Source organism: Panacagrimonas perspica (assembly GCF_004364935.1).
Lineage (GTDB): Bacteria > Pseudomonadota > Gammaproteobacteria > Nevskiales > Nevskiaceae > Panacagrimonas > Panacagrimonas perspica.
Genome location: NZ_SOBT01000009.1, coordinates 203,222 through 260,892, shown reverse-complemented (window position 1 = coordinate 260,892; position 57,671 = coordinate 203,222). Strand labels below are relative to the sequence as shown.

The window sequence follows — 57,671 nt, the reverse complement described above, 5'->3', positions numbered from 1 at the left end:
CCGCCGTTGGCGAAGCTCTTGGTCTCGGGATCCTTTCCGAGATTGCCGATCAGGATGACTTTGTTTACGCCGCGGGCCATTGCGGTCTCCTCGTTGAGTGCTGTGCTTCAGGAATGGGTCTTGAGCGCGGGAGCGGGCATCTTCTCGAATGTCGCGCCGGCAGGGATGAGCAACCAGATTATGGGCAGGAGCGCACAGGCGATGAAAGCGCCTCCAAGTCCGAAGTGCGACTGTGCAAATCCACCGGTCGCGCCGCCGGCGAACGCGCCGAGGAACTGCGACGTGGAATACATGCCCAGTGCGGCGCCGCGGCGTGACGCCGGAGCGCGACGCGAGATCATCGACGGCAGTGCGCCTTCCAGGTAGTTGAACGCGATGAAGAACAGCAGCAGCGCCAGCAACAGCACCGTCATGTGCGCGTAACCGAACGCGGCAATGCCCATCGAGACGCCGAGCAGCGCGATGGCGCCGCGGAAGATCAGGCCGCCGTGGCCGCCCTTTTCCGCAACGCGGATCAGCGGGAACACCGGCACGATCGAGATCAGCAGGATCGGCAGGTATACCTTCCAGTGCTGCTCGCTGGGCAGGCCCAGCGTGTCGTGGATGGCGATCGGCGCGGTCACGAACAGGCCCGTCATCAGCGCGTGCAGCAGGAAGATGCCGGCGTTCAGGCGCAGCAGCACCGGACTGGACAGCACTTCGCGGAAACCGCCGACGGTCCCCGACGGCAGCGCCGGCGTCGGCACGCCGAACGCAACCACCGGCAAGGTCAGCAGCGCCAGGCCCGCGGTCATGAAGAAGATGCCGTGGACGCCGATCCAGCTCGCCACGATCGGACCGGTGACGATGGCCAGGATGAAGGCCAGGCCCATGCCGGCGCCGAGAATCGCCATCGCGGTGGTGCGCACCTGATCGCGCGTGACGTCGGCCAGCAGCGCGGCGACGGCGGACGAGACGGCGCCGGCACCCTGCAGCAGGCGGCCGATCGTCAGCATCTCGATGCTCTGCGCCATGCCGGCCACGACGCTGCCGACCGCGAACACGGCCATCCCGATGAAGATCACCGGCTTGCGGCCGATGCGATCGGACATCAGGCCCAGCGGGACCTGCAGCAGCGCCTGCGCCAGGCCATAGGACCCGATGGCCAGGCCGATGGCGATGGGAGTGGCGCCGCCCGGCAGTTCGCGTGCGTACAGCGCAAAGACGGGAAGGACCATGAACATGCCGACCATGCGCAGGGCGTAGACCAAGCCCAGGCCCAGTACGGCGCGCCATTCGAGCGCGTTCATTCAAGCCCCCCGGCGAGCGCAGGAGTCGCAAAGTGGCCGCCACGGACATCGGGTCTGATCCCCAGCGTCTTGCCGCTCGACGAGGTGTCCGGACCAAGGCCATGGCCATGGACCATGCGCAGGGCATAGACCAGCCCCAGGCCGATGACGGCACGCCATTCGAGAGCGTTCATGCCAATGCGAAAGTCGAAGTCGGGAATGCAGGAAGCAAGGTTGGGGCCGTGTTGACCGCGGCCCTGCACACGGTAGGTGTGGGCAAGGGGTGAGGCGGTTGGAAGCGCGGCGAACCGGCCCCATATAGTAGCGGCTTCCCCCGCGGCACCCGGAAGCACTTTCCGAATCCCGCTCTCCGAATACCGGCTTCCCATGGATTCCATCCGCATCCGCGGCGCGCGTACACACAATCTGAAGAATGTTTCGCTGGACCTGCCGCGCGACAAGCTCGTCGTCGTGACCGGCCTGTCCGGATCGGGCAAGTCCTCGCTGGCTTTCGACACCCTGTACGCGGAGGGTCAGCGCCGGTATGTCGAATCGCTGTCCGCGTACGCGCGCCAGTTCCTCGGCCAGATGGAGAAGCCGGACGTCGATTCAATCGAGGGCCTGTCGCCGGCGATCTCGATCGAGCAGAAGTCCACGTCGCACAACCCGCGCTCGACGGTGGGCACCGTCACCGAGATCTACGACTACCTGCGCCTGCTGTTCGCGCGCGTCGGCACGGCGCGCTGCCCCGATCACGGCGTGACGCTGGAAGCGCAGTCGGTGGCCCAGATGGTCGACCAGGTGCTCGCGCAGCCGGAGAACTCGGCCTGGATGCTGCTGGCGCCGGTGGTGCGCGGACGCAAGGGCGAGCACGCCGAGTGGTTCGAGCAGATGCGCGCGCAGGGTTTCGTGCGCGCGAGGGTCGACGGGCGCGTTTACGAACTCGAGGAAGTGCCGGCGCTGAACCGCAAGCTCAAGCACGACGTCGATGTCGTCGTGGATCGGTTCAAGGTGCGCGCAGACATCCAGCAGCGCCTCGCCGAGTCCTTCGAGACGGCGCTGAAGCTGTCCGGCGGTCTGGCCGTGGTGGTTCCGCACGTCAGCGCCGCAGCGGCGCCGGCCGGCAAGACCAGGCCGGTGGCGGCGACCGACGGTGAAACGCCGGCGGCGAAGAGCACGGACCTGCTGTTCTCCAACCGCATGAGCTGCCCGCATTGCGGCTACTCGCTGGAAGAACTCGAGCCGCGCCTGTTCTCGTTCAACGCGCCGCACGGCGCCTGCCAGAAGTGCGACGGCCTGGGGACGATGCAGGTGTTCGACGCGGATCGCGTCGTGGCGCATCCGGAGCTGTCGCTGGCCTCGGGCGCGATCCGCTCCTGGGACAAGAAGAATCCGTACTACTGGCACTTCATCAAGTCGCTGGCCAAGCACTACAAGTTCGACCCCGAGAAGCCCTGGGACAAGCTCGCTGCCAAGACGCAGGCCCTGATTCTCAACGGCAGCGGCGAAGAGAAGCTCACGTTCGAGTACCCGGACGAACGCGGCAAGGCCGTGACCCGCGTGCATCGCTTCGAGGGAATCCTGCCGAACCTCGAGCGTCGATACCGCGAGACCGACTCGATGGCGGTGCGCGAGGAACTCGCACGCTATCTGTCCGACCAGGCCTGCCCCGAGTGCAGCGGCCAGCGCCTGAATCGCGCGGCGCGCAACGTCTTCGTCGCCGACCGCAGCCTGCCGTCGCTGACCGCGCTGTCGGTGAAGGACGCCGACGCGCTGTTCGCCGCGATGAAGCTGCCGGGCCACAAGGGCGAGATCGCGGAAAAGATCCTGAAGGAGATTTCCGCGCGGCTGGGCTTCCTCAACAACGTCGGCCTCGATTACCTGACCTTGGCGCGCAGCGCGGAGACGCTGTCGGGCGGCGAGGCGCAGCGCATCCGCCTGGCCTCGCAGATCGGTGCGGGTCTGGTCGGCGTGATGTACGTGCTGGACGAGCCATCCATCGGCCTGCACCAGCGCGACAACGAGCGCCTGCTGGCGACGCTGTTCCGGCTGCGCGATCTGGGCAACTCGGTGATCGTCGTCGAGCACGATGAAGAGGCCATCCGCCGCGCCGATTACGTCGTCGATATCGGGCCGGGTGCCGGCGTGCATGGCGGCCGCGTCGTCGCCCAGGGCACGCCCGAGGACCTGATGCGTGCGCCGGAGTCCGTCACCGGCCGCTATCTGTCGGGCGCGGAACGCATCGAGGTTCCCAAGCAGCGCAAGGCGCGGGTGCCGGGCAAGCACGTCACCATCCACGGGGCGCGCGGCAACAACCTGCAGAACGTCACGGCCGAGATTCCGATGGGCCTGATGACCTGCGTGACCGGTGTCTCCGGTTCCGGCAAGTCCACGCTGATCAACGACACGCTGTACGGCTTCGCCGCGCGCGAACTCAACGGCGCCGGCACGCGCCCCGCCGAGTGCGATCGCATCGAGGGCCTGCGCGACAACCTCGACAAGGTCATCGACATCGACCAGTCGCCGATCGGCCGCACGCCGCGCAGCAACCCGGCCACGTACACCGGCCTGTTCACGCCGATCCGCGAGCTGTTCGCGCAGGTGCCGGAGTCGCGCGTGCGCGGCTACGAGGCCGGGCGTTTCAGCTTCAACGTCAAGGGTGGCCGCTGCGAGACCTGCGAGGGCGACGGCCTGATCAAGGTCGAGATGCACTTCCTGCCTGACGTGTACGTCACCTGCGATACCTGCAAGGGCCGTCGCTACAACCGCGAGACGCTGGAGATCCGCTACAAGGGCAAGACCATCGACCAGGTGCTGGGCATGACCGTCGAGGAAGGCCTGGCGTTCTTCAAGGCGGTACCGGCGCTGGCGCGCAAGCTCGAAACCCTGATGGACGTGGGCCTGAGCTACATCACGCTGGGACAGAACGCGACGACGCTGTCCGGCGGCGAAGCCCAGCGCGTGAAACTTTCGAAGGAATTGTCGCGTCGGGATACCGGCCAGACGCTGTACATACTCGATGAGCCGACCACTGGTCTGCATTTCCACGACGTCGCGCAGCTCATGCGCGTGCTGGAGCGGCTGCGGGAGCACGGCAATACCGTCGTCATCATCGAGCACAATCTGGATGTCATTAAGCGGGCAGACTGGATCATCGACCTGGGGCCCGAAGGCGGCTCCGGCGGCGGCCGGATCCTGGCAGCGGGGACACCGGAGCATGTCGCGACGGTTGCCGAATCCCACACCGGACGGTTCCTGCGGCAGCACTTGAACGAAACCCCTGTGACGCAATCAAAGGCGTCGTCCCCCCGGAGAAAGAAGGCATGAACACCCCCGTCGCATCCCGCTGGCTCACCGTCCTGACCGGTGCGGTGCTGTGCACGTTCGGGACGAGCGTCGCGACGGCGGCGAGCGTCGATCGCAAGCTGTCGGTTTCCATCACGGTCGACGGCAAGCAGGACTGGAAGAACGAACTGCAGTGGTCCAAGGCGACGACCAAGCAGAGCTACGACTTCTCCACGACGCTGCGCTCGGACGGCAAGATGTGGGCGGCCAACCTGCTCGACCCGGATCTCGATACGCGCCTGGCGATCAAGACCGAGTACCTGCGCCAGCAAGGCGTGAAGCTGCTCGCGGCGGCGGGTTTCAATCCGCAGTCCAAGAATCTGCTCGGCGACGTCTCCGCCCGGGCGCAGCAGGACAACTTCAACTGCAAGGGCGACTCGGTCTGCATGTCCGAAGTCGGCGCCAAGTACGCCGCGCTGATGGCGGCGGCCGTCGAGCCGGACAACAGCGCGCTGTTCGAAGGCGATCCGCGCTACCAGTTCTTCTTCGGCTATCCGGGCTGCGTCAACACGATCCACTCGGTGCACAAGTACAGCGCCAACGGCGAGACCGCCTACGGCCGCAAGAAGGACAAGATCTTCCCGTATCAGCTCACGTACGACGGCGACTTCGCCGGCACCGACGTGGATCGCAAGTCGCTGTGCACCTACTTCACGGTGGTGTTCGACACGCTGGAGAAGAAGCTCTACGTCGAGAACACGTTCATCCCCGAATCGCGCGGCAAGGTTTCGCGCACCGAGTTCGGAAAGACGCAGACCAGCGAAGCCGGCCTGCCGATTCCCGGACCGCTGCAGGGCTGGGTCAACGAGAACCTGCGTGTGAACGCGCCCTCCGGCAACGTCGCGGCCGTGCTGCCGCTGAACATGCCGCTGGACGGCAACGCCACGGTGATGGGCCTGTTCACCGGCGAAGCCAAGTCCACGCTGAAGTGGTCGTGGACGGACCTCGCGGCCGCCAAGCCGTAATCCGTACACGTAGTCCGGACGAAGTCCGGGGATCCGGTCAGCGCTCCGGATCTCCGGCTCAGATCCACCCCCGTTCCGCAAAGCTCGTCGGCACACCCTCGCCGACGACGAAGTGATCGAGCACGCGCACGTCGACCAGCGACAGCGCCTGCTTGAGCCGCTCGGTCAGTATCCGGTCTGCCGCCGACGGTTCCGCCATCCCGCTGGGATGGTTGTGCGCAAAGATCACCGCGGCGGCGCCCAGCGCGAGCGCCCGCTTGACCACCTCGCGCGGGTACACGCTGGCCGCGTCGAGCGTGCCGTGGCTCAGCTCCTCCGCCGCGAGCACGCGATGCTGGCTGTCCAGGAAGAGTCCGGCGAACACCTCGTGGTCGCGATCGCGTAGCCAGGCAGAGAGATAGCGCCGCGTCGCCGCGGGATCGGCCAGCGCGTCGCGCGCCTTGAGATCCTCGGCCAGCACGCGGCGGCTGATCTCCATCACGGCCTGCATCTGGACGTACTTGGCCTCGCCCAGTCCACGCGATTCGCAGAACTGCGTGGCCCCCGCCGCGACCAGCGCGCGCAGGCTGCCGAAGCGTGCGAGGAGTTCGCGCGCCAGGTCCACCGCACTGTGACCGGAGATGCCGGTGCGCAGGAAAATGGCGAGCACCTCGGCGTCCGAAAGCGCAGCGGCGCCCCTGGCGAGCAATTTCTCGCGCGGACGTTCGCTTTCGGGCCAGTCGTTGATCGACATGCCGACGAGTCTGTCGCGCGTCGCAGGCGCCGGAGAACGTGCTTCTGCACATGGCGTCATGCAGTGCAGGCCCCTACCCATGGCAGGATACGCGCCCGTTTCAATCCGGTTGTCCACCATACCGTGAAAATCCGAGAAGAACTGCGCGAAGCCGCCCTGCTGTATCACGAGCGTCCCACCCCCGGAAAAATCTCGGTCACGCCGACCAAGAGCCTGGTCAACCAGCGCGACCTCGCACTGGCCTATTCGCCCGGCGTCGCCGCGGCCTGCGAAGAGATCGTCGCCGACCCGGCCAACGCGTTCCGCTACACCTCGCGCGGAAATCTCGTCGGCGTGATCACCAACGGCACCGCGGTGCTGGGCCTGGGCGCCATCGGTCCGCTCGCAGCCAAGCCGGTGATGGAAGGCAAGGGCGTGCTGTTCAAGAAGTTCGCCGGCATCGATGTGTTCGACATCGAGATCAACGAGCGTGACCCGGACAAGCTGATCGAGGTCATCGCCGCGCTGGAGCCGACGTTCGGCGGCATCAACCTCGAGGACATCAAGGCGCCCGAGTGCTTCCACGTCGAGCGCGCGCTGCGCAGCCGCCTGAAGATTCCGGTGTTCCACGACGACCAGCACGGCACCGCGATCATCGTCGGCGCCGCCACGCTCAACGGCCTGAAGGTCGTGGGCAAGGACATCGCGAAGATCAAGCTCGTCGTCAGCGGCGCCGGTGCTGCCGCGCTGGCCTGCGTCGATCTTCTGCTGGACCTAGGCCTGCCGCGCGAGAACATCTGGCTGACCGATCTCGCCGGCGTGGTCTACGAGGGCCGCGTCGAGCTGATGGATCCGGACAAGGCGCGCTTCGCGCAGCCCACGCCGATGCGCACGCTCTCCGAGGTCATCGAAGGCGCCGACATGTTCCTGGGGCTGTCGGCAGGCGGGGTGCTCAAGCCGGCGATGGTCGCGAAGATGAATGCGCGGCCGCTGATCTTCGCGCTGGCCAATCCGACGCCGGAAATCCTGCCGGAGGAAGTGAAGTCGGTGCGTGACGACGCGATCATCGCGACCGGTCGAACCGACTATCCGAACCAGGTCAACAACGTCCTCTGCTTCCCGTTCATCTTCCGTGGTGCGCTCGACGTCGGCGCCACGACGATCACGCGGCAGATGGAGATCGCGACGGTGCACGCCATCGCGGAACTGGCTCGCATGGAGCAGAGCGACGTCGTGGCCAGCGCCTACGGCATCGAGAATTTGCAGTTCGGGCCCGAGTACCTGATCCCGAAGCCCTTCGATCCGCGCCTGATCGTCAATATCTCGCCTGCCGTCGCGCGCGCCGCGATGGAGTCGGGCGTGGCCACCCGCCCGATGGCGGATTTCGAGGCTTATCGCGAGCAGCTCCAGCGATTCACGACGCACAGCGGCACGATGATGCGCCCGGTCACCGAGGGCGCGCGCAAGGCGCCGGCGGCCAAGAAGCGGATCATCTTCGCGGAGGGCGAGGAGGAGCGCGTGCTGCGCGCGGTGCAGGTCGTCGTCGACGACAAGCTGGCCGTGCCGATCCTGGTCGGTCGTCCGGCCGTGATCGAGAAGCGCATCAAGAAATTCGGCCTGCGCCTGAAGCCCGGCGTGCACTTCACGATCGTCAACACCGAGAACGATCCGCGCTACGTCGAGTACTGGAGGGACTATCACCGCATCATGGCGCGCCGCGGCGTGACGGCGCAGTACGCCAAGCTCGAGATGCGCCGCCGCCCGACGCTGATCGCCTCGATGCTGCTCAAGAAAGGCGAGGGCGACGGCATGCTCTGCGGCACGGTGAGCAACTACGGTCGTCACCTGCAGTACGTCGATCGCGTGATCGGCTTCGAGCCGGGCGCGAGCTGCTACGGCGCCATGAACGCGCTGATCCTGCCGGACCGGCAGGTGTTCATCGTCGACACGCACGTGAACCTCGATCCCACGGCCGAGCAGCTCGCCGAGATCACTGTGCTGGCGGCCGAGAACATCCGCCGCTTCGGCCTGGAGCCGAAGGCCGCGCTGCTGTCGCATTCGAACTTCGGCAACTGGGATTCGCCGTCGGCCAAGAAGATGCAAGACGTGCTGCGCCTGCTGCGCGAACGTGCGCCCGAGCTGGAAGTGGACGGCGAGATGCACGGCGACTGCGCGCTGGACGCCAAGCTGCGCCAGTCGATCCTGCCGGACTCGACGCTCAAGGGTTCGGCCAACCTGCTGGTGATGCCCAACCTCGACGCCGCCAACATTTCCTACAACCTGCTCAAGACCGCCGCCGGCAACAACGTGGCGGTGGGTCCGGTCCTGCTGGGCTGCGGCGCTCCGGTCCACATCATGACGCCGTCGGCGACGGTGCGACGCATCGTCAACATGGTCGCGCTGGCGGTGGTCGAGGCGAATTACGCGGCGCAGCACGCCGTAGCGACTTGACCGCTCTGCGCATGCGCAAGGCGAACGTAGCCCGGGCGAAGCCCCGGGTTGCACTCCGTACGCGAGGAGAACCCCGGGCTTCGCCCGGGCTACGGGTCCTCTAAACTTCGGGCATGAGCGCCTCTTCAGCGATTCCCAGCCTCCACGGCCGCCGCATCCTGCTCGGGGTCGCCGGCGGCATCGCCGCCTACAAGGCGGCCGACCTGACGCGCCGCCTGGTCGAGGCCGGCGCGGACGTGCAGGTGGTCATGAGCGAAGCGGCCAAGCACTTCGTCGGTGCGGCCACATTCCAGGCGCTGTCCGGAAAGCCGGTGCGCGATTCGCTGTGGGACGCCCAGGCGGAAAGCGCGATGGGCCACATCGAACTCGCTCGCTGGCCCGACCTGATCCTGATCGCGCCGGCCACGGCCGACGTGATCGCCCGACTCGCGCAGGGCCGAGCGGACGATTTGATGACGACACTGGTCCTGGCGAGCGACAAGCCGCTGGCGATCGCGCCGGCGATGAATCGCCTGATGTGGTCCAACGCGGCCACGCAGGCCAACGTTGCGGCGCTGATCGCGCGCGGCGTGAACGTGCTGGGTCCCGGCGCCGGCTTCCAGGCCTGCGGCGAAGTGGGCGAGGGCCGCATGCGCGAGCCGACCGACCTGCGCGCCGACGTGGCCAGCCTGCTGTCTTCGGGCCCCTTGTCCGGCAAGCACGTCGTCGTCACCGCCGGACCGACGCGCGAGCCGATCGATCCGGTGCGCTTCATCACCAACCGCTCCTCCGGCAAGCAGGGCTACGCGCTGGCCCTGGCACTCGCGCAGCTGGGCGCGCGCGTGACGCTGATCTCCGGCCCGACGAACCTGGGCGTGCCACCGGGCGCAACGCGCATCGACGTCGAGTCCGCACAGCAGATGTGCGATGCGGCGCTCGAGGCAGCGAAGAACGCCGACCTGTTCGTCGGCGCTGCCGCGGTGGCCGACTACCGCGCTGCCGAAATCGCCGGCGAGAAGATCAAGAAGAAGGGCGAGGCGATGTCGCTGGCGTTGACGCGCACCGACGACATCCTGGTTCGCGTGCGCGCCGCGCAGCCGGACCTGTTCATCGTCGGCTTCGCGGCGGAGACCGAGAAGCTCGAAGCCCACGCGCGCGAGAAGCTCACGAAGAAGAAGCTCGACCTGATCGCCGCCAACTGGGTGGGACAGGGACGCGCATTCGATCGGGACGACAACCAGCTCAGCGTGTTCTGGGACGGCGGCGGGCGCGAACTCGCGCAGGCCGGCAAGGATCAGCTCGCGCGAGAACTGGCGGCCCTGATCGTGGAACGCCTGCACATCGACAACAAAAAGCACTCATGACCCGCATCCAGCTGAAGATCCTCGACCCGCGCCTGGGCCGCGAACTGCCGTTGCCGGCGCACGCCACCGACGGTTCGGCCGGCATGGACTTGCGGGCGCTGCTGGATGCGCCGCTGGATCTCGCGCCCGGACAGACCACCTTGCTGCGCACGGGCCTGGCCATCTACATCGCCGATCCGGGCCTGGCCGCCGTGATCCTTCCGCGCTCGGGCCTGGGTCACAAGCACGGCATCGTGCTGGGCAATCTCGTCGGTCTCATCGATTCCGATTACCAGGGCGAGCTGATGGTGTCGTGCTGGAACCGCGGCCAGACCGCGTTCGTCATCAATCCCGGCGAGCGCATCGCGCAGCTGGTGATCGTGCCGGTGGTGCGGGCCGAGTTCGAGCTGGTGTCGGAGTTCGAGAGCAGCCAGCGCGGCGCGGGTGGTTTCGGGCACACCGGGCGGCATTGAGTCCGTAGCCCGGACGAAGTCCGGGATGCCTCTCTCCAGATGGCGCAATCCCGGACTTCGTCCGGGCTACGTTACGACGAAGGTCTCGCGGCTCTCGCCGCTGGGTAATCCGTCCGGTCCGAAACGTCGTTCGAGCAGGCGGATCTCGCCGGTGTGCGAGATCCGCAGCAGGCTCGTGCAGCGCGTGCCGTAGGTCGGCGTGCGAATGAACGGCGACGACAGCAGGCGTTCCATCTCCAGGCTCACGCCGGTCAGCGGCAATGCCTCGTCCGGCGCCTGCGAGGCGTCCGCCATTACGGCCAGCAGCTCGGCATCGTCGATCGCCTCGCCCGGGCTTTCGCGCAGGATGACGTTCTCCACCACCGCCCGTGCGCGCCGTGCCTTCGGCCACGGCGTATCGAGCTGGGCATTGCTCAGCGCGTGCACGCCAGGCGCGACGTCCTCGGACAGGAAGCGCGGGCGGTTGGTCACGTAGCGCAACTCGTCGCCGTCGCACAGCAACAGGTTGAAGCCACCGTAGCCGGCGGCCTCGTGTTCGAGACGGTCGGCGTAAGCCGCGGCGGAATCGTCCCCGCGCAGGAAATCGGCGACGAGCTGGCCGCGCGACAGGGGCTTCCGGACGGCGGCATCCGGCCCGCGCACATTGGTCACCGCTGCGACGCGACCGGATCGCGACACGCCCAGCCAAGCCCCGCCTTCCTGCAGGTCACGGCCGGCCAGCACGAGCGGCGCGTCGTCCCACCAGGCCAACGGGGCGGCCGCGCGGGCATGGAACTCGTCGCGGTTGGCGACGAGCACGAGTGGGTGCTGGGGCTGGGCCTTCCAAGCCAGGGCGATCAGGCACATGGATACATGATCGCCGCGCCCGGGGGTTTGTCACAAATCGGTGGGACGCCTGTTGCGTGCCGCCGATTCAGCGCATTGCGGGGGCCGCACGCTCGGGCGGGAGGTCATGACCGGGAACCTGATGCCGTTCGGCGCGGTGACACAACGGTGACAAAGTCACCGCGGGCCGTGATCAGCCGGTGACGACCCGTGCGTAGTCTGGTTTCCATCGAAGGGACGCAAGCCTTCGAACCGAATCCACACTGACCTTCCGGAGATTTCCATGAACAAGCTCCTCGCCACCGCCGCCCTCGCCCTCGTCGCCAGCCTCTCATCGATCCCGGCCCACGCCGCATCGAACGCCAATGGCGTGAAGCTCAACGGCATTTTCTTCAACGGCCAGGCCTGCAACGGCATCAAGCTCAACGGCCTGCGACTCAACGGCTACGTCTGGAACGGCATCAAGATGAACGGATATGCCTGGAACGGCACTCAGGCCACCGGGCTGCAGGCGTCGACGGTCTTCGCGGTCACCCTGCCGGAAGGCGTCGCCAAGTAGGGCCCGACGAAAGCATCATTCCCCCGCCCGCCCCTCCACCTTGGAGGGGCGGGTTTTGCGCGTTCAAGGAGATCGAATGAATCTGCAGCGCGGCCCGTCCCCCGTCACGACCCGCGGACTTTCCCGGCCCTCCGTTTGGTGGATCGCTCTGGCCCTGGTCGCGTTGAGTGCCTGCAAATCCAAGGAACCGGAGACCATCCTGGCGCCGGACCTGAGCGTGGAAGGTTCGGCCTTCGTGCTCAAGCTCGACGACGGCCGCGTGCTGCACGGCACGCAGATGCAGGGCGCCATCGTGCACATGGCCGTCGAGGGCGGGCAGGTGGGCTCGATCCGGCTGGATTCGATCGTCCCGGACGCCGAGCATCCCGACGTGCTGCGCCACGAATTCCGCGTGCAGAACGAGCAGGGCGCATGGGTGCCGGCCTGCACGCCGAATGCGGCCGGCGAGACCTGGGGTTTTCCGATCGCCTTGCCGGAAGGGCACCCGGGCCGTGAAGGCCCGATCACGCTGACCTGCGTCTCAGGCGCCGTCGGCAAGTGCGCGCGTTTCGGCTACCGGCCGTGGGCGAAAGGACCCAAGGGCGAGGATCTGCTGCCGTATCACGCTGCCTGCGTGCAGATGGTGCGCGCCGACTACTGCGGTGACGGCGTGGCGCACACCAAGAACGGCACGACGATCGATCTGTACGACGACATCGGCGTCCAGATGCCGGGATCGAAGGACGACGCCGAGTTCGCATTCGAGGCGGGCTGGGGTCCCAAGGGCGCCGTCTGCGTGGCGCGGACGCGCTGGCCCGAGATACAGACGCGCGAAGCGCTGAGTGCGGCCTGTCCGCGACTGGCGGCCGCAGTGGATTGCAACGAGGACACGGCGCGCACGTCGGGCGCCTTGCTGTTCAACCGTTCGCGCCCGGTGGCGCGCACCGGCAGCTGATCGGAGACGTCATGGACAAGGCCGCGACACCGCCCGGGATCCACTGGAAGAACGCCGCTGATCGCGGCCTGCGCGATGAGGACGAGGCCAGGCTCATCGGCCTGCGCGACCTCGCCGGCGAGGTGCCGATCGTGCTGTTCTCGCAGGTCGAGTACCCCGATGGTGGATTTCGTTTTCACTTCATCGGCGGATCGGTGCTGCCGATCTTCGGCGTCACGGCCGAGCAGATCTACGCCGACGGCATGGTCATGCTGACGCGGATCCACGCGGACGACCGGCCGGCGTTCCAGCAGGCCTACCTTCGCGCCAAGACCGCGCTCGAACCGATGTCGCTCGACGTGCGCGTGCTCGGCGCGTCCGGCGAAGCGCGCTGGGTGCGCGACTACTGCAAGCCGGTGCGGCAGGACGACGGCTCGTTGCTGTGGACCGGTTACGCGGTGGACATCCACGAGCAGGTGCTGGCGCGCCAGGCGGTCGAGGCCACGGAGCGGCGCATCCGCGACATCACCGAGTCGCTGCCCGGCGTCGTCTTCGAGATCCACCATTTCCCCGACGGCACGCGTCGCACCGAATTTCTGACCGAGGGCTCGCAGTCGGTCTACGGCGTGGCGCGCGAGGAGGCGATGCGCGATGCCAACGCGATCCTGTCGCGCGTCCATCCGGAAGATCTCGAGAACATGCGCAACGACTACCTGGGCAACCCGGAGTCGCGGACTGCCTCGGTGACGGATTTTCGCTTCCATCGACCGGATGGCGAGTGGCGCTGGCTGCGCACGAACGCGGCGCGCCGGCAGGGCGAGGGCGGCGTGGTGCGCTCGATCGGCCTGACGGTGGACGTCACCGAGAGCAAGCACATCGAACAAGCATTGGCGCAGGCCAAGAACGCGGCGGAAGCCGCCGAGCGGCGCATCCGCGACATCACCGAATCGCTGCCCGGCGTCGTCTACGAAACGCAGTATCACCCCAAGGAAGGCAGTCGCACGGTCTACGTGACCGACGGCGCACAGGACCTCTACGGCATTTCCAGTTCCGAGGTGCTGCGCGACAACACCGCGCTGACGCGGCTGATCCCGCTGGAGGATCGCGCACGCCTGCTCAAGGAATTCCAGCGCTCGTTCACGCAGAGCGGGCCGATGAGTTCGGACTTCCGCATCCTCAAGCCCGACGGCGAACTGCGCTGGGTGCGCACGCATTCGTCGCGCCGCGAGATGGAAGGCGGCTCGATGCGCTGGATCGGCCACTCCGTGGACGTGACCGAAGAGAAGCGCGTCGAGCGGGAACTGGCGCAAGCCAAGCTCGCAGCGGAGTCGGCGAGCCGCGCGAAGAGCGAATTCCTGGCCAACATGAGTCACGAGATCCGCACGCCGATGAACGCGATCCTGTCGTTCGCGTATCTGGGCCTGCGTGCGGACCCGCCGCCGAAGCTGCGCGAGTACCTGGCGCGCATCGAATCGTCGGCCAAGACCCTGCTCGACCTGATCAACGACGTGCTCGACCTGTCGAAGGTCGAGGCCGGCAAGCTGGAACTCGAACGCGCGCCGTTCGCGCTCAGCCAGGTGCTGGACAACATCGAGAGCGTGGTCGGCCTGCGCGCGCAGGAGAAGGGCTTGGTGTTCCAGATCGAACTGGACCCGGCCGTGCCCAAGGCACTGGTGGGCGATGCGCTGCGGCTGGGGCAGATCCTGCTCAACCTCGGCGGCAACGCGGTGAAGTTCACGCACGAGGGCGCCGTGCTGATCACCGTGGGGCTGGCACCGGATGCCGCTGCTGCCGGGGGCAGCGTGAGGCTGGAATTCTGCGTGCGCGATACCGGCATCGGCTTGACGTCCGAGCAGGCCGGCAAGCTGTTCCAGGCGTTCATGCAGGCCGATTCGTCGACGTCGCGCGAATTCGGCGGCACCGGCCTGGGCTTGTCGATTTGCAAGCGTCTGGTCGAGATGATGGGCGGCGACATCCGGGTGGAGAGCGAGCCGGGCGTGGGCAGCACGTTCCGTTTCACCGCGTCCTTCGCGCTGGCCGACGGCAAGGTGGAGGTCCGCGCGGCGCGCACCGATGGCGTCGACCTGCATGGCCTGTCGGTGCTGGTGACGGACGATCACGACGTCAATCGACAAGTGGTGCGCGAGCTGCTCGACTCGGTGGGCGTCAGCACGACGCTTGCAGCGTCCGGCCAGGAGGCGATCGAAATCACGCGCACGCAGCGCTTCGATGCCATCTTCATGGACATGCGCATGCCGGGCATGGATGGCCTGGAGGCCACGCGGCGTATCCGTGAGCAGGAGGGCCGCGGTCACCGGACGCCAATCATCGCGCTCACGGCAAACGTCATGGCGCCGGACCGCGAGCGCTGCCTGACGGCCGGCATGGACGACTTCGTCGGCAAGCCGATCGCCGTGGACGAGCTGTTCTCCACGCTGGCGCGCTGGACTGGACGCGAGGAGGACGAAGAGGCCAGCACCGCGACGCGCGCGGTGTGGTCTGTGGCGCCGCGGGCCGCGAACGTCGCCGGGACGGATCCCGAGACTTCGGGCGCGCCGCTGCCGGAGTTCGATTTCGAGACGGCCCGCAAACGCTTCGGGACGAGGCCGGAGCTCTACGACCATCTCGCGAACGACTTCCTCGCGGGCGAGGATCTGATCGGACGCCTGCGAGCGGAAGTCGCCGCAGGTCGATTGCAGGCTGCGGGCATCGCCGCGCATACGCTGAAGGGTTTCGCTGCACAGGTCGGCGCGCTGCGTGTCGCCCGGCAGGCCTCGCGGATCGAGGCGGCGCTCGACGCAGGAAACACCGCATCGATCGACGTCGGCGCGCTCGAACGGGCCCTGATCGCTGCACGCGCAGCACTGCGGCAACGGCAGCAGACGGCTACCGTCGCCCGCGTTTCGGCTGACCTGGACCGGGTGCCGGCGCTCGCCGCCGAGCTGCTGAGACGCCTCGAGGCGGACGACGACTCCGCCTGGGACGCGTTCGAGGACCTGCAGGCGGTGCTGCCGGATGGCGAGCGCAAGGCCAACGCCGCGGTCGGCAAGCTGATCGCCAATCTCGACTACGCCCAGGCGCTCGCGCTGTGGCGGCAGATGCATCTCGCGGATGGGGCCTGAGGCCCGGCGAGGAGACGGTGACGTGGCCGCGACGATGTCACGCCGCGTGGTGATCAGCCTGTTGCACGCGGTGTCCGGACTCTCTTCATCGACGCCCGTTTGGCGTCGATGCCGTCGCATCCGCCGTCATGCCTGCCTTCTTCCGCCCCCTGCCAACGCTTCTTTTATCGCTAAGATTTCGCCATGACGACCCGAGTTGCCCTGGTGGACGACGACGACTCGCTGCGTGAGTCGATCCGCGGGTATCTCGTCGACGTCGGATTCGACGTCGATGCGTATTCGAGCGTGAAGGCGTTTCGCGAGGGCGTGGCCAAGCTCGCTCCGGACATGGTCATCACCGATCTGCGGATGCCGGACGAGGACGGGCTGGCGCTGCTGAGCTGGGTGCGCACGTTCTCGCAGATGCCGGTGATCATGCTGACCAGCATCGACGGCCCGACCGACCGCGTCGTTGGACTGGAACTCGGCGCCGACGACTACCTCGCCAAGCCCTGCGACATGCGCGAACTGCTGGCGCGGGTGCGCACGCAGCTGCGTCGCCTGAAGAACATGGCAGCCGTTCCTGCGGCTGAGCTCGGTCACGCGGCAGTGCCTGCAGTGCAGAAGACGCCGTCCGCCGAGGTCTGGTTCGGCCGCTGGCGCCTGGACCGTCAGCGTCGCCGCCTGGTCGACGCTGACGGGATGGACTGCCCGATCACCGGCGCGGATTACTCGCTGCTCGCGGTGTTCGCCGATCACCCGAAAGTGGTGCTGTCGCGCGACAAGCTGATCGAGCTGGCGGGCATTGATCCGGCCGAGGTGTTCGATCGCGCGATCGACATGCGGATCACGCGGCTGCGCAAGAAGATCGAGCCCACGCCCGGTGACCCGACGGTGATCAAGACCGTGCGCGGGCATGGCGGCGGATACGAGTACGTGCCGCGGGAAGGCCCCGACTACGGTCGCTGAGGGCGCGTCGGCATCGACCTGGCGGGCTCGATTTCCAGGGTTTTCAGGCTCCGGATGGAGCGTGTGAAAGTGGTTTGAATCATGTTTGGAGAGCGTGGAGATGTCTCGCCGGCAGGTGGGCAAAGTGCGTTCCGTGGCCGGGACGAACCGGCACCCAACACCAAACAGCCGGGAAACGCACCATGAAGACCTTTAAGACCTTTGCCGCTGCCGCCGTCGTTTCCTTCCTGGCCGTCGTCGGCGTCCAGCCGGCGCAGGCCGCCGAGCAGGCCAACGGCCTCAGCCTCAACGGCCTCAGCCTCAACGGCCTCAGCCTCAACGGCATCACGATCAATGGCATCACCATCAACGGCATCAGCCTGAACGGATCCAAGCTCAACGGCATGACCTTCAACGGCGTGAAGCGCAACGGGCTGCGTTACAACGGCATGAAGATGAACGGCTTGAAGGCGAATGGCATGAAGCTCAATGGCACGTCGCTCGAAGGCGGCCAGGTACAGGTCGGCCAGGTGTTCGCGGTGACGCTGCCGGCTTCGGTCGCCCCGTAAGCATCCACCGGATCGAGACCCGACAGCGGCACGTCGAGCGCCTTGCCGGGTTTCGTGCGTGACGGGTCTTCGAGCGACGATTACCCTCGTCAGCATGCTCTCCCCAGGTTGTCGCCCTTGAACGACGTTCCCGATCCCGGCGTGTCTGCTCCGGTGCCAACGCCCTTGTCGGCCGACCAGCTCGGCGGCGATCGCGTGCAGGAATCGCTGATGGAGGGCCGGTTCAAGGACCTCGCGGAATCGTTGCCGGGCATGGTGTACGAGGTCAGCACGGATCAGAAGATGAACGTGCGCTACACCTACGTCAGCCAGCGTGCGCACGACATCACGGGCCTGACGCCGGAGCAGTTGCTGGCCGACCCGATGGCGCTGGCGAAGATCACGCTGCCGCAGGATTTCCCCGTCCTCGCGCGCGCCTACGCGGAAGGCGCGATGAAGATGAGCCCGGTCACGGTGGACGTGCGCCTGCGCCGTCCCGACACCGGCGCCATCCGCTGGATGCGCACGTTCGCCTCGCCTCGCCGCACCGAGCACGGCGGCTGGCTCTGGAACAATTACGCGCTGGACGTGACGTCCGAGAAGGATGCGCAGGAGCGGCTCGAGACCGCCGAACGGCAACTGCGCACGATCGCGGACACGGTGCCGGGCGCGCTGTACCAGTTTCGCGTGGACAAGGCGGGCGACGTCACGATGACCTACCTCTCCGACGGCATCCTGCGTCTGACCGGCATCGACCAGGAGACCAGTCAGCGCGATCCGCGCGCCCGCTTCGAGACGTTGATGCCCGAAGACGTCTCGGTGACGTCCGCGGCGATCCGCGAGGCCACGGCGAATCTCACGATGCTGTCCACCGACTTTCGCATCCGCCACGCCAAGAGCGGCGAGATCCGCTGGATGCGCTCGCTCGGATTGCCGCAGCGCGAGCCCGACGGTTCGACGATCTTCAACGGTTTCTGGCAGGACATCACCGACACCCGCAAGCTCGAGAACGATCTGGCCGCCGCACGCGATGCCGCCCAGGCGGCGGAAGGCCGCGTACGCGAGATCACCGATCGCTCCCCCGGTGTTCTGTTTGAACTGCGGCGCACGCCCGACGGTGCGCTCGGCTTTCCGTTCATCAGCAATCGCCTCGAGGAACTGTGCGGCGTACCGGCCGAAGAAGGTCGCGTCAATCCGATGGCCGTGATGGAGCGCGTGGTTCAGGAGGACCTGCCGGTGGTCATGGGCCAGATGGCCTCGCCGACCGAGGGCAACGTCGACTTCGAGTACCGCATCATCCATCGCGACGGTCGCCTGCGCTGGTTGCGCACGGCCGCGCTCAAGCGCTTCGAGGCCGACGGCACGATGGCCGCCACCGGTTTCTGGCAGGACAACACCGAAAAACACGAGCTGCAGGAAAGCCTCGCCAGGGCCACCGAGATGGCGCAGGCCGCCAACCACGCCAAGAGCGAGTTCCTGGCCAACATCAGTCACGAGATCCGCACGCCGATGAACGCGGTGCTGAGTTTCGCGTACCTGGGCCTGCGCTCCGAGCAGCCGCAGCGCCAGCGCGATTACTTCGCGAAGATCGAAAGCGCGGCGCGCTCGCTGCTGGACATCATCAACGACGTGCTCGACCTGTCGAAGGTCGAGGCCGGCAGGCTGGAACTCGACGACGCGCCGTTCGCGCTGTCGCAGGTGCTCGACAACCTCGAGAGCGTCGTGGGTTTGCGCGCGCAGGAAAAAGCGCTGGCGTTTCGCATCGAGGTCGAGCCCACCGTGCCGCGCAATCTCGTCGGCGATCCGCTGCGCCTGGGGCAGATCCTGCTGAACCTGGGCGGCAACGCCGTGAAGTTCACCGAACGCGGAGAAGTGGTGGTGCGCGTCAGCGCCGCACCCGTGTCCGCAGGGGATGAGCGCGTGCAGCTGCATTTCGCCGTGCAGGATTCGGGCGTCGGCCTGAGCGCCGAGCAGATCGCGAAGCTGTTCGCGCCGTTCGTGCAGGCGGACTCGTCGACCACGCGCAAGTTCGGCGGTACGGGCCTGGGCTTGTCCATCTGCAAGCGCATGGTGAAATTGATGGGCGGCAGCATCGGCGTGGACAGCGAGCCCGGCCGCGGCAGCACCTTCCGTTTCGATGTGAGTCTGGGCATCTCGTCGCAGGACGCCGCGCCACGCGTGGTCGCTGTGCGCCAGGAAGCCGATCTCACCGGGCTTTGCGCGTTGGTCGTCGACGATCACGAGGCCAATCTCGAAGTCGCACGCGACCTGCTGCAGTCGGCGGGCGTGATCGTGTCGCTGGCGGCGTCCGGCGCCGAGGGCATCGCGCTGGCGGCGCAGCAGACCTTCGACGCGATCTTCATGGACATGCGCATGCCCGGCATGGACGGCATCGAAGCCACCGGCCATATCCGCGCGGCCGAGTCCGGGCGTCGCGTACCGATCATCGCGCTCACGGCCAACGTGATGGCGCCGGATCGCGAGCGCTGCCTGTCCGCCGGAATGGACGATTTCGTCGGCAAGCCGATCGACGTCGACGAGCTGTTCGCCGCCTTGTCGCGCGTGACCGGACGCGGGGAGGGGCCGGTGCTGCACCGGCGCGACCGTCGCGAGGACGCCGAACCGGATTTCGATTTCGAACGCGCGCGCGGACGGGTCGCGCGGACGCCCGCGCTGTATGAGCGGCTTGCGCTGCATTTCATCGATGGCGAGGACCTTGCCGAACGGATCCGTGTACAGACCCAAGCGGGACAGCTCGCCGAAGCGGCGATCTCGGCGCATACGCTGAAGGGGTTCGGGGCGCAGATCGGCGCCCTGAGGCTGTCGCGACTGGCGGCGAAGCTCGAGGCGCGGCTGGGGGCGGCGGGGGCATCGGCGCCACATGAGGACGAACTCGACGAACTCGACGCTGCGATGACGGCGGCGCGCCACGAATTACGGGCGGCGATGGCGTCGACGACCACGACGCAGCCGGTCGATGCGGAGCGCGTGAAGCAGTTGTCCGCCAAGCTGGAGCAGGAGCTGGAAGACGACGAGGACAGCGCCTGGGACACCTTCGAAGCGTTGGCGGCCGCGTTGCCGGCCCAGAGGCGGGAGGCGGTGGCCGCGGTCGGTCGGCACATCGCCAACCTCGAGTACGAGCAGGCCCTGGATCTGTGGCGTTCGCTGCGGGGATAGCGCGGTGCACCGGGTTCCATCCGCAAAGGCGGCGCGTCTGACTAGCGCGCGGTGCCGGCCCTGCGCATAAAATCCCCGATGCCTGCCCGAATCGCTCTCGTCGATGATGACCCCGCCCTGCGGGAGTTCATCGGCGGCTATCTCGTCGAGGTCGGGTTCGAGGTGAACTGTTACGAGAGCGTGGCGGCGTTTCGCGCCGGCGCGGCGGGCGGTCTCCCCGACGTCGTGATTTCGGATTTGATGATGCCGGACGAGAACGGCCTCGCACTGTTGGCCTGGTTGCGCGGGTTTTCGCAGGTGCCGGTGATCATGCTCACCAGCCAGGACGGGACGACCGACCGCGTAGTGGGGCTGGAACTCGGCGCCGACGATTACCTCTCGAAGCCCTGCGAGCCGCGCGAACTGCTCGCCTGCGTGCGCACGCAGTTGCGGCGGCTCAAGTCCATGGCGGCGCCCGCACCGGTGGCCGCGGCCAATGGAAGCGGACCTTTTCGCTGGAGCTTCGGCCCGATCGTCCTGGACGAGCGCGCGCTGGAACTGCAGGTGGACGGCCAGCGCGTCGACCTTCCCCGGAAGCCGCTGGAGCTGCTGATGTTCCTGCTGCGCCACGCGGGCGAAGTGGTGACCAAGGAACAATTGCTGGAAGCCGTGTGGCCGGGGCGCATCGTCTCCGAGACCTCGCTGACCAACGCGGTCGGCAAGCTGCGCTCGGCTTTGAACGACGAGGCGCAGACCATCGTCACGTCGGTCTACGGCTACGGCTATCGCTTCGACGGCAAGCCGGCGCGGGAGCCTGCTGTCGCGTAAGGCCCACGGTTGCCGCGTTGCGCGGTGCCGGTGTGCAAGTCATTTGAATCTTGTTTGTGAACCGTGGAGATCGTGGCCACGTCGATCCCGAGAATGCATGCACCGCCGGACGCACCGTCCCGGCCACATCGCACTCACCGGGAAATCACGATGAACCTGTTCCAGCGCTTCGTCCTCGCCAGCCTGCCTGCTGCCCTGTATGCCGCCTCGGCGGTTGCCGCCCCGCCGCTGGAAGTCGATCAGCACTTCATCCACTACTCGAACTGCGCTGAGCAGACCACGCTCGTCACGCTGCCCGCGGTGACGCTCGCGGGCCTGCTCCCGGCAGGCTTTTCGTTCGCACCGACCGAGGCCGGCGGACAGCTTGCGATGGTCCACGTGTCCGGATCGACCTGCAGTGACGACGGCGACGGCAAGTCGGTCAGCGACGTGCTGGCCTTCGTCGAAGTCATTCCGCCAGCGGAATTGCAGGAGCCGGGCCTGGGCGCGTACGGCATCTTCCTGCGCGGATGGGTGCAGAACCCTAAGACAGCCGCGAGCTTCGCCGCCTGGGGTTTCGGTGACCTGGTGTCGCAGGCCACCGTCAGCGTGACCGTGAAGGATCTGCTCGGCGTGCGCACCGGCAAGACCGATGCATCGGATGCGCGCGGCGGCGTGAGCACGCGCACGACCGCGCTCGGTCCCGAGATCGCGTTCGCCGGTGCCCGCGCACGGCTCTTCCACGTGAAGAACGGCGTCGTCACGGCGGCGATCCAGGGCACCTATTCGCCGCAGAAGGCGAAGCTCGGTGTCGGCGTGATGGTGCAGAGCGGGGCCAACTTCCTGCCGCTGCCGGTGAACGCGGCGGTGGTCAGCCATGCCTGGGGCTACGACCTGAGCGTGGAATCGGTCCCGGTCTACGGCCAGTAAGGCGCGACTTCGGAACGCTGCCTGCGTCGAACCTTCACAGGCTCGGGAGACGATCGTGATCGAGACACTCAAGATGCTGCTCACCGCACTGATCGTCGTGGCGGCCGGCATCGTGGTGATCGTGCATATCGTCGGGATGTCGTAGCGCACGGCGCGGCGCCGAGGCCATCCGCGATTTCGTGTTGACGGTTGTTTGCGGTCGACTCGGGTTCAGCCGGCGTCCCTACAATGCGGCGGACTTCAACCGATTCCTGATCGCTTCGAATGAGAGCCCTCACCGACTACGAAAAGCGTCAGCTCAAGCTGATCCGCGACTGGCAAGCCGAGTCGCCGGGTTGGGGAACACGCCTGCTGGCGAAGCCCGGCAGCAAGATCGCCGGCGCGGTGCAGGCACTGGTGCCGGAAGACGCCTTGCGGGCGGCGCTCGACGGGGTGAATCGCGTCGCGGAGAAATTCTCCGACGAACGTCCCATCCTCAAACGCGCCGGCGTGGCGACCTTGGGCGAGTTGCGGGAGCAGAGCCTCAAGGTCTGCGACGACCTGATGCGCACCGAGCAGCGTCGCGCGATGGCCATGGGTGGTGTCGGCGGCGCAGCCTTCGGTGTCGCCGGCGCGGCGGGGATGGTGGCGGATGTGCCGGCGCTGATCGCGCTCGCGCTGCGCACGATCCACCGGGTCGGTCTCTGCTACGGGGAGGATTTGCGTCAGCCGGGATATCGGCAGCTTGCGATCGGCGTGTTCGCGCTGGCTTCGGCGAACAGCCTCGAGGAGAAGCAGGTCGCCGTGGCCGCGCTGCGTGACTTCCAGGTGAGCTCGCTCGAGGAATCGGCATGGCGCGACGGCGTGGAGCGTGCGGCCGAACGCGAATTCGCCAAGGAAGCCGCGGTGTTCTCGCTGAACAACCTGGCGTCGAAGCTCGGCATCAACCTGGGCAAGCGCAAGGCCGCGGGTGTCGTGCCCATCATCGGGGCACTCGTCGGCGGTTCGGTGAACGCCTGGTACCTGTACGACGTGGCGCAGGTATCGCGCTACGTGTTCCAGGAGCGCTGGCTGACCGGCGCCGAGCCGCCCAAGCCGATGGAGCGGATCGCGAAACCGAAGAAGACCTCGAGCCGCAGTGCCAAGGCTGAACCGCCCGGCTGACGAATGAGCCTGGCTCGCAGGGCAGGCCCGTCGAGCCAGCGCGCACGTAGAATTCGCCGTCGTCGGCAACGTTCGGAAATTCCATGTCGCAGTCAGCGGTTGGGGAGCATCACGTCGTCATCGTCGGTGGCGGCTTCGGTGGCCTCAACGCGGCCAAGGCGCTCGGGAAAGCAGGGTGCCGCGTCACGCTGCTGGACAAGCGCAACTTCCAGTTGTTTCAGCCGCTGCTGTACCAGGTCGCCACGGGTTCGCTGACCACCGGCGACATCGCGATTCCGCAGCGCGTCGTGCTGCGCAAATATCCGAAGGTGCAGTGCCTGACGTCGACGGCCTACGACGTCGATCCGGTTGCGCGAAAGCTCGTGCACGAGTTCGGCGAGCTGAGGTACGACACGCTGATCGTCGCCACGGGCGTGAAGCACCATTATTTCGGGCATGACGAATGGCGGGAATTCGCGCCCGGCATGAAGACCGTGGAACACGCCATCGAGATCCGGCGCAAGATCTTCGGAGCCTTCGAACTGGCGGAAGTCGAGCAGGATCCCGAGGTGCGCAAGGCCCTGATGACCTTCGTGGTCGCGGGCGGCGGGCCGACCGGCGTGGAGCTGGCCGGTGCGCTCGGCGAACTGGCGCACAAGACGATGGTGAAGGACTTTCGCGCGATCGATCCGCGCGAAGCGCGCGTGCTGCTGGTGGAAGGCACGGCCGAGATCCTTCCGGCGTTCGCGCCCAAGCTGCGGGTCGCCGCAAAGCGGCACCTCGAAGAACTGGGCGTGACGGTCCTCACCGGCACGCGCGTGGAGCATGTGGACGCCGGGCAGGTCCGCACGCGCTCGGACGCCGGCGTGCAGACCATTCCGACCCGCACCGTGCTGTGGGCGGCTGGCGTCACCGCCTCGATGTTCGGGCGCATCCTGGTCGAGAAGGCGGGCGGGGCGCTGGACCGCACCGGGCGCGTGCAGGTCGAGGCGGACTGCTCGCTGGTCGGGCACCCGGAGATCTTCGTGATCGGCGATCTGGCCCGTCTGACCGATGCCGCCGGCGTGGAGGTGCCGGGCCTGGCGCCCGCGGCGATCCAGCAGGGCCAGTTCGTCGCCAAGGTGCTGCGCCACCGTTTGACGGGCAAGGCGGCCCCCAAGCCGTTCCGCTACTTCGACATGGGGACGATGGCGGTGATCGGCATGAACAAGGCGGTCGGCGACCTCAAGTTCATGAAGGTCAGCGGCATCATCGGCTGGTTCATGTGGGCCTTCGTGCACATCATGGCCCTCATCGACGGCGCCCAGCGGGTGCGCGTGTTCGTGTTATGGAGCTGGAAGTACTTCACCCGCAAGATCGGCGACCGCCTGGTCACCGGCGCGCCGACCAAGACGCGCGAATTGCGCGCTGCGCGTCCCGCGGCGCCTTCCGCGTCGGTCTGAGCCGCTCGACCCCGGACCGGATACCGCCGGTCCGCTTCGCCCGACGGCAGCTTCCGCTGGTCGGTGGCGCCGGGTCGCCTGCGCCCTGCCCGCGATATGAATCGCACCGCACGCGGCCCAGAAAGCCGGCGTGGACCTTCCGAACAATCAATAACGCGACTCGGGTCGCAGGGTGAATATCGATGGACATGCATCTTCTGGTTCCGGCGGCGATGGCAGTGGCAGCGGTGGGCCTCTTCTTCGTCGCATGGCAGCGTTTCAGCAAGCCGGTCCGGCTGATGAACGGGAAGACGCGGGTTTCTCCGCAGGCCTGAGCAGGACCGGGGTCGCGAGCCCGGCGGCTGGAGCGCGATTCGAGGCGCACCGGCCCCCGGAATGTCCCGATTCCGGGCGAACACGAGACCCGGCTTGCGCCGGTGCCGGGGCGGACCTACACTTCGCGCCCTTTTTTGCGGCATGCAGGGCGTCAACATGAAAGAAGGTATCCACCCCAAGTACGACTACGTTGTCTTCAAGGACAATGCTGCCGGCCACACCTTCCGTATCCGATCCACCTTGACCAGCAAGGACAGGATCAAGTGGGAGGACGGCAAGGAGTACGCGCTGGTCAATCTGGATACCTCCTCGCGCTCGCACCCGTTCTACACCGGCAAGCAGCGCCAGGTGGAAGCCGGCGGTCGCGTCGACAAGTTCAAGAAGCGCTTCGGCACAAAGGCCTGAAGCTTCGCTTCGGCAGTTTGAAAAGGCCGCGATCCGTCGCGGCCTTTTTCATTGGGCGTCGCTTTTCCACCCACTGCCAGTCCTCGAATGGCACGGCGCGTGCGACCCAAAACCGGCAAGAGGGCAGGTCCGCGCTGGCGGCGCGGCCGGGAAAATCGCTAAGCTTGCCGCCCGCCGTCGCCGTCCCCTGAGGTCATGGGCACGGCCCGCGGAATCCGGCGGTTTTTCCGACCCGCCAGCGTACCGGTGGGGCGGCTCGCGCCACGACGGCGCGGGCCGACCGCCTGCGATGTGAACGAGATCCACGAAGAATTCTTGGGAGTCAGCGGATGAGCAGCGCCACGTACAGCCTCGTCAACAATGAGACGGGCGAAAAGATCGATCTCCCAGCCGTGAAGGGCACACTGGGTCCGGTGGGCCTGGATGTTGGCAAGGTCTACGACAAGCTCGGTGCTTTCACCTACGATCCTGGGTTCACGTCGACCTGTTCGACGCAGTCGGCCATCACCTTCATCGATGGCGACGAAGGCATCCTGCTGTATCGCGGTTATCCGGTTGCGCAGCTCGCCGAGCACTGCAACTTCATCGAAGTGGCGTACCTGATCCTGAACGGCGAACTGCCGAACAAGACCGAGTTCGCGGATTTCGACGCGAGCATCCGCAAGCACACGATGATCAACGAGTCGCTGAAGAATCTCTTCAGTGGCTTCAACTACGACGCTCACCCGATGGCCATGCTCACCGGCGTGGTCGGCTCGCTGTCCGCGTTCTATCACGACACCACCAACAACAAGGATCCGCGTCACCGCGAGATCTTCGCGCACAGGATGATCGCGAAGATCCCGACGATCGCGGCGGCGGCCTACAAGCGCTACTTCGGCCAGCCGTTCATGTATCCGCAGAACAACCTCGACTACTGTTCGAACCTGCTGCACATGATGTTCGCGGTGCCGGCCGAGCCGTACGTGGTGAACCCGGTCGCCGCCAAGGCGCTCGACATCCTGTTCATCCTGCACGCGGATCACGAACAGAACGCCAGCACCTCGACCGTGCGCATGGCAGGTTCCACCGGCACCAATCCGTATGCGGCGATCGCCTCGGGCATCGCGGCGCTGTGGGGCCCGTCGCACGGCGGCGCCAACGAGGCCGTTCTCAAGATGCTCGAAGAGATTGGCGACGTGAAGAAGGTCCAGGGTTTCATGGACAAGGTGAAGGACAAGAACTCGGGCGTTCGCCTGATGGGCTTCGGTCATCGCGTCTACAAGAACTTCGACCCGCGCGCGACGATCATCCGCGAGCAGTGCCACAAGGTGCTCAAGGCGCTGAACGTCAGCGATCCGCAGCTCGAACTGGCGATGAAGCTCGAGGAGATCGCGCTCAGCGACGACTACTTCAAGCAGCGCAAGCTCTACCCGAACGTCGATTTCTACTCGGGCATCATCTACAAGGCGCTCGGCATCCCGGTGAACATGTTCACGCCGATGTTCGCCGTGGCGCGCACCGTGGGTTGGGTGGCGCACTGGATCGAAATGATCTCGGATCCGGGCATGCGCATCGCGCGTCCGCGCCAGGTCTACACGGGCGCGGCGACGCGCGACGTGTCGGCGATGGCCAAGCGCTGATCCGGCGGCACAAAGGGTAAAGATGAAGAAGCCCCGCCGGTGCGGGGCTTCTTCGTTTCAGGGGCTTGCGTCGACCAGAGGACGCAACTGTTCGGGCGTGAGTCGGCGCGTGGGCTTGCCATCGACCTGGGACAGCGGTGGATTGCGGATCGTCCCGGGATCGAAGACGGCGAGGTCGACGCCGATATCGTCCGCCTCGAATCGCAGCAGCGGAATCTCGACTTCGCGTCCATCGGCGAGACGATAGACGCGCTCGTCCTGCTCGAACGGAATCTGACGATCGTGCAGAAGGATCTCGACGGCCTCGGCATGATCCGAAACGAGATGGATCTGGACGCGATGGCCGTCGCCGATCGCGCCGCTGACGGCGCTGCCGGCCAGCCGGGGCTCGTAGGCCGCCAGCAGCTTCATCGCGCGCAGCGCCGTCGCGCGCATGGACTTGAGACGAGCGTAGTAGGCCTGCCCACCGAACAGGGCTTGGCGATCGATCACCGCCGCCTCGATCTGGCGATTGTCCGGAAGATTGCCGGTTCGACCCAGCCCCAGCCGCTCTGCCGCCTTGTGCTTGGCCATGCGGTAATCGGCATAGCCTTCGTCGCAGATCAGACGCGCGGCTTCATCGATCAGTTCTGCGGCGGAAGCAAGGCTGCGGCGGGACATGTGCGAGGGACTCGGATGATCAGAACAGTTCCTCGAGCGGAACCTCTTCGCCGTAACCGCTCTTGTCGCCAGAACCCGGAACGTGGTCGTCCTGCACCACCTCGATGATCGCGTCAGGATCGCCGCCGGCGGCCAGTGTTCCGTTGGTGCGATCGATACGAACATCGACGAGGCCGGGAGGTCTCGGCCACGCGGTCTCGGGGGTATCCGCGAGCGCGGCCCGCATGAAATCCATCCACATCGGCAGCGCTGCGCGGCCGCCGACTTCACCCTTGCCCAGCGGTGCCGGCTGGTCGAAGCCGACCCAAACCACCGACACCAGATCGCGGTTGAATCCGCTGAACCAGGCATCGGTCTCGTCGTTCGTGGTGCCCGTCTTGCCGGCGATATCGGCCCGTCCCAGCTTGCGGGCCTGAGCGCCGGTACCGCGTACGACGACTTCGCGCAGGATGTCGTCCACGAGCCAGGCGACACGCGCGTCGACCACGCGGGGAGCATGTCGCGGTTGCTGCAAGGCTTCGGGCTCCGGCGGAACGGCTGCGGCCGAAGCGGCTTCGGGCTCGTCCTTGCAGTCGTTGCAGACAGTAGCGGGTTGGGCCTGGAACACGACCTTGCCGCTGGGTTCTGCAATCGATTCGAGCAGGTACGGCGTGACGCGATATCCGCCATTGGCCAGCACCGCGTAGGCCGAGGCCATTTCCATCGGGCTGAAGGAGCCGGTGCCCAACGCCATCGAGAGATCCCGGGGAATACGGTCCTTCGCCAGTCCGAATCGCGAGATGTAATCGCGCGCCGTGTCGAGACCGACTTCCTGCAGCAAGCGAATCGTTACCAGGTTGCGCGAATACACCAGCGCTTCGCGCAGGCGCATCGGACCCTTGAAGTCGCCGTCGTAGTTCTCGGGGCGCCACGCTCCTTCGATTTCCGAGTCGCGGTACACGATCGGCGCGTCGAGCAGCACGGAGGCGGGCGTGAATCCCTTTTCGAACGCAGCGGCGAAGAGGAACGGCTTGAAGCCGCTGCCGGGCTGGCGACGCGCCTGAGTGGCCCGGTTGTACTTGTTGAGCAGGAAATCGTAGCCACCGACCACGGCCTCGATCGCGCCGGTATGCGGATTCATCGAGGCGAGCGCGCCCTGTACCTCGGGGATCTGTGCGAGCCGCCAACGGTCCTCCACCGAGCGAACGCGGACGATGTCCCCCGGCTTCAGAGCCTTTGCGCCGGTCAGGCGTGCCCACTTGAAGTCTTCGGATGCGATTTCCACCAGCCGCAGTCCCTGGAGCAGGACGGTCAGGCGCTCGGGCCGGAAGCTCACGACGGCGGCGGCTCGAAGGCCGGCGACCAGCGGCCGTTGCGACAGGAGTTCTTCGATCGCGTCGCGCTTCTCGCCGCTTTCGGTCATCAGATCGGGCGGCAGGCGTGCTTCAGCACCGCGCCATCCGTGCCGTTCGTCGTAGGCCAGCAGCGACGAGCGAAGCGCGCTGTTGGCAGCCTCCTGTCGCGTGGACAAGACCGTGGCCGTTGCCCGGTAGCCAGAGGTGTAGGCCAGGTCGCCGTATCGGGCGACGACCTCCGATCGAACCATTTCGGCGACGAAGTGGGCGTCGGTTTCGACCTGGGGTGTGGCGAGTTTCACGACCACCGGCTCGGCTAGTGCGGCCTGGAAGTCGAGCTCGGAAATCTTGTTGAGGGAGCGCAGGCGCCGCAGCACGTAGTCGCGCCGGCTTTGCGCCCGCTCGGGGGCGATGACGGGGTTGTCCCGGGAGGGGGCCTTGGGGAGGCCGGCGAGCAAGGCCGTCTGGGCCCAGGTCAGATCGGCAGGCTCGCGCGCGAAATAGACGCGGCTCGCGGCCCCGACCCCGTAGGCCCGCTGCCCCAGGAAGATCTTGTTGAGGTAGGTCTCCAGGATCTCCTGCTTGGTCATCTCGCGTTCGATGCGCAACGCCAGAAGGATCTCGCGAATCTTGCGTTCGTAGCTCCTTTCGGAACTGAGAAACACGTTTCGGGCAAGCTGCATGGTGATCGTGCTGCCGCCCTGGCTCTTCTCGCCGGTGGTCACCAGCTTGAGTGTGGCGCGTGCCAGACCTTGCCAATCGACCCCGGGATGTTCGAAAAAGCGGTCGTCCTCGGCCGCGAGAAAAGCGTCGATCAGGTGGGGGGGAATGTCCGTATAGGCAAGTGGCGCACGCCGTTCAGCGCCGAACTCGCCGATCAGTTTGCCGTCACGCGTATAGACACGCAGGGGGACCTGCATCTTCAGGTCTCTGAGCGACGCCACCGACGGCAGAGTGGGCTCGTAGTACCAACGAGCGCCATAGAACAGGACGAATGGAGCAGCGGCGGCCAGGACCAGAAGGCCGCCGATGAGGGACAAACAGATGGCTAGCGGTCGGGACACGTCTGGTGGTTCGCGAAGGTCCGGCTACACCCGGAATGACGTTCCGGCTTATGAAGCAACATCAGATAGTTGTTGACACAACTTATTGTTGCTTGGGAGAACGTCTGGGGTATATTAAGGCTCAATGGGGGCGGCGTCATTCGCTCTCTGGGGATTAAAAAATTGGGGCCGCGCAAGCGGAAGAGGCGCAATGTCGATCATGCAATCGCTGTTCGGCGGAGGGAGCCAGGAGCTTGTCGGTCTCGACATCAGTTCCAGCGCCGTCAAGCTGCTTGAGCTTTCCCGCCGGGGCGACCGTTTCCATGTCGAAACATACGCCGTGGAACCGTTGCCGCCGAACGCGGTGAACGAAAAGCAGATCGCAGATCCCAAGCTGGTCGCGGACTCCATCGCGCGGGCCGTCAGCCGAGCCGGTACACGTACCAAGAACGTCGCTCTGGCCGTGGCTGGCGCGTCGGTCATCACCAAGATCGTGCAAATGTCCTCCTCGTTGTCCGAGCACGACATGGAGGAGCAGATCAAGGCGCAGGCCGACCAGTACATTCCCTATCCCATTGAAGAAGTGAATCTGGATTTCCAGATTCTGGGTGGCAGCGACAAGGGCACCGGCAATTCCGACGTGGTGCTGGCAGCTTGCCGCAAGGAGCAGGTCGAAAGCCGCTGTGCAGCGGCGGAGATCGCCGGTCTGGTGCCCAAGGTGGTCGACATCGAGGCCTACGCGCTCGAGAACGCCTGCCAGTTCCTGCGCCACCAGATGCCGTCGAAGGGCGTCAAGAAGACCGTGGCGGTGGTGGATATTGGTGCCAACTCCTCGTCCTTGCTGGTCCTGCACGATCTCCAGACCATCTACACGCGTGACCAGGCTTTCGGGGGAAAGCAGCTTACCGAGGAGATCATGCGTCAGTACGGCATGAGCTTCGAGGAGGCGGGCAAAGCCAAGAAGTTCGGCAATCTGCCAGAAACCTACGAGACCGAAGTGCTGCCCGGCTTCATCGCCGACATGGGGCAGCAGATCGATCGATCGCTGCAGTTCTTCTTCGCGGCTTCCGGCAAGCACAGCAACATCGACCAGGTGATCCTTGCCGGTGGCTGCGCGCATATTCCGAACGTCGACGTGCTGGTGCAGGAGCGGCTCCGCATCCCCACGGTGATCGCCCGTCCGTTCGCATCGATGAGCGTCTCGGCAAAGGCACGGCCCTCGGTCCTGGCCAAGGACGAGGCCTCGATGCTGATCGCCGCGGGTCTGGCATTCCGCGCGTTCGATGCGGAGTCCTGATCCATGACCAAGATCAACCTGCTGGACTGGCGCGCGCAACTGCGCGAGCAGCGCAAGCAGCGTTTCGTCGCGTTGATGGGCGTAGCGGTGGCGGTAGCGGCAGTGATCGTCGGTGTCGCCTACCTGATGATCCAGAACGCACTGGACCTGCAGAACGATCGCAACACCTACCTGACCCAGCAGATCGCGGACGTTGATCAGAAGATCAAGGAGATCCAGGAGCTGGAGAAGGTCAAGAACAACTTGCTGGCGCGTATGCGCGTCATCGAAGAGCTGCAGGCTTCGCGTAGCGCGACCGTGCACTTCTTCGACGAGTTGGTGAACACGCTGCCTGACGGTGTCACGCTCACGGGGATCAAGCAGAACGGGACCCTTGTGACGATCGAGGGGGCGGCAGAGTCCAACGGCCGTGTCTCGACCTACATGAAGAATCTCGAGGCGTCTCCGTGGTTCAACGATCCGAAGCTGGTGGTGATCAAGACCACGGAAACGGGTAGCGCACGTCGTAGCGATTTCACGCTGCAGGTGACCAACCTGACGAAGGCGGTCGAAGGCCCGGATCAGGCGAATGACGGGGAGATCGTGGAATGAACTTCCAGGAAGCGATCAACGACCTGCAGGTGCTGGATGTGCAGCGTCCGGGTACCTGGCCTACCTGGGTCCACTTCGCTGCTGCGGTATTGACGGCGGTCGTGCTGGTGGGTGGAGGTACCTACTTCAAGCTCATGCCGATGAGGGATGAATTGAGGGAGGCGCGTGAGAAGGAAACCGCGCTATTTTCCGAGTTCGAGCGCAAGCAGAAGAAGGTGGTCGCGCTCGATGCCTACAAGGCCCAGTTGCAGGAGATGGAGCGCACCTTCGGCGCGATGCTCAAGCAGCTGCCGAGCCGTAGCGAAGTCGCCAATCTGCTCAACGACATTTCGCAGACGCGCGTAGCCAGCAGCCTCGACGAAGAACTTTTCCAGCCTCTGACCGAGCAGCCGAAGGATTTCTACGCTGAAATTCCCAACAAGATTATCGTGATCGGCAGCTATCACGAGATGGGGGCGTTCGTCAGCGGTGTTGCCGCACTCCCTCGTATCGTGACGGTCGACGAAGTCGAGATCAGGGCAGAGAAGCCCGTTGCTCGTGGGGCTAACAGCCTCAATCCGGAAAATCTGCGGATGACTGCGGTGGCCAAGACCTACCGCTATCTGGATGAGGACGAGCTTGCTGCGGCGGATGCGGCCAAGAAAGCCGCTCAGCGCGGAGGTGGCAAGTGATGCGCGCACTCCACCGTGGCACCCTGCTTCTGGCGATTGCCGCACTGAGTGCCTGCGGTAGCGGAATGGAAGATCTCGAGCAGCGGGTTGCCGAGGTCAAGGCCCGCAAATCCCAGCAGATCGAGCCCGTTCCGCAGATCAAGCAATTCGAGCCCTTCGCTTATCTGCCCAACGAGCGGCGGGATCCGTTTCAGCAATCGCAGCCGGATCCGGGCCAGATGGTTTCGGCCGGTCCGAGACCCGATCTCAATCGAAGCCGCGAACCGCTCGAGGAGTTCCCGCTCGATGCGCTCCGCATGCAGGGCATCATCGAGACGGCCAAGGCCGTGTACGCACTTGTGAAGGCCCCGGACGGCGTGATCCACCGCGTGTCCGTCGGGAATCACATGGGCCAGAACTATGGCCAGATCAAGTCCATTGAAGAATCCGAAATCACACTGGCGGAAATCGTCCCGGACGGTTTCGGCGGCTGGATTTCGCGGCCGGCCACGTTGGCCCTCGCGGAATAGAGTTAAAGGGAGCGCGTAATCCATGAAGAACCAATCCCAAGTCGCCAACACCGCAGGGCGCGCGCTCGCGGTGTTGCGGGCGGCCCTTTGTGGACTGGCTGCCTTGGTCGGGTTTTCCCTGATCGCGCCGGCGGCGTATGCGCAGTCCGGGCGGGCGCTGCAATCCATCGATGCGGTTGCGCTGGACGGAGAGCGGCTGCTGCTGACGCTGACCTTGTCCGGCCCTGCCCCGGAGCCCGTCGTGTTCACCGTGGAATCGCCGGCTCGTCTGTCGATGGATCTGCCGGACACCCGCCTCGCGGTCGCCGAGCGATACAAGAAACTCAACATCGGTGCTGCGAAGGCAGTCGCCGCTGCAGAGGCCGACGGGCGCACGCGCCTGGTCCTCGAACTCAGTCAGCTCACCACCCACGCGGTCCGTATCGACGGCAATCGTGTCTTCCTGACGTTGGATGGACCGGCGGGATCCGGCCCGGCCTACGTCCCTCCGACTGCGGCGGTCCAGCAGACGCGGCCGGGAATCACGGCCGTCGACTTCCGGCGGGGCGACAAGGGAGAAGGGCGCGTCGTCGTGACGCTGTCTGATCCGGCTACGGCCGTCGACGTGGTCGAAGAAGGCGGGAAGATCGTCGCCAAGTTCAAGAATGCGGCGGTCCCTGATGCCCTGGTCCGTCGTCTGGATGTGCTCGACTTCGCGACGCCGGTGAAGTTCATCGACTCCACGCGCGTGGGCATCAACGCCGAGATCAGCGTGACGCCGATCGCGGGGGGGGATTTCGAGCAGGTGGCGTATCAGTCCGGCAATCTCTTCACGATCGAGCTCCAACCGCTGTCCCAGGAAAAACTCGACGAGCGCAAGCTGCGCGAGCCGGAATATACGGGCGAGAAGATTTCGCTGTCGTTCCAGAGCGTGGACATCCGCTCGCTGCTGCAGATCATCGCGGACGTCGCCGGCACGAACATGGTCGTTTCGGATGCCGTGAGCGGCGAAATCGCCATCCGATTGCAGAACGTGCCGTGGGATCAGGCGCTGGACATCATCCTCCGGACAAAGGGATTGGGTCTGCGTCAGCAGGGCAATGTGATGCTGGTGGCGCCGCTGACGGAAATCGCGGAGCGCGACAAGATCGAACTCGAGGCACAGAAGCAGCGCACCGAGCTGGCGCCGTTGCGTACCGAATTGATCCAGATCAACTACGCCAAGGCAGCCGACATTGCGGCTCTGCTCAAGGCCGGTGAAGACACGATCATGTCGGAGCGGGGTCGCGTGAATGTGGACGAGCGCACGAATTCATTGATCGTGCTTGAAACGCGCGAGGTCATCGGGGATATCCGCGCACTGATCGCCCAGCTCGATATCCCGGTGAAGCAGGTTCTGATCGAGTCGCGCATCGTCATCGCGAACAACGACTTTTCGAAGGAACTGGGCGCCAGATTCGGCGTCAGCCACGTCAATCGCCTGAACAACTCGACGATCGGCATTGCCGGCAGCGTGGAAGGCGCACGCACCGCACAAGGCGGTGTCGTGCCCGGTCTCGCCAACGGCGGCCTGAACTTCGATCTGCCGGCTGCGACCAACGCAGGCCGCATCGGCCTTGCGATCCTCGGATCGGATTACGCGGTGGATCTCGAGCTCTCGGCGCTGCAGGCCGAAGGCCGTGGTGAGGTCATCTCCAGTCCGCGCGTGCTGACCGCCAACGCCAAGCAGGCGTCGATCGAGCAGGGTGTGGAAATTCCCTACCAGCAGTCGTCGTCGAGTGGCGCAACGAACATCCAGTTCAAGAAAGCCGTGCTCGCGTTGACGGTGACGCCGCAGATCACCCCCGACAACCGCGTGATCATGGACCTGAACGTGACCCAGGATAACGTCGGCGACATCGTCCCCACCGGCGACGGCGGCACGGCGCCGGCCATCAACACGCGGGAAGTGAACACGCAGGCACTCGTGGACAACGGCGCGACAGTCGTCCTGGGTGGCATCTTCGTCCAGGAAAATCGCAACGACGTCAGCAAGGTTCCTTTCCTCGGCGACATTCCCATCCTTGGCGCCGCCTTCCGCAATCGGCTGACGGTGGCCAACAAGGACGAACTGCTGATCTTCGTGACGCCGAAAATCCTGCAGGAAGGTCTCTCGGTTCGGTAAGGCCCTCGCCGGATTGGCCGCTGCGGCGGCTGATCCGGGCCGCCCCGCTATAATCGCGCCCCGCCGGGGCGCTTTTTTTGGGCGTTGCGGTGAACCCGCGCGCTTTTTCGCGGCGGTATTCCGATACTCCCAACCACACCGACGGATCCTGGCAGACCACATTGCGCGGCAATATTTTTCTCGTGGGACCGATGGGCGCGGGCAAATCGACCGTCGGCAAGCGCCTGGCCGATGTGCGAGGCATGGAGTTTGTCGACAGCGACACCGAGATCGAGGCTCGTACCGGCGTCGATATCGCGTACATCTTCGAGAAGGAAGGCGAGGATGGCTTCCGCAAGCGCGAGCGCCTCGTCATCGGCGACCTGACGCAGCGCAACGGGATCGTGCTGGCGACCGGTGGCGGCGCGATCATCGAGCCCGACAACCGCCAGTGGCTGGCCGCGCGGGGCTTCGTCATCTACCTGCACGCGAGCCTCGACCAGCAGGTCAACCGGACCGCGCGGACCGATAACCGGCCGCTGCTGCGGGCGGGGGGCGAGCGTCGCGACATCCTGGAACGACTTTTCGAGATGCGCGATCCGCTTTATCGTGAGATCGCCGATCTCGTCCTTCCGACGGACGGCCGCAACGCGCGGACCCTTGCCCGCGAGATCGAAGAACACCTGGAACATCGGCCGGCTGGAACCGCATGAGTACCCGTATCCTCAACTTGGAACTGGGGGCACGCAGCTACCCCATCCGCATCGGCAGCGGACTGCTGCGCGATCCGGTCAGCTACCAACTGCTGCGCGGACGCCGCGCCATGCTGGTGACGGACGAGAATGTCGCCCAGCACCATCTCGATTCCGTGCTGCACGCGTTGAAGCTGCCGCGCGATCAGGCGCTGGTTCTGAAGGCCGGCGAGTCGCAGAAGAGCTGGGAACAGGCAGGCGAGGTCCTCGACTGGATGCTGGCCTCGCGCCTGAGCCGTGACGGCGCGCTGATCGCGCTCGGCGGCGGCGTCATCGGGGACCTGGCGGGGTTCTGCGCATCGCTGTATCAGCGTGGGATCGACTTCGTGCAGCTGCCGACGACGCTGCTCGCGCAGGTCGACTCTTCGGTAGGCGGCAAGACCGCCGTCAACCATCCGCGCGGCAAGAACCTGATCGGCGCGTTTCATCAGCCCATTGCGGTCGTCGCAGATACGGACACCCTCGCGACCCTGCCGCCGCGGGAGCTTCGCGCCGGATTGGCCGAGGTCATCAAATACGGCCTGCTGGCAGATCCGATCCTGTTCGGCTGGCTCGAGAAGAATCTCGACCGCATCCTTGCACTGGAATCGCAGTTCATCGCCGAGACGATCGAACGCTGCTGCGCGATCAAGGCGCGAATCGTCGGACTCGACGAACGCGAGAGCGTTTCGGGCGGACCCCGCGCGCTGCTGAATCTCGGACACACCTTCGGTCACGCGATCGAGACCTTCACCGGTTACAGCGAGTGGCTGCACGGCGAAGCGGTCGCCGCTGGCATGTGCATGGCGGCGGACCTGTCGCACCGCATGGGTTGGATCAAGGCCGTCGAACTCGAGCGCGCGACCCGGCTGCTCGGTCGCGTCGGGCTTCCGACCAGCCCGCCCGACGGGATGACCCCGGAAGGCTTCCGTGACCTGATGGGCCTCGACAAGAAGGTCAAAGGCGGAAAGCTGCGGCTGGTGTTGTTGCGGAGTATCGGAGAGGCCGTTCTGACGGCCGATTTCGACGAGGGCGCCTTGCACGCGACATTGGAGAAGTTCTGTAACGCGGGGCCCGCCCACGCATTCGCAGTCTCTATCTGATGGACCTCGCCCCCTGTGCAGCCGACCCGGCTCGCAGTCGGGGCCGACTCCATAAGGAACCGTCGCCGTCGCTCCGAACCGAGTATCAGCGCGATCGCGATCGAATCGTTCACTCGGCCGCCTTCCGGCGGCTCGAGTACAAGACCCAGGTCTTCGTCAATCACGAGGGCGACCTGTTCCGCACGCGGCTGACGCACTCGCTGGAGGTCGCGCAGATCGCTCGCAGCGTGGCACGAACGCTTCGTCTCAATGAAGACCTCTGCGAAACGATCTCGCTGGCGCACGATCTGGGTCATACGCCTTTCGGTCATGCGGGGCAGGACGCGCTCAACGACTGCATGAAGGAGTTCGGCGGGTTCGAACACAACCTGCAGTCACTGCGCGTCGTGGACAAGCTCGAAGACAAGTACGCGGCATTCCGCGGGCTCAATCTCTGCTTCGAGACGCGCGAGGGCATCCTCAAGCACTGCTCTCCGAAGAACGCAAAGCTGCTGGGTGACGTGGGACGGCGATTTCTCGACCACAAGCAGCCGAGTCTGGAAGCGCAGGTCGCCAACGTGGCCGACGAGATCGCGTACAACAATCACGATATCGATGATGGCCTGCGCGCCGGGCTGCTGACGATTGATCAGCTGCGCAGCGTGCCCTTGTTCGCCCGACACCACGACGCGGCCTGCGCCCTGTATCGCGACATGAGTCCCAAGCAGGAGCGGCACGAGACGATCCGGCGGATCATCAACGCACTGGTGGGAGATCTGGTGGACGCGAGCCGCGCGCGATTGGAAGCGGCTCATCCGGTCGATATCGACGCGGTGCGGGATCAGAAGGCTCCGCTGGTGGGTTACAGCGCGGAGGTGCAGGAAGACAACCGGGAGTTGAAGCGCTTCCTGCGCGACAACCTCTACATGCACCATCAGGTATATCGCGTGATGACCAAGGCACGCGCGGTCATCCGCGCCCTGTTCGCGGCCTTGTTTTCGGATCCGCGCCTGATGCCGCCGGAGTTTTACGCCGAGTCCCAGCGGAGCGAACAGAGTGACGGTCCTGCCGGCAGGGCGAGGGCGGTTGCGGACTACATCGCCGGCATGACCGACCGCTATGCGATCGACGAGCACGAGCGCCTGTTCGATCCGCGTCGCCTGCGCTGAGCGGGAGATCCTGCCTTGGCTCGCCTAGCCCGCCTGACGGCCGCCGAGTTCGCGCATCACGTCATCCAGCGCGGGAACGATCGTCAGCCCATCTTTCGGGAGCCGGCCGACCAGGAGCGGCTGCTGGCGCTGCTGGCCGAATACGCGGCGCGCGAGAAGGTGGCTATCCACGCGTACGTGCTGATGCCCAATCATTTCCACTTGCTGCTGACGCCCCAGACCTCCACCGGGGTATCGAGGCTGATGCAGGCGGTCGGGCGCGTGTACGTCCAGTACTTCAATCGGCGCCATCACAGGACCGGCACGCTGTGGGAGGGACGCTATCGCTCCACGATGGTGCAGACGGATCGCTATTGCCTTGCGTGCATGGCGTACATCGATCTCAATCCGGTCCGGGCGGGCCTCGTGAGGCGGCCGGAGGAGCATCCCTGGTCGAGCCATGGCCACTATCGGGGGATTCGGTCGGACAAGCTCGTCACGGCTCCCCCGGTTTACTGGCAGCTCGGCAACACCCCATTCGAGCGAGAGGCGCGGTACGGCGACCTTGTCGAACAGGGGCTGGCGCCGGATCTGGAGCAGGCGCTCACGGAGGCCACGCTGAAAGGCTGGGCTTTGGGAGACGAGACATTCCTGGCCGAGCTGGGCACGAAGACCGCGAGGCGTTTGGGGAAGGTCCGGCCTGGACGCAGACCCTCCAAACCGCTCATCGATATGCCCTGATTTTGATCTGTCCCCAATACAAATCGCTCTGTTCTGGGGCAAATTTAATTGGAATCTGACCCTATTTAATTTGCTTGGCATCGATGTTGCGGCGCACTAAGCTCCCCAGCCCCGCAAGCCAGATATCGAGCGTGTGCGATGGCGCACTTGAGCCAGGATCTCCAGCAGCAAGGTGAGCAGCATGGTCTGTATCACCGTTCCCATGAGCATGACGCTTGCGGCATCGGCTTCATCGCCCACATCAAGGGAGACAAAAGCCACTCCATCGTCGACCAGGGCCTGAAGATTCTGCGGAATCTCGAGCACCGAGGCGCCGTGGGCGCCGACAAGCTGATGGGCGACGGCGCCGGCATCCTGATCCAGATTCCGGACCTCCTCTATCGCGAGGAGATGGCCAAGCAGAACGTCGAACTGCCGCCGTTCGGCGAGTACGGCGTCGGCATGGTCTTTCTTCCCAAGGAGAACGCCTCGCGCCTCGCCTGCGAGCAGGAGATCGAGCGCTCGGTCGTCGAGGAGGGGCAGGTCGTGCTCGGTTGGCGCGACGTGCCGGTCGACCTCGACATGCCGATGTCGCCGACGGTCCGCGCCAAAGAGCCGGTGATCCGGCAGATCTTCATCGGTCGCGGTCCGGACGTGCTGGTCACTGACGCGCTCGAACGCAAGCTCTACGTGATCCGCAAGGCCTCCGGCCACGCGATCCGCGGCCTGAACCTGATCCACGGCAAGGAGTTCTTCGTGCCGTCGATGTCGGCGCGCACCGTGGTCTACAAGGGCCTGCTGCTGGCCGACCAGGTCGGCGTCTACTACAAGGATCTGCGCGATGAGCGCTGCTTGTCGGCGCTCGCGCTCGTGCATCAGCGCTTCTCGACCAACACGTTCCCGGAATGGCCGCTGGCCCATCCGTACCGCCTGATCGCGCACAACGGCGAGATCAACACGGTCAAGGGCAACTTCAACTGGATGCGCGCCCGCGAGGGCGTCATGAAGTCGGGCGAACTCGGCGACGACCTCAAGAAGCTGTTCCCGCTGATCTACGAAGGCCAGTCCGACACCGCCTGCTTCGACAACGCGCTCGAACTCCTCGTGATGGCCGGTTACCCGATCGCGCAGGCCATGATGATGATGGTCCCCGAGGCGTGGGAGAACCACACGCTGATGGACGAGAACCGTCGCGCGTTCTACGAATACCATGCGGCGATGATGGAGCCCTGGGACGGTCCCGCGGCGCTCGCGTTCACCGATGGCCGCTACATCGGCGGCACGCTCGATCGCAACGGCCTGCGCCCCGCGCGTTTCATCATCACCGACGACGACCTCGTCGTGATGGCCTCGGAATCCGGCGTGCTGCCGATCCCGGACGCGCGCATCACCAAGAAGTGGCGTCTGCAGCCCGGCAGGATGTTCCTGATCGACCTCGAGGAAGGTCGCATCATCGAGGACGAGGAACTCAAGGACACCTACGCCAGCGCCGAGCCGTACAAGACCTGGATCAGCCGCGTCCGCATCAAGCTCGACGAACTCAAGCCGCCGAAGGGCGCCACCGTCGCGCCGGCCGAAGAGCTGCCCACCGTCCCGCTGCTCGATCGCCAGCAGGCCTTCGGCTACACGCAGGAAGACATCCGCATCCTGATGTCACCGATGCTGATCGACGGCGAAGAAGCCACGGGCTCGATGGGCAACGACTCGCCGCTCGCGGTGATGTCGAACAAGAACAAGCTGCTCTACAGCTACTTCAAGCAGTTGTTCGCGCAGGTCACCAACCCGCCGATCGATCCGATCCGCGAGGCGATGGTAATGTCGCTGGTCGGCTTCATCGGACCCAAGCCGAACCTGCTCGACAACGTGCACCTCAACCCGCAGATGCGGCTTGAGGTCTCGCAGCCCGTGCTCGACTTCTCGGACATCGCCAAGCTGCGCGACATCGCCTCGCATACGCGCGGCAAGTTCAAGTCGCGCGAGATCTCCATGTGCTACCCGGCGGCCTGGGGCAAGGAAGGCGTCGAAGCGCGCCTGGCCTCGCTGTGCGCGAAGGCCGTCGATGCGGTGAAGTCCGGCCACAACATCCTGATCCTGTCGGATCGGAAGATGGATGCGGACAACGTCGCCATCCCGGCACTGCTCGCCACGTCGGCCATCCATCTGCACTTGGTCAACAAGGGCCTGCGCACCTCGACCGGACTGGTCGTTGAGACCGGCTCGGCGCGCGAAGTCCATCACTTCGCGCTGCTCGGTGGCTACGGCGCCGAGGCGATCCATCCGTACCTCGCGATGGAGACGCTCGCCGACATGGCCAAGGGCCTGACGGGCGAGCTGTCGCCCGAGAAGGCCGTCTACAACTTCAAGAAGGCCATCAACAAGGGCCTGATGAAGGTGATGTCCAAGATGGGCATCAGCACCTGGATGTCGTACTGCGGCGCGCAGATCTTCGAAGCCATCGGCCTCAATCGCGCGTGCATCGACAAGTACTTCAGCGGCACGCCGTCGAACGTCGAGGGTATCGGCGTGTTCGAGATCGCGGAGGAAGCGTTGCGCCTGCACAAGCTCGCGTTCGGCGCCGATCCGACGCTGGCCAGCATGCTCGACCCGGGCGGCGAGTACGCGTTCCGCGTGCGCGGCGAAGAGCACATGTGGACGCCGGACGCGATCGCCAAGCTGCAGCACTCGACCAAGGCGAACAGCTATTCCACGTACAAGGAATACGCGCAGATCATCAACGACCAGAGCAAGCGTCACATGACCTTGCGCGGCCTGTTCGAGTTCAAGCTCGACCCGGCCAAGGCCATCTCGATCGACGAGGTCGAGCCGGCCAAGGAGATCGTCAAGCGCTTCGCCACCGGCGCGATGTCGCTGGGCTCGATCAGCACCGAGGCGCACGCGACGCTGGCCGTCGCGATGAACCGCATTGGCGGCAAGTCGAACACCGGTGAAGGCGGTGAGGATCCTGCGCGCTACCGGCTCGAGAAGAAGGGCATCGTCATCAAGAATGGCGACACGATGGCCTCGATCATCGGGCACGACCAGGTCGAGGCCGAGATCCCGCTCAAGGATGGCGACTCGCTGCGTTCGCGCATCAAGCAGGTCGCGGCCGGCCGCTTCGGCGTGACCACCGAGTACCTGACCTCGGCTGATCAGATCCAGATCAAGATGGCGCAGGGTGCCAAGCCCGGCGAAGGCGGCCAGCTGCCCGGCAAGAAGGTGTCCGAGTACATCGCGAAGCTGCGCTTCTCGGTGCCGGGCGTCGGCCTGATTTCGCCGCCGCCGCACCACGACATCTATTCGATCGAGGATCTTGCGCAGCTCATCCACGATCTGAAGAACGCGAATCCCAAGGCCGACATCTCGGTGAAGCTCGTCGCCGAAGTCGGCGTCGGCACCGTGGCCGCGGGCGTGACCAAGGCCAAGGCCGATCACGTCGTCATCGCCGGCCATGACGGCGGCACCGGCGCCTCGCCGCTGTCGAGCGTCAAGCACGCTGGCGCGCCGTGGGAACTGGGCCTGGCCGAAACCACGCAGACGTTGGTGCTCAATGGCCTGCGCTCGCGCATCACCGTGCAGGCCGACGGCCAGATGAAGACCGGCCGCGACGTCGTCATCGCCGCGCTGCTGGGCGCCGACGAGGTGGGCTTCGCGACGGCCCCGCTCGTCGTCGAGGGCTGCATCATGCTGCGCAAGTGCCACCTCAACACCTGTTCGGTGGGCGTGGCCACGCAGGATCCGGTGCTGCGCAAGAAGTTCGCGGGCAAGCCGGAACACGTCGTCAACTTCTTCTTCTTCGTCGCTGAAGAAGCGCGCAGCATCATGGCGCAGCTCGGCATCGCGAAGTTCGACGACCTGATCGGCCGCTCCGACCTGCTCGACCAGAGCAAGGCGATCTCGCACTGGAAAGCCAAGGGGCTGGACTTCAGCCGCATCTTCTATCAGCCGCCGACCGACGAACCTCGCTACCGCGTGCTCAAGCAGGATCACGGCCTCGACCGCGCGCTCGACAACAAGCTGATCGCGATGGCGATGCCGGCGCTCGAGAAGGGCGAACGCGTGTCCTTCATCTCGCCGGTGAAGAACCTCAATCGCACCGTCGGCACGATGCTGTCGTCAGAAGTGGCGCGCCGCTACGGTCATGACGGCCTGCCGGACGACACCATCCACATCCAGCTGCAGGGCACCGCGGGCCAGTCGGCCGGCGCGTTCCTCGCGCGCGGCATCACGCTGGACCTGGTGGGCGAGGGCAACGACTACGTCGGCAAGGGTCTGTCGGGCGGTCGCATCATCGTGCGGCCGAACACCGACTTCCGCGGTCGTGCGGTGGACAACATCATCATCGGCAACACCGTGCTCTACGGTGCGATCGAGGGCGAGGCCTTCTTCAACGGCGTTGCCGGCGAGCGCTTCGCGGTACGCAACTCCGGCGCGATCACGGTCGTCGAAGGCACCGGCGATCACGGATGCGAGTACATGACCGGCGGCACCGTCGTCGTGCTGGGTGGCACCGGACGAAACTTCGCAGCCGGCATGTCCGGCGGCATCGCCTACGTGTACGACCCCGAGGGCGACTTCGAGTCCAAGTGCAACATGGCGATGGTCGCGGTCGAGCCGCTCGCGAGCACCAGCGAGCAGGAAGCCAAACTCGACAAGGCGCTGTGGCACCGCACCGAACGCGGCGGCGCCGCGCAGTCGGACGAGGTGATCCTCAAGGGCCTGATCGAGCGCCACTTCCGCTATACCGGAAGCACGCGCGCCCGCACCCTGCTCGACGACTGGGCCAACGCACGCGAGCAGTTCGTGAAGGTCTTCCCGGGCGAGTACAAGCGCGCGCTGGGCGAGATGTACGGTCCCAAGCCGGCATCGAGCGCGAAGAAGGAAGCCGCAACGGCCTGAAGAAGGGAAATGGCGGGCCGGACATCGATCCGGTCCCGCCGACGCAACGCCGGGTTCTGGCCCGGCCTACGCAAACAGATTCAGAAAATAGAGAAAGAGCATGGGCAAGGTCACCGGGTTCCTGGAGTTTGATCGGCAGAAGGAGTCGTACCTGCCGGTCACGCAGCGCGTGAAGAACAACAAGGAGTTCGTTCTCGTCCTCGAGAACAGCAAGGCCAAGACACAGGCCGCGCGCTGCATGAACTGCGGCACGCCGTTCTGCATGACGGGCTGTCCGGTGAACAACATCATTCCGGACTGGAACGATCTGGTTTACACGCAGGACTATCGCAACGCGCTCGACACGCTGCACTCCACCAACAATTTCCCCGAGTTCACGGGCCGCGTCTGCCCGGCGCCCTGCGAAGCGGCGTGCACGCTCAACGTCAACAACGAGCCGGTCGGCATCAAGTCGATCGAACTGTTCATCGTCGAGAAGGGTTTCGAGAACGGCTGGATCCTGCCGCAGCCGTCGGCGGTGCGTACCGGCAAGAAGGTGGCGATCGTCGGTTCGGGTCCCGCCGGCCTCGCCGCTGCGCAGCAGCTCTGCCGCGCCGGCCACGCCGTCACCGTGTTCGAGAAGAACGATCGCATCGGCGGCCTGCTGCGCTATGGCATCCCCGGCTTCAAGCTGGACAAGGAGATCGTCGATCGTCGTGTCGAGCAGTTGAAGTCGGAGGGTGTGCATTTCCGCACCGGTGTCTTCGTCGGCAAGGAAGCGCTGAAGGAGATCACCAACTGGGCGAAGGAAACGCTCTCGCCCGAGAAGCTGCTGGAAGATTTCGATGCGGTGCTGCTCACTGGCGGTTCGGAGCAGGGCCGTGATCTGCCGGTGCCGGGCCGCGATCTGCAGGGCATCCACTTCGCGATGGAATTCCTGCCGCAGCAGAACAAGGTCGACGCCGGTGACGAGGTCAGGAATCAGCTTCGCGCCGACGGCAAGCACGTCGTCGTCATCGGCGGCGGCGATACCGGCTCCGACTGCGTGGGCACCAGCCGTCGGCACGGCGCCGAGGGCATCGTGCAGTTCGAACTGCTGCCGCAGCCGCCGGAGCAGGAGAACAAGCCGATGGTGTGGCCGTACTGGCCGATCAAGCTGCGCACCTCTTCGTCGCACGAGGAAGGCTGCGAGCGCGACTGGTCGGTGGCGACCAAGCGTTTCGAAGGCAGCAACGGCAAGGTCGAGAAGCTGATCGCGGCGCGGCTCGAGTGGAAGGACGGCAAGATGTCCGAAGTGCCGGATTCCGAGTTCACGCTCAAGGCCGATCTCGTGCTGCTGGCCATGGGCTTCGTGGCCCCTGCCGCGCAGGTGCTTTCCGCGTTCGGCGTCGAGAAGGATGCGCGTGGCAATGCCAAAGCCACGACCGATGGCGAGGGCTGCTACCGCACGTCGGTGGACAAGGTCTTCGCGGCGGGTGACATGCGGCGCGGGCAGTCGCTGGTGGTCTGGGCGATTCGCGAAGGTCGCCAGGCCGCCCGAGCCGTCGACGAATTCCTGATGGGCGCGTCCGACCTGCCACGCTGACCCCCGGCGAGCGCCTCGCGGCGCTCTGCGATGATGGGCGTGGTTGGCTGGCCAGGTTGGAGACGACGCTCATGAGGATGGCGTTGTGCGCATCGCTGCTGATGGTGATCTCGTCACTACTCGCCGGGTGCGGCGAACGTAGTGCCGCGCGGGCTGCGCCCGAGATGATCGCCGACGGAACCTGGGCCGGTATTCCGAAGACAGTGCGCGAAGATTTTGCCCGCGGGGTCAACGCCGCCAACTGGTTCACCCATCGCGGCGACCCCAAGTTGCAGGCGGGCTGGCCCGATGCCTCCGATTTCGCGCAGATGCGCCAGCTCGGCCTCTCCCATGTGCGGGTGCTGCTGGACCCCGAGTGGCTCTCGGTCAACGCCGCACACCCGCGCTTTCTCGATGCCGGCCTGCAGTTGGCGCAGGACGGGCGGATGCTCGTGATTCTGGCGATGCAACCGTCGTCCGAGTTCAAACAACGCATGGGCAAGGACGACGCCGCGGTGGAGGAACTCTCCGCGATCTGGACGCAGCTCGCGACGACGTACGCCGCCGTGCCGGTCGATCGCCTGGTCTTCGAGGTGCTCAACGAGCCGGAGATCGAGGACATCGCACGTGCGATGCGGATCCAGCGACGGCTGATCGACGCGGTACGCGCCGTGACACCCGGCCGCGTCGTGGTGGTCGGTGGAGCGCACTTTTCCGATGTGGCGGATCTCGCGGCCCTCGAGCCGCTGGATGTGCGCGGCGTGATCTACAGCTTTCATTTCTACGAGCCGCACAACTTCACGCACCAGGGCGCGACCTGGGGCTGGCCGATGTGGATGGTGCTTCGCGACCTGCCTTACCCGTCGAGCCCGGAGGCCTTGGCGCCGGTGGTCCCGAAGCTCGCCGAGATCGCCCGCGAGCACGCGGCCTGGTATGGGCAGGAGCAATGGAACAGGGCGAAGCTGGCGACGTTCGTCGAAAAGGCGGCTGCGTGGTCGAAGCAGCATCGGGTCCCGGTGTGGTGCAGCGAATTCGGCGTGCTGCGGGAAGCCACACCGCCCGCGTCGCGTCGCGCCTGGCTCACCGATACGCGCAGCCTGTTCGAGGAGCAGGGTGTCGCGTGGACCTATTTCGACTGGTGGGGCCAGTTCGGGCTCGTCACCGGCGCGCCCGGGGCGCGCGTGATCGACGAGGATGCGCGCGCGGGGCTGGGGCTCGGGCCTTCTTGAGCAGAGGCTGCGGCGCAATTCGGGCTGCTGATTGGCTGCGTGAATCGAGAGATCTTTAGCGCAAAGGGAAAAGATAAGGGCGCAAAGATTTTGAGGTGATTTTCCTCTGCGACCTCTCTTTTCCCTTTGCGCCTTTGAGGTGAATCCTTTAGGGGCTCGAGCCTGTCCCCAGCGGACTGCTTATCCGGGATTGGGACAAGTCCCGGACTTCGTCCGGGCTACGGGTGCCGACGCAGCGCTACTCGCTCTTCTTGTCGTCGCCCCGCTGCAGCAGCCCGCGCGCGATCTCGCCCGCGCGCTCGTTGAGCAGCCGGATCGTCTCGTAGATGTTGCCCACGGTTTCATCGTGGATCTCGCGCGCCTTGCCGATCGGCTTCTGCAAGGCATCAATCTTTTCGAGAACGTCGAACGGCATCGTCGCGATCGAGCGATGTACCTGCTCGACGGTGGTGGCGCCTTCTTCGATCGTGCGTTCGACGATTTCCTGGAGGCTCAGCAGGCGTTCCTTGCGCATCGTGTCGCTCCTGATGGGTCGCGGCTGGGGTGTGTCGCGAAAATCGCGACTAGCGGCACTGCACCGGACGGCGTTCGGGATCGTCTTCCAGTTCCTGCAGTCGCGCCATGATCGCCGGGCGTACCGGTGTGTCGGGAAAGCGGGAGACGAAAGCGCTCAATTCCTGTTCGACCGAATCGGCACCTGCGCAGGCGCAGGTTCCCAGCGAGACCGCCTCTTCCAGGTCCTTCACGGTCTGCGCGACGTACGTCGAGTACGCCTGCGAGTACTGGGTGCGATACCCCCGCCAGCGCTCGTAGAGCGGCGGGATGAGGCCTTCGCCGAAGCGCACGCAGGGCGCGGCGCGCGTGGTCAGGCGCAGGTAGCTCGGCACCATGTTGGCGCCCCAGCTTGCCCGGTAGATCCTGAAGAAATCGCGGTCCTCGGGACGGCCCAGGCGCTGAGCGAGTTCCGACAGGAAATTGGGATCGGGCTGGGCGTAGACATCCCGGCCGCGCGCCAGCCGCATGCCCCGCAGCAGTTGCACCAGGTAGGCGTAATCCTCTTCGCTGAGGGATTCCATCCAGGCCTGCTGTCCGACGGGATTCACCTGCATCAGTTCGTCCTGCGCCGCCTCGGCTGCGGTGAAGAGGGCCTCCATCGATACCGGCGGATCACCTTGTTCGACGCTGGAAAGCGCCTCGAGATACGCCATCACGGCCGGTGGCCAAGCCTCCCGCGCCGAGGCCGTGGGGATCAGGACAAACCAGAGCAGCAGGGCGGCGATCCAGCGTAGGGTCACGGTGACGATCCCGACCTTCGGCGTTCGTGGCAGAGCCGCCATTCTGCGTGCATCGGGCGCGTTCGGCATCCGTCGGGGCCAAAATCTTTCGCCCCTCCTGGCCCGCCCCCTACGCGCGTAGACTGGCCCGCACGAATCGGCCGTACGAGCCGGGGGGAGACCATCGAATGAAGAAGCTGCTCATCGGCGTGGCCATCGTGCTCGTCGTGTGCGTCGCGGCGCTGGCGCAGACGTTCCGGGGCGCCACGTTGCCCGTGACCCAGGACGTCGCCATCACCTTGGTCGTGCCTCCGCAGGTGAAGGGCGTGCAGGTCTCGGCGATCTACGCCGGACAGATGGAATCGCTCGCGGCCTTCGCCTATCGCGGTGGCAGCTTCGGCGACACGCGCATCTTCGGCATGGGCAGCATCCTGGTCAGCCATCCGCAGGGCAACCTGCTGTTCGACACCGGCTTCGGCAAGGACGTGGATCTTCACGTCGCCAAGATGCCGCTGCTGATGCGGATGACGACGAAGTACAAGCGCGAGGAGACCGTCGCGGCGCAGCTCGCCCAGGCGGGTGTTCCGCTGACCGACATTTCGCGCATCGTGCTCACGCACGCGCACTGGGACCATGTCAGCGGCATCCCCGATCTGGCGGGTGTGCAGATCATGACGAGTCAGGAAGAAGCCCAGTTCATCGAGAGCGACGACCCGATGGCGGCGCTGATCCACGGCTTCCCCGATCTTGCGATCGCGCCGCTGAACTACCGTGAGGGGCCGTACCTGGGCTTCCCGAACAGCTTCGACGTCTTCGGCGACGGCAGCGTCGTGATGGTGCCGGCTCCGGGCCATACGCCCGGCTCGACGATCACCTTCGTTCACACCGAAGACAACAAGCACTACGCGCTGGTCGGCGATCTGGTCTGGCAGAAGGAAGGCATCGAGCTGCCGGCGGAGCGGCCCTGGGTGTCGCGCTGGCTGGTCGACAAGGATCCGGCCGCGGTGCGCGGCGAGATCGTGCACATGCATCGCCTGCAGCAGATGTGGCCGGAGCTGGTCATCGTGCCGGCGCACGACCGGCGCGTGTGGGACACGCTCCCAAGATTCCCTGCCGGGTTCGTCAGACCCGCCCACGCCGAACCCGCGACCGCCGAAGCAGCGCCCGCGGCGAGTACGCCGTAGCCCCGTAGCCCGGACGAAGTCCGGGACTGTTTCACGCTAGAAGTCGCCGTATACCGCGGTGATCGGATAACGCCGCTCGCGGCCGAAAGCGCAACGCGTGACCTTGGGCCCCGGCGGCGCCTGCCGGCGCTTGTACTCCGAGCGGCGCACCAGCCCGGCGACGCGCTTGACGGTGGCTTCCTCGAAACCCATCGCGATGATCTGCGGGATCGACGCGTTGCTCTCAACGTAGGCCTCGAGGATCGGGTCCAGCACTTCGTACGGCGGCAGCGAATCCGAATCCTTCTGGTCGGGGCGCAGTTCCGCTGAGGGCGGGCGCGTCAGCACGCGCTCCGGGATCACCGGCGAGATCGTGTTGCGGTAGCGCGCCAGCCGGAACACCAGCGTCTTGTAGACGTCCTTGATCGGCGCAAAGCCGCCGCACATGTCGCCGTACAAGGTTGCGTAGCCGACGGCCATCTCGGACTTGTTGCCGGTGGTCAGCACGACGTGGCCGAACTTGTTGCTCAGCGCCATCAGCAGCACGCCGCGCGAGCGTGACTGCATGTTCTCTTCGGTGATATCGATCGCGCGACCTTCGAAGGTCTGCGCCAGCGTGCTCGTCAGTGCATCGAAGGTGGGCTCGATCGGCAGGATCGAATAGCGGATGCCCAGGGCCTCGGCTTCGATGCGGGCGTCGTCGTTGGACATGTCGAGCGTGTAGCGCGACGGCAGCGACACGCCCCAGACGCGGTCGGGGCCCAGCGCATCGGCGGCGACGGCGGCCACCAGCGCGGAGTCGATGCCGCCGGACAGGCCGATCAGCGCACCGGGGAAACCGTTGCGCGTCACGTAGTCGCGCACCGACTGCACCAGGCCGCGATAGACCACCGCTTCCTCGGCTTCGGGCGGACTCATCACGCCGCGCAGTTCGCCATCGGCGAAGTCGACGCCGTACAGGTCTTCCTCGAACGTCGGCGCCCGGAAGGAGACCGTACCGTCGGGGCCGATCGCGCTCGAGTCGCCGTCGAACAGCAGGTCGTCCTGACCGCCGACCATGTTCACGTACAGGATCGGCAGTCGGGTTTCGGCAGCGCGCGCGCGCAGCACCTGTTCGCGCTGGTTGGATTTGCCGAGCGCGAACGGCGAAGCGTTGATGTTCACCATCAAACGCGCGCCCTGGTCGCGACTCTCGTCGGCCGGTCGCGTGCCCCAGATGTCTTCGCAGATGCACAGCCCGACCGGCACGCCCTTGAGGTCGAACACGCAGGCGCTGCGGCCGGCGAGGAAGTGGCGCTTCTCGTCGAACACGCCGTAGTTGGGCAGCAGGCGCTTGCGGTAGCGGCGCACGAGCTGGCCGTCGCGGAACACCGACGCGGCGTTGTAGATGCCTTCCTCGGCGTATTCGGGATGCCCGACCACCAGGTGGATGCCCTGGGCCTCGCGCCGGATGCGCTCGAGACCGGCCTCGATCGCCGGCGGAATGCCCGAGCGCAGCAGCAGGTCGTCCGGCGGATAACCCAGCAGCGCCAGCTCGGGAAACGCGATCAGGTCCGCGCGCAGATCATCGCGCGCGCGCGCAGCGGCGGCGATGATCTTCTCGGCGTTGCCTTCGATGTCGCCAACCCAGAAATTGAGCTGAGCGGCGACCAGGCGCAGGTTATCCCCCATATGCTTCGATTGTCGGACATTCACGGCGGCCCCGTCGAGCCAGCGAGCGAGGCCCGGCACCTGCGGTCCTTATTCAGGCTCAGGCTGGCAGGATGGAAGCATGCGGCACGGCTCATTCCTTCGACGAGTAGCTTGGTGGACCAACCAACTGGGCGGCGTGCTGCTGCTCGCCGCGGGGGTGATCGCGCTGGTCTGGGCCTGGGACTGGAACTGGTTCCGCCCGACGATCGAGCGACAGCTCAGTGCAGCGATCGGGCGTGACGTCCGCATCGAGGGGCTGGGGGTCCGCGGATGGCGCTTCCCCACCGTGGTGCTCGACGGAATCCGCATCGACAATCCGACCGACTTCCCGCGCAAGGCCGGCTTCGGAAGAGTGGAGCGGCTCGAGATCAGCTTCGATCCGCGTGCGCTGCTGGACCGCAAGTTGTCGCTGACGCAGATTCACGTACAACAGCCGCAGTTCGCGCTGTATGCACCGCCCGATGCGCCGGCGAACTGGGTTTTCACGTTGCCGCAAGCTCAGGCCGACGAGCCGGGCAAGAAGCCGTTCCTCGAACTGCAGCTCGGAACGCTCAGCATCGCGGGCGGGCAGGTCCGGTTCGAATATCCGCAGTTCAAGTCCGATTTCAGCGTGATCATCGAGACGCTGTCCGGGGCGGACGCCACGAACTCGGAGCTGCACCTGCGGGCCAGCGGCACGTACGCCGGTCAGCCCCTGCTCGCCAGCTTCACCGGCGGCGCGCTGCTTTCACTGCGCGAGGCCGAACATCCGTACCCGGTCCTGCTGACGGTCGCCAACGGCGCCACCCGGCTGCGGCTGCAGGGAACGCTGCTCGACCCGGTGCATCTGGGCGGCGCCAACGTGGCGCTGCGATTCGAGGGCGCGGACCTATCGGCGCTGTATCCGCTCACCGGGGTGCCGCTGCCGCCGACCGCGCCGTATCGGCTGGAAGGGCAGTTCGACTACCTGCGCGATGCCGCCGGCCCGCAGTTCCGCTTCCGGAAGTTCGCAGGCGTGGTCGGCAAGTCCGACCTGTCCGGCGATCTGGCCGTGCGCACCGGCGGACCGCGCCTGAGGATCGAAGGCGATCTGCGCTCCAGGCAGGTGCTGTTTGCGGATCTCGGCGGCTTCGTCGGAGCCGCGCCCGGGGCGGCCGATGCCAAAGGTCAGACCGAGGCGCAGAAGCAGGCGCGCGCGAAGCAGGAAGCCCGGCCGCGCGTGTTGCCGGACACGCCGATCAACCTGCCCAAGCTGCGTGGCGCCGATTTCGACGTGCGCTACGCCGCGCAGCGCATCCAGAGCCAGGACACGCCCTTCGACGATCTTTCGGCGCATCTGCGCATCGACGACGGCGTCGTGAGCCTGCGGCCGATCAGCTTCGGCGTGGGCGGCGGCGGAATCGCCGCCAACGTGCTGCTCGACGGCACGCAAGAGCTTGCCCGGGTCCAGGCCGATGCGGATTTCCGGAACGTCGACTTCGCCAAGATGCTCGGCGCGCTCAAGTACCGCGGGACGGGCCGGGTGGACGGGCGCGTGAGCCTGGATTCGCGGGGCAATACGGTGGCCGACCTGCTCGGCGCCGGCGACGGCAAGCTGCGCTTGTCGATGGCCGGCGGCGATGTCAGTGCCTTGCTGATCAATCTCGCGGGCCTGGATTTCGGCAACGCCGTGCTCTCGGCACTGGGCATTCCCAGCCGCGCCGAACTGCGCTGCATGATCGCGGACCTCGACATGAAGAAGGGCCTGGTGCAGACCGACTCGCTGCTGCTCGACACCACCGAGGCCAATGTCGTGGGCACCGGCACCATCAACATGCGCAGCGAGGAACTGGCCTATCGCGTCGTCACGCAGCCCAAGACCTTCAACATCGGATCGGTGTCGGCGCCGATCAACATCACCGGAACGTTCAAGCAGCCGAAGGTACGGCCCGACGCGAAGTCCCTGGGCCTGCGCGGCGGCGCGGCCGTGGTGCTGGGCATTGTCGGAACGCCGCTGGCGGCGCTGCTCGCCACGATCCAGCCGGGCACCGGCAAGGACATGGATTGCGACGCGCTGCTGAAGGAAGTGCGCAGAGAAGCGAAGAAATTGCCGCGCACGCCCGAAGCGCAGCCGTCGAAAATCAACGGCTAACGCAAAGGCGCAAAGGGATAAAGAAAGGACGCAAAGCAAGAACGCAAAGCAAGAACATCCTTTGCGTCCTTTCTTGGCTTTTCTCCGCGCCTTTGCGTTGGCCTTTCCGCAAAAGCACGGTTCCGTCGCGCCGGGCAATAAAAAACGCCGCGCCGATGACTCGGCGCGGCGTCTTCGCGGCAGGCTGCACCGCGTTTTACGTCGAACGGCTTCCCGATCAGCCCAGCAGCGACTTCATCGCCGAACCGAGGTCCGCCGGCGAACGCACGGTCTTCACGCCGGCCGCTTCGAGCGCCTTGAACTTCTCGTCCGCCGTGCCCTTGCCGCCGGCGATGATCGCGCCCGCGTGGCCCATGCGCTTGCCGGCAGGAGCCGTCACGCCGGCGATGTAGGCCACCACCGGCTTCTTCACGCTGGCCTTGATGTACTCGGCCGCTTCTTCTTCCGAAGAACCGCCGATCTCGCCGACCATGATGATGCCGGCGGTCTCGGGATCGGCTTCGAACAGCTTGATCACGTCGATGAAGCCCATGCCGCGGACCGGGTCGCCGCCGATGCCGACGCAGGTGCTCTGGCCCAGGCCGTTCTGCGTGGTCTGGTGCACGGTCTCGTAGGTCAGCGTGCCCGAACGCGACACGATGCCGATCTTGCCGGGCTTGTGGATGTGCCCCGGCATGATGCCGATCTTGCACTGCCCCGGCGTGATGACGCCGGGGCAGTTCGGACCGACCAGCACGGTGTTCGGGTAGTCCGCACGCAGCGCCGCCTTGACCTTGATCATGTCGTTCACGGGAATGCCTTCCGTGATGCAGATGACCACGCGGATGCCTGCGTCGGCCGCCTCGAGGATCGCGTCGGCGGCGCCGGGGGCGGGCACGTAGATCATCGTGGCGTCGGCGCCGGTGGCCTTCACCGCGTCGTGCGCGGTGTTGAACACGGGCAGGTTCAGGTGCTTGCCGCCGCCCTTGCCGGGCGACACGCCACCCACCATCTGGGTGCCGTACTCGATGGCCTTTTCCGAGTGGAAGGTGCCCTGCTTGCCGGTGAAGCCCTGGCAGATGACCTTGGTGTTCTTGTCGATCAGGATGGACATGTGATTACTTTCCCTGGGCCAGCTTGACGACGGTCTGGGCCGCCTCGGTGAGATCGGACACCGGCGTAATCGCCAGGCCCGAGTCGCGCAGCAGCTGCTGTCCCTTTTCCATGTTGGTGCCCTGCAGGCGCGCCACGACCGGCAGCTTCAGGCCAGTCTGCTTGCAGGCGGTGATGATGCCTTCGGCGATCAGGTCGCACTTCACGATGCCGCCGAAGATGTTGATGAAGATCGCCTTCACCTCGGGGCTCGCGGTGATGAGCTTGAACGCCTCGGTCACCTTCTCCGCCGTGGTGCCGCCACCGACGTCGAGGAAGTTCGCCGGCTGGCCGCCGTGGAGCTTCACGATGTCCATCGTCGCCATCGCAAGACCGGCGCCGTTGACCATGCAGCCGATGTTGCCTTCGAGCGTGACGTAGTTGAGGTCGTACTTGGCGGCAGCGCGCTCGCGCTCGTCTTCCTGCGCGGGATCGCGCTGGTTGGCGATCTCCTTCTGACGGAACAGGGCGTTCTCGTCGAAGTTGAGCTTGCCGTCGAGCGTGAACAGATTGCCCTCGGCGGTGACGATCAAGGGGTTCACCTCGACCATGCTGGCATCGCACTCGGTCAGCACGCGGTACAGGCCGAGCAGCAGCTTGGTGAACTGGTCGGTCTGTTCCTTCGTCAGATCCATGAAGAAGCCGAGTTCGCGCGCCTGGTAGGGCTGCAGGCCGGCGGCCGGATTGACGTAGATGTGCTTGATCTTCTCGGGGGTGTGCTCGGCGACTTCCTCGATGTCCATGCCGCCGGCAGCGGAGGCCATGAACACGATCCGCTCGCGCGTCCGGTCCACCAGGCCCGACACGTACAGCTCGCGGGCGATGTTGGAGGGCTTCTCGACCCAGACCGAATTGATCGGCAGGCCCTTGGCGTCGGTCTGCTTGGTGACCAGGCGCTTGCCGAGCATGCCCTTGGCCGCTTCTTCGGCCGCGTCCGGACCGGTCACGAGCTTGACGCCCCCGGCCTTGCCGCGGCCGCCGGCGTGGACCTGGGCCTTGACCACGACCTTTTCGGTACCGAGCGCCTTGGCGGCGGCACGTGCGGCCTCCGGGCTCTCGGCGAGGATGCCTTCAGGCACCGGGATGCCGAAGCGCGCGAAGAGCGCCTTGGCTTGGTATTCGTGCAGATTCATGCTGCCCCCTGGGCGACGTAATGGGTCCCGAGCCCGCGGCGTTGCGTTCGGGGCGGGAATTCTCCCCTAGTCCATGCGGCGCTGCAAAAGAGTCGTATGCAGATCGGTGCGCGCAGGGTGCACAAATTCCCGGCGCGGAAAATTCCTGCCACGAGCAGGGGGCCGGTATCATCGGCCGCTGAACTCCGGAAAGTCCCATGTCCAAGCTGATCCAGTTCGTCCTGCTCGGTGCCGCCATCTGGTTCGGGCTGCGGCTGTACCGGCAGTGGAAGCTCAACCAGGATCGGGTCGACTCGCCGCGCGGCCAGGAACGCTTCGAGCGGATGGTCCGGTGCTCGACCTGCGGCGTTCACCTGCCCGCCTCCGCCGTGTCCGCCAACGGCCAGTGCGGCAAGTGCAGCAACTGAGCGTTTCCGCCTCGCCGTCCCGGCGGAAGGTCGTATTCGATCTGGCTACCCCGGACGACTGGCGCGTCCTGCGGCTGCTGTCGTTCTACCGCCTGGCCCTGGTCGGCATCCTGCTCGCGCTGCTCGCGGCGGATTACACGCCGCAGGTGCTGTCCGCGATCAAGCCCGAGTGGTACCGCTGGACCTGCCAGGGCTATGCCGCTGCGGCCTTGTTCCTGACCTGGCTGGTGCAGAGCCAGGCGCCGCGTATCGGCGTGCAGGCGCACCTGAATTTCCTCGTGGACCTGCTGGCGACCGCCACGCTGGTCTATGCCAGCGGCGGGGTCGACGACGGCCTGGGTACCCTGCTTCTGATTCCCGCGGTGGTCTGCGCACTGGTGCTGACGCCGCGCATGGCGGTGTTGCAGGCCGCGGTCGGCACCCTGGGCATGTTCGGCGAGGAAATCGTGCGCCAGTACAGCCATCCGCTCGACGCCGCCGCGTTCACCTCGACCGGGGTGCTGGGCCTGATCCTGTTCGGTACCTCGATCGCCGCCAACACGGTGGCGCAGCGGGCGCGCAAGAGCGAGGCACTGGCCTCGCGCATGGGCAGCGAGTTCGCCAACCTGTCCCGGCTCAACGAGGTCATCCTCGAGTCGATGCATACCGGCGTGCTGGTGCTCGACGACAACCTGCGCATCGGCAACCTCAATGCCGCGGCGCGCGAACTGATCCGCACGACCAGCCGCGCGGAAGGCCGGACGCTCGAACTCGAATCCCCGGCCCTCGCCGAGCGCCTGCGCTGGTGGCTGGTGTCGAAGGAATCCGACGACGCGCCGATGTCGCTGGGCACGAACCTGCCGGAGGTCATCGCCCGCATCTCCCGACTCGGGACCAGCGCGCAGGCACCGATCATGGTGCTGCTCGAGGACGCCTCGCGGCTGCGCGAGCAGGCCCAGCAGATCAAGCTCGCCGCGCTGGGGCGGCTGTCGGCGAGCATCGCGCACGAGATCCGCAACCCGCTCTCCGCGATCAGCCATGCGGGTCAGCTGCTGTACGAGGCGCCGGACATCAGCCCGGAAAACCGCCGGCTGCTGGCGATGATCCATCGCCACAGCGACCGCATCGACAAGATCGTCGGGGACATCATGTCGCTGTCGCGCCGCGAAGCCGCGCAGCCGCTGGTCATCCCGCTGGCGCTGTGGCTCGAGGACACGGTGACCCTGTACAGCGAGGGCCACGGCAAGACCCAGCGGCCGATCGAACTGGCCGAGATCTCCAAGTCGATTCGCGTGCACTTCGACCCGCGGCACCTGCAGCAATTGATGTTCAATCTCTGGGACAACGCCTTTCGTCACGGGGCGCGCGAGGGCACGGCGATCACGGTGCGGGTCAGCGCCGGGGTCGAGCGCGGCGGGCGTCCCTGGCTGGATGTGTCGGACAATGGGCCGGGCATCGCGCCTGAAGTGCTCGACAAGATCTTCGAACCCTTCTTCACCACCTCGCACGGCGGCACGGGGCTGGGTCTTTACCTCGCCCGCGAGTTGTGCGAATTCAATCAGGCACGCATGAGCTATCAGCGCCGTCCGGTCGGCGCCTGCTTTCGTGTCAGCTTCGCCGTCGGCCACGGGGGAATGGAATGAGCAAGTCCGCATCCGGCACGTCCGCGCCCCTCGCGCTGATCGTGGACGATGAGTCGGATATCCGGGAGCTCCTCGAGATCACGCTCTCGCGGATGGGCATCAAGTGCTGCGCGGCGGCGGACCTCGCGGAGGCGCGCCAGTGGCTCAAGGAGCGCACCTTCGATTTCTGCATCACCGACATGCGCCTGCCGGACGGCAATGGGATCGACCTCGTGCGTCTGGTGCAGTCCGAGCACAGCCGGTTGCCGATCGCGGTGATCACGGCGCACGGCAACGCGCAGGCGGCAGTGGAAAGCCTGAAGGCCGGTGCGTTCGACTTCGTCTCCAAGCCGGT

Annotated in this window: 47 protein-coding genes (2 of these 47 running past the window's edge); 35 read left to right on the top strand and 12 right to left on the bottom strand. The window is 66.0% G+C overall.

The genetic code is table 11. The features are described 5' to 3' along the window. The 3 genes in view from DFR24_RS12740 to DFR24_RS24445 are tightly spaced (at most 27 nt apart) and all read right to left on the bottom strand, a layout consistent with a single transcriptional unit that may run on beyond the window. On the bottom strand, positions 1-80 hold the 5' portion of the coding sequence (locus tag DFR24_RS12740; RefSeq protein WP_133881796.1) for a single-stranded DNA-binding protein. Its footprint begins 403 nt before the window's first position; the window shows 80 of its 483 coding nt (coding positions 1-80); its start codon is at positions 78-80; the stop codon falls past the left edge of the window. A gap of 27 nt (positions 81-107) precedes the next feature. Further along, positions 108-1,289, bottom strand: a complete 1,182-nt coding sequence (locus DFR24_RS12735) for an MFS transporter (protein ID WP_133881795.1) — start codon at positions 1,287-1,289, stop codon at positions 108-110. Continuing rightward, a complete protein-coding gene (locus DFR24_RS24445) occupies positions 1,286-1,462 on the bottom strand; it encodes a hypothetical protein (RefSeq protein WP_162851191.1) in 177 nt (58 codons plus the stop codon). The genes DFR24_RS12735 and DFR24_RS24445 overlap by 4 nt, the downstream gene beginning before the upstream one ends. Before the next feature lie 193 nt (positions 1,463-1,655). On the opposite strand from DFR24_RS24445, the gene uvrA reads away from it, so the two are divergent. After that, complete coding sequence (gene uvrA / locus DFR24_RS12730) at positions 1,656-4,595, top strand: excinuclease ABC subunit UvrA (RefSeq protein WP_133881794.1); 2,940 nt, start codon at positions 1,656-1,658, stop codon at positions 4,593-4,595. After that, complete coding sequence (locus DFR24_RS12725) at positions 4,592-5,578, top strand: hypothetical protein (RefSeq protein ID WP_133881793.1); 987 nt, start codon at positions 4,592-4,594, stop codon at positions 5,576-5,578. The genes uvrA and DFR24_RS12725 overlap by 4 nt, the downstream gene beginning before the upstream one ends. A 58-nt stretch (positions 5,579-5,636) precedes the next feature. Here the strand turns inward: DFR24_RS12725 and radC are convergent, their stop codons facing one another. Further along, complete coding sequence (gene radC, locus DFR24_RS12720; RefSeq protein WP_133881792.1) at positions 5,637-6,311, bottom strand: RadC family protein; 675 nt, start codon at positions 6,309-6,311, stop codon at positions 5,637-5,639. A gap of 123 nt (positions 6,312-6,434) precedes the next feature. On the opposite strand from radC, the gene DFR24_RS12715 reads away from it, so the two are divergent. The 3 genes from DFR24_RS12715 to dut all read left to right on the top strand — a co-directional run bounded on the left by DFR24_RS12715 (position 6,435) and on the right by dut (position 10,536). Further along, positions 6,435-8,741 carry an NADP-dependent malic enzyme gene (locus tag DFR24_RS12715; RefSeq protein ID WP_281280169.1) on the top strand — a complete coding sequence of 769 codons (2,307 nt, stop codon included), beginning with the start codon at positions 6,435-6,437 and terminating at the stop codon, positions 8,739-8,741. Between the two features lie 113 nt (positions 8,742-8,854). Beyond that, on the top strand, positions 8,855-10,084 hold the full coding sequence (gene coaBC / locus DFR24_RS12710) for a bifunctional phosphopantothenoylcysteine decarboxylase/phosphopantothenate--cysteine ligase CoaBC (RefSeq protein ID WP_133881791.1): 1,230 nt from the start codon (positions 8,855-8,857) through the stop codon (positions 10,082-10,084). Next, entirely contained in the window at positions 10,081-10,536 is a 456-nt protein-coding gene (dut, locus tag DFR24_RS12705; RefSeq protein WP_133881790.1) for a dUTP diphosphatase, read from the top strand. Before coaBC ends, dut begins: the two co-directional genes overlap by 4 nt. A 66-nt stretch (positions 10,537-10,602) precedes the next feature. On the opposite strand, the gene DFR24_RS12700 is transcribed toward dut, so the two are convergent. Further along, on the bottom strand, positions 10,603-11,382 hold the full coding sequence (locus DFR24_RS12700) for an NRDE family protein (RefSeq protein ID WP_133881789.1): 780 nt from the start codon (positions 11,380-11,382) through the stop codon (positions 10,603-10,605). Positions 11,383-11,644: 262 nt separating this feature from the next. Between DFR24_RS12700 and DFR24_RS12695 the strand changes: the two genes are divergently transcribed. The 13 genes from DFR24_RS12695 to DFR24_RS12640 all read left to right on the top strand — a co-directional run bounded on the left by DFR24_RS12695 (position 11,645) and on the right by DFR24_RS12640 (position 27,229). Next, the gene (locus DFR24_RS12695) at positions 11,645-11,920 is read left to right on the top strand and encodes a hypothetical protein (protein WP_133881788.1); all 276 of its coding nucleotides are present in this window, start codon (positions 11,645-11,647) and stop codon (positions 11,918-11,920) included. A 76-nt stretch (positions 11,921-11,996) separates the two neighbouring features. Continuing rightward, positions 11,997-12,854, top strand: coding sequence for an ADYC domain-containing protein (locus tag DFR24_RS12690; RefSeq protein ID WP_133881787.1), 858 nt, complete (start codon positions 11,997-11,999; stop codon positions 12,852-12,854). A gap of 11 nt (positions 12,855-12,865) precedes the next feature. Continuing rightward, the gene (locus DFR24_RS12685) at positions 12,866-15,955 is read left to right on the top strand and encodes a PAS domain-containing protein (protein ID WP_133881786.1); all 3,090 of its coding nucleotides are present in this window, start codon (positions 12,866-12,868) and stop codon (positions 15,953-15,955) included. 183 nt (positions 15,956-16,138) lie between these two features. Beyond that, entirely contained in the window at positions 16,139-16,903 is a 765-nt protein-coding gene (locus DFR24_RS12680) for a response regulator (protein WP_133881785.1), read from the top strand. A 182-nt stretch (positions 16,904-17,085) separates the two neighbouring features. Next, the gene (locus DFR24_RS12675; protein WP_133881784.1) at positions 17,086-17,451 is read left to right on the top strand and encodes a hypothetical protein; all 366 of its coding nucleotides are present in this window, start codon (positions 17,086-17,088) and stop codon (positions 17,449-17,451) included. A 117-nt stretch (positions 17,452-17,568) separates the two neighbouring features. Continuing rightward, positions 17,569-20,607, top strand: coding sequence for a PAS domain-containing protein (locus tag DFR24_RS12670; RefSeq protein ID WP_133881783.1), 3,039 nt, complete (start codon positions 17,569-17,571; stop codon positions 20,605-20,607). A gap of 78 nt (positions 20,608-20,685) precedes the next feature. Then, a complete protein-coding gene (locus tag DFR24_RS12665) occupies positions 20,686-21,414 on the top strand; it encodes a response regulator transcription factor (RefSeq protein WP_133881782.1) in 729 nt (242 codons plus the stop codon). 150 nt (positions 21,415-21,564) lie between these two features. After that, positions 21,565-22,323 (top strand): hypothetical protein, encoded by a 759-nt coding sequence (locus DFR24_RS12660; RefSeq protein ID WP_133881781.1) that lies wholly within the window; start codon positions 21,565-21,567, stop codon positions 22,321-22,323. A gap of 264 nt (positions 22,324-22,587) precedes the next feature. Beyond that, positions 22,588-23,466, top strand: coding sequence for an EcsC family protein (locus DFR24_RS12655; RefSeq protein ID WP_133881780.1), 879 nt, complete (start codon positions 22,588-22,590; stop codon positions 23,464-23,466). 83 nt (positions 23,467-23,549) lie between these two features. Next, positions 23,550-24,887: an NAD(P)/FAD-dependent oxidoreductase gene (locus DFR24_RS12650; protein WP_133881779.1), complete on the top strand. Its 1,338-nt coding sequence runs from the start codon at positions 23,550-23,552 to the stop codon at positions 24,885-24,887. 182 nt (positions 24,888-25,069) lie between these two features. Then, on the top strand, positions 25,070-25,201 hold the full coding sequence (locus DFR24_RS25165) for a hypothetical protein (protein ID WP_281280168.1): 132 nt from the start codon (positions 25,070-25,072) through the stop codon (positions 25,199-25,201). Between the two features lie 157 nt (positions 25,202-25,358). Continuing rightward, positions 25,359-25,607: a type B 50S ribosomal protein L31 gene (locus DFR24_RS12645; RefSeq protein WP_133881778.1), complete on the top strand. Its 249-nt coding sequence runs from the start codon at positions 25,359-25,361 to the stop codon at positions 25,605-25,607. Between the two features lie 329 nt (positions 25,608-25,936). Continuing rightward, a complete protein-coding gene (locus DFR24_RS12640; protein WP_133881777.1) occupies positions 25,937-27,229 on the top strand; it encodes a citrate synthase in 1,293 nt (430 codons plus the stop codon). A 57-nt stretch (positions 27,230-27,286) separates the two neighbouring features. Here the strand turns inward: DFR24_RS12640 and DFR24_RS12635 are convergent, their stop codons facing one another. Together DFR24_RS12635 and DFR24_RS12630 are read right to left on the bottom strand one after the other, a co-directional pair. After that, positions 27,287-27,889: a hypothetical protein gene (locus DFR24_RS12635; protein ID WP_133881776.1), complete on the bottom strand. Its 603-nt coding sequence runs from the start codon at positions 27,887-27,889 to the stop codon at positions 27,287-27,289. Positions 27,890-27,908: 19 nt separating this feature from the next. Continuing rightward, positions 27,909-30,263, bottom strand: a complete 2,355-nt coding sequence (locus DFR24_RS12630; RefSeq protein WP_246051646.1) for a penicillin-binding protein 1A — start codon at positions 30,261-30,263, stop codon at positions 27,909-27,911. Positions 30,264-30,486: 223 nt separating this feature from the next. Between DFR24_RS12630 and DFR24_RS12625 the strand changes: the two genes are divergently transcribed. From DFR24_RS12625 to DFR24_RS12570, 12 genes are all read left to right on the top strand, one after another. Continuing rightward, positions 30,487-31,563, top strand: a complete 1,077-nt coding sequence (locus DFR24_RS12625; protein ID WP_162851271.1) for a pilus assembly protein PilM — start codon at positions 30,487-30,489, stop codon at positions 31,561-31,563. A 3-nt stretch (positions 31,564-31,566) separates the two neighbouring features. Next, positions 31,567-32,154, top strand: coding sequence for a PilN domain-containing protein (locus tag DFR24_RS12620; RefSeq protein WP_133881774.1), 588 nt, complete (start codon positions 31,567-31,569; stop codon positions 32,152-32,154). After that, positions 32,151-32,825: a type IV pilus inner membrane component PilO gene (gene pilO / locus DFR24_RS12615; RefSeq protein ID WP_133881773.1), complete on the top strand. Its 675-nt coding sequence runs from the start codon at positions 32,151-32,153 to the stop codon at positions 32,823-32,825. Before DFR24_RS12620 ends, pilO begins: the two co-directional genes overlap by 4 nt. Further along, positions 32,825-33,334: a pilus assembly protein PilP gene (locus tag DFR24_RS12610; protein WP_133881772.1), complete on the top strand. Its 510-nt coding sequence runs from the start codon at positions 32,825-32,827 to the stop codon at positions 33,332-33,334. The genes pilO and DFR24_RS12610 overlap by 1 nt, the downstream gene beginning before the upstream one ends. 22 nt (positions 33,335-33,356) lie before the next feature. Continuing rightward, entirely contained in the window at positions 33,357-35,477 is a 2,121-nt protein-coding gene (locus tag DFR24_RS12605; RefSeq protein ID WP_133881771.1) for a type IV pilus secretin PilQ, read from the top strand. Between the two features lie 161 nt (positions 35,478-35,638). Next, positions 35,639-36,169 carry a shikimate kinase AroK gene (gene aroK / locus DFR24_RS12600; RefSeq protein ID WP_281280184.1) on the top strand — a complete coding sequence of 177 codons (531 nt, stop codon included), beginning with the start codon at positions 35,639-35,641 and terminating at the stop codon, positions 36,167-36,169. Next, positions 36,166-37,290, top strand: coding sequence for a 3-dehydroquinate synthase (aroB, locus tag DFR24_RS12595; RefSeq protein ID WP_133881770.1), 1,125 nt, complete (start codon positions 36,166-36,168; stop codon positions 37,288-37,290). The genes aroK and aroB overlap by 4 nt, the downstream gene beginning before the upstream one ends. Next, on the top strand, positions 37,290-38,438 hold the full coding sequence (locus tag DFR24_RS12590; RefSeq protein ID WP_133881769.1) for a deoxyguanosinetriphosphate triphosphohydrolase: 1,149 nt from the start codon (positions 37,290-37,292) through the stop codon (positions 38,436-38,438). Before aroB ends, DFR24_RS12590 begins: the two co-directional genes overlap by 1 nt. A 15-nt stretch (positions 38,439-38,453) precedes the next feature. Beyond that, positions 38,454-39,158 (top strand): REP-associated tyrosine transposase, encoded by a 705-nt coding sequence (locus tag DFR24_RS12585; RefSeq protein ID WP_133881768.1) that lies wholly within the window; start codon positions 38,454-38,456, stop codon positions 39,156-39,158. Positions 39,159-39,296: 138 nt separating this feature from the next. Further along, positions 39,297-44,033 (top strand): glutamate synthase-related protein, encoded by a 4,737-nt coding sequence (locus DFR24_RS12580; protein ID WP_133881767.1) that lies wholly within the window; start codon positions 39,297-39,299, stop codon positions 44,031-44,033. A 100-nt stretch (positions 44,034-44,133) separates the two neighbouring features. Beyond that, positions 44,134-45,597, top strand: coding sequence for a glutamate synthase subunit beta (locus tag DFR24_RS12575; protein ID WP_133881766.1), 1,464 nt, complete (start codon positions 44,134-44,136; stop codon positions 45,595-45,597). Between the two features lie 71 nt (positions 45,598-45,668). Next, positions 45,669-46,805, top strand: coding sequence for a glycoside hydrolase family 5 protein (locus DFR24_RS12570; RefSeq protein ID WP_133881765.1), 1,137 nt, complete (start codon positions 45,669-45,671; stop codon positions 46,803-46,805). A gap of 238 nt (positions 46,806-47,043) precedes the next feature. Here DFR24_RS12570 and DFR24_RS12565 read toward each other — a convergent pair whose 3' ends face one another. Both DFR24_RS12565 and DFR24_RS12560 read right to left on the bottom strand, forming a co-directional pair. Then, entirely contained in the window at positions 47,044-47,319 is a 276-nt protein-coding gene (locus DFR24_RS12565) for a hypothetical protein (RefSeq protein WP_133881764.1), read from the bottom strand. Between the two features lie 49 nt (positions 47,320-47,368). Further along, positions 47,369-48,100, bottom strand: a complete 732-nt coding sequence (locus DFR24_RS12560; protein WP_133881763.1) for a hypothetical protein — start codon at positions 48,098-48,100, stop codon at positions 47,369-47,371. A 167-nt stretch (positions 48,101-48,267) separates the two neighbouring features. On the opposite strand from DFR24_RS12560, the gene DFR24_RS12555 reads away from it, so the two are divergent. Then, positions 48,268-49,263, top strand: a complete 996-nt coding sequence (locus DFR24_RS12555) for an MBL fold metallo-hydrolase (RefSeq protein WP_133881762.1) — start codon at positions 48,268-48,270, stop codon at positions 49,261-49,263. A 36-nt stretch (positions 49,264-49,299) separates the two neighbouring features. Here the strand turns inward: DFR24_RS12555 and DFR24_RS12550 are convergent, their stop codons facing one another. After that, on the bottom strand, positions 49,300-50,913 hold the full coding sequence (locus DFR24_RS12550) for an NAD+ synthase (protein ID WP_133881761.1): 1,614 nt from the start codon (positions 50,911-50,913) through the stop codon (positions 49,300-49,302). A gap of 100 nt (positions 50,914-51,013) precedes the next feature. Between DFR24_RS12550 and DFR24_RS12545 the strand changes: the two genes are divergently transcribed. Then, a complete protein-coding gene (locus DFR24_RS12545; RefSeq protein WP_133881760.1) occupies positions 51,014-53,044 on the top strand; it encodes an AsmA family protein in 2,031 nt (676 codons plus the stop codon). A 217-nt stretch (positions 53,045-53,261) separates the two neighbouring features. On the opposite strand, the gene sucD is transcribed toward DFR24_RS12545, so the two are convergent. Both sucD and sucC read right to left on the bottom strand, forming a co-directional pair. After that, positions 53,262-54,137: a succinate--CoA ligase subunit alpha gene (gene sucD / locus DFR24_RS12540; RefSeq protein ID WP_133881759.1), complete on the bottom strand. Its 876-nt coding sequence runs from the start codon at positions 54,135-54,137 to the stop codon at positions 53,262-53,264. 4 nt (positions 54,138-54,141) lie between these two features. Beyond that, positions 54,142-55,308, bottom strand: coding sequence for an ADP-forming succinate--CoA ligase subunit beta (gene sucC / locus DFR24_RS12535; RefSeq protein WP_133881758.1), 1,167 nt, complete (start codon positions 55,306-55,308; stop codon positions 54,142-54,144). 197 nt (positions 55,309-55,505) lie between these two features. On the opposite strand from sucC, the gene DFR24_RS24440 reads away from it, so the two are divergent. The 3 genes in view from DFR24_RS24440 to DFR24_RS12525 are tightly spaced (each overlapping or abutting the next) and all read left to right on the top strand, a layout consistent with a single transcriptional unit that may run on beyond the window. Beyond that, positions 55,506-55,715, top strand: coding sequence for a hypothetical protein (locus DFR24_RS24440; protein WP_162851190.1), 210 nt, complete (start codon positions 55,506-55,508; stop codon positions 55,713-55,715). Further along, a complete protein-coding gene (locus tag DFR24_RS12530) occupies positions 55,703-57,337 on the top strand; it encodes a sensor histidine kinase (RefSeq protein ID WP_162851189.1) in 1,635 nt (544 codons plus the stop codon). The genes DFR24_RS24440 and DFR24_RS12530 overlap by 13 nt, the downstream gene beginning before the upstream one ends. After that, positions 57,334-57,671, top strand: partial view of a sigma-54-dependent transcriptional regulator gene (locus tag DFR24_RS12525; RefSeq protein WP_133881756.1) — the beginning only. The gene runs 1,066 nt beyond the window's last position; 338 of the gene's 1,404 nt are visible here — the first part of the coding sequence; its start codon is at positions 57,334-57,336; its stop codon lies beyond the right edge, outside the window. The genes DFR24_RS12530 and DFR24_RS12525 overlap by 4 nt, the downstream gene beginning before the upstream one ends.

Bases quoted from the DNA above. Each gene is read 5' to 3' on its own strand.
- DFR24_RS12580 (WP_133881767.1), top strand. From the start codon at position 39,297: ATGGCGCACTTGAGCCAGGATCTCCAGCAGCAAGGTGAGCAGCATGGT.
- DFR24_RS25165 (WP_281280168.1), top strand. From the start codon at position 25,070: ATGGACATGCATCTTCTGGTTCCGGCGGCGATGGCAGTGGCAGCGGTG.
- DFR24_RS12645 (WP_133881778.1), top strand. From the start codon at position 25,359: ATGAAAGAAGGTATCCACCCCAAGTACGACTACGTTGTCTTCAAGGAC.
- DFR24_RS12690 (WP_133881787.1), top strand. From the start codon at position 11,997: ATGAATCTGCAGCGCGGCCCGTCCCCCGTCACGACCCGCGGACTTTCC.
- uvrA (WP_133881794.1), top strand. From the start codon at position 1,656: ATGGATTCCATCCGCATCCGCGGCGCGCGTACACACAATCTGAAGAAT.
- DFR24_RS12680 (WP_133881785.1), top strand. From the start codon at position 16,139: ATGACGACCCGAGTTGCCCTGGTGGACGACGACGACTCGCTGCGTGAG.
- DFR24_RS12735 (WP_133881795.1), bottom strand. From the start codon at position 1,289: ATGAACGCGCTCGAATGGCGCGCCGTACTGGGCCTGGGCTTGGTCTAC.
- DFR24_RS24440 (WP_162851190.1), top strand. From the start codon at position 55,506: ATGTCCAAGCTGATCCAGTTCGTCCTGCTCGGTGCCGCCATCTGGTTC.
- DFR24_RS12590 (WP_133881769.1), top strand. From the start codon at position 37,290: ATGGACCTCGCCCCCTGTGCAGCCGACCCGGCTCGCAGTCGGGGCCGA.
- DFR24_RS12565 (WP_133881764.1), bottom strand. From the start codon at position 47,319: ATGCGCAAGGAACGCCTGCTGAGCCTCCAGGAAATCGTCGAACGCACG.
- DFR24_RS12570 (WP_133881765.1), top strand. From the start codon at position 45,669: ATGAGGATGGCGTTGTGCGCATCGCTGCTGATGGTGATCTCGTCACTA.
- DFR24_RS12665 (WP_133881782.1), top strand. From the start codon at position 20,686: ATGCCTGCCCGAATCGCTCTCGTCGATGATGACCCCGCCCTGCGGGAG.
- DFR24_RS12610 (WP_133881772.1), top strand. From the start codon at position 32,825: ATGCGCGCACTCCACCGTGGCACCCTGCTTCTGGCGATTGCCGCACTG.
- DFR24_RS12575 (WP_133881766.1), top strand. From the start codon at position 44,134: ATGGGCAAGGTCACCGGGTTCCTGGAGTTTGATCGGCAGAAGGAGTCG.
- DFR24_RS12660 (WP_133881781.1), top strand. From the start codon at position 21,565: ATGAACCTGTTCCAGCGCTTCGTCCTCGCCAGCCTGCCTGCTGCCCTG.
- DFR24_RS12625 (WP_162851271.1), top strand. From the start codon at position 30,487: ATGCAATCGCTGTTCGGCGGAGGGAGCCAGGAGCTTGTCGGTCTCGAC.
- DFR24_RS12700 (WP_133881789.1), bottom strand. From the start codon at position 11,382: ATGTGCCTGATCGCCCTGGCTTGGAAGGCCCAGCCCCAGCACCCACTC.
- radC (WP_133881792.1), bottom strand. From the start codon at position 6,311: ATGTCGATCAACGACTGGCCCGAAAGCGAACGTCCGCGCGAGAAATTG.
- sucD (WP_133881759.1), bottom strand. From the start codon at position 54,137: ATGTCCATCCTGATCGACAAGAACACCAAGGTCATCTGCCAGGGCTTC.
- sucC (WP_133881758.1), bottom strand. From the start codon at position 55,308: ATGAATCTGCACGAATACCAAGCCAAGGCGCTCTTCGCGCGCTTCGGC.
- DFR24_RS12620 (WP_133881774.1), top strand. From the start codon at position 31,567: ATGACCAAGATCAACCTGCTGGACTGGCGCGCGCAACTGCGCGAGCAG.
- DFR24_RS12635 (WP_133881776.1), bottom strand. From the start codon at position 27,889: ATGTCCCGCCGCAGCCTTGCTTCCGCCGCAGAACTGATCGATGAAGCC.
- DFR24_RS12675 (WP_133881784.1), top strand. From the start codon at position 17,086: ATGAAGACCTTTAAGACCTTTGCCGCTGCCGCCGTCGTTTCCTTCCTG.
- pilO (WP_133881773.1), top strand. From the start codon at position 32,151: ATGAACTTCCAGGAAGCGATCAACGACCTGCAGGTGCTGGATGTGCAG.
- DFR24_RS12650 (WP_133881779.1), top strand. From the start codon at position 23,550: ATGTCGCAGTCAGCGGTTGGGGAGCATCACGTCGTCATCGTCGGTGGC.
- DFR24_RS12605 (WP_133881771.1), top strand. From the start codon at position 33,357: ATGAAGAACCAATCCCAAGTCGCCAACACCGCAGGGCGCGCGCTCGCG.
- DFR24_RS12550 (WP_133881761.1), bottom strand. From the start codon at position 50,913: ATGGGGGATAACCTGCGCCTGGTCGCCGCTCAGCTCAATTTCTGGGTT.
- DFR24_RS12640 (WP_133881777.1), top strand. From the start codon at position 25,937: ATGAGCAGCGCCACGTACAGCCTCGTCAACAATGAGACGGGCGAAAAG.
- DFR24_RS12685 (WP_133881786.1), top strand. From the start codon at position 12,866: ATGGACAAGGCCGCGACACCGCCCGGGATCCACTGGAAGAACGCCGCT.
- DFR24_RS12695 (WP_133881788.1), top strand. From the start codon at position 11,645: ATGAACAAGCTCCTCGCCACCGCCGCCCTCGCCCTCGTCGCCAGCCTC.
- DFR24_RS12655 (WP_133881780.1), top strand. From the start codon at position 22,588: ATGAGAGCCCTCACCGACTACGAAAAGCGTCAGCTCAAGCTGATCCGC.
- dut (WP_133881790.1), top strand. From the start codon at position 10,081: ATGACCCGCATCCAGCTGAAGATCCTCGACCCGCGCCTGGGCCGCGAA.
- DFR24_RS12545 (WP_133881760.1), top strand. From the start codon at position 51,014: ATGCGGCACGGCTCATTCCTTCGACGAGTAGCTTGGTGGACCAACCAA.
- aroB (WP_133881770.1), top strand. From the start codon at position 36,166: ATGAGTACCCGTATCCTCAACTTGGAACTGGGGGCACGCAGCTACCCC.
- DFR24_RS12725 (WP_133881793.1), top strand. From the start codon at position 4,592: ATGAACACCCCCGTCGCATCCCGCTGGCTCACCGTCCTGACCGGTGCG.
- DFR24_RS24445 (WP_162851191.1), bottom strand. From the start codon at position 1,462: ATGAACGCTCTCGAATGGCGTGCCGTCATCGGCCTGGGGCTGGTCTAT.
- coaBC (WP_133881791.1), top strand. From the start codon at position 8,855: ATGAGCGCCTCTTCAGCGATTCCCAGCCTCCACGGCCGCCGCATCCTG.
- DFR24_RS12555 (WP_133881762.1), top strand. From the start codon at position 48,268: ATGAAGAAGCTGCTCATCGGCGTGGCCATCGTGCTCGTCGTGTGCGTC.